49 protein-coding genes and 2 pseudogenes (2 of these 51 only partly in view) are annotated in these 56,347 nt (G+C 66.7%); 25 read left to right on the forward strand and 26 right to left on the reverse strand.

Annotated elements, in window-relative coordinates:
• Together AC50X9_RS01990 and AC50X9_RS01995 are read left to right on the forward strand one after the other, a co-directional pair.
• Nucleotides 1-20, forward strand: partial view of an SRPBCC family protein gene (locus AC50X9_RS01990; RefSeq protein ID WP_494889632.1) — the final stretch only. 433 nt of this gene lie to the left of the window's left edge; 20 of the gene's 453 nt are visible here — the last part of the coding sequence; its start codon lies off the left edge, out of view; it ends in the stop codon at nucleotides 18-20.
• A 142-nt stretch (nucleotides 21-162) separates the two neighbouring features.
• Nucleotides 163-1,233: a glycerophosphodiester phosphodiesterase family protein gene (locus AC50X9_RS01995; protein WP_494889634.1), complete on the forward strand. Its 1,071-nt coding sequence runs from the start codon at nucleotides 163-165 to the stop codon at nucleotides 1,231-1,233.
• A 102-nt stretch (nucleotides 1,234-1,335) separates the two neighbouring features.
• Here AC50X9_RS01995 and AC50X9_RS02000 read toward each other — a convergent pair whose 3' ends face one another.
• Nucleotides 1,336-1,755 carry an ester cyclase gene (locus AC50X9_RS02000; protein ID WP_494889636.1) on the reverse strand — a complete coding sequence of 140 codons (420 nt, stop codon included), beginning with the start codon at nucleotides 1,753-1,755 and terminating at the stop codon, nucleotides 1,336-1,338.
• Nucleotides 1,756-2,094: 339 nt separating this feature from the next.
• Here AC50X9_RS02000 and AC50X9_RS02005 point away from each other — a divergent pair, with 339 nt between their 5' ends.
• Complete coding sequence (locus AC50X9_RS02005; RefSeq protein ID WP_494889638.1) at nucleotides 2,095-3,297, forward strand: sigma-70 family RNA polymerase sigma factor; 1,203 nt, start codon at nucleotides 2,095-2,097, stop codon at nucleotides 3,295-3,297.
• A 269-nt stretch (nucleotides 3,298-3,566) separates the two neighbouring features.
• Here AC50X9_RS02005 and AC50X9_RS02010 read toward each other — a convergent pair whose 3' ends face one another.
• Nucleotides 3,567-4,367 (reverse strand): Rv1352/Rv1906c domain-containing protein, encoded by an 801-nt coding sequence (locus AC50X9_RS02010; RefSeq protein WP_494889640.1) that lies wholly within the window; start codon nucleotides 4,365-4,367, stop codon nucleotides 3,567-3,569.
• Between the two features lie 568 nt (nucleotides 4,368-4,935).
• Between AC50X9_RS02010 and AC50X9_RS02015 the strand changes: the two genes are divergently transcribed.
• Both AC50X9_RS02015 and AC50X9_RS02020 read left to right on the forward strand, forming a co-directional pair.
• A complete protein-coding gene (locus AC50X9_RS02015; RefSeq protein ID WP_494889642.1) occupies nucleotides 4,936-5,559 on the forward strand; it encodes a DUF4190 domain-containing protein in 624 nt (207 codons plus the stop codon).
• Between the two features lie 317 nt (nucleotides 5,560-5,876).
• Entirely contained in the window at nucleotides 5,877-6,287 is a 411-nt protein-coding gene (locus tag AC50X9_RS02020; RefSeq protein ID WP_494889644.1) for a hypothetical protein, read from the forward strand.
• 432 nt (nucleotides 6,288-6,719) lie between these two features.
• On the opposite strand, the gene AC50X9_RS02025 is transcribed toward AC50X9_RS02020, so the two are convergent.
• From AC50X9_RS02025 to AC50X9_RS02055, 7 genes are all read right to left on the reverse strand, one after another.
• On the reverse strand, nucleotides 6,720-8,081 hold the full coding sequence (locus AC50X9_RS02025; RefSeq protein WP_494889646.1) for an MFS transporter: 1,362 nt from the start codon (nucleotides 8,079-8,081) through the stop codon (nucleotides 6,720-6,722).
• A 179-nt stretch (nucleotides 8,082-8,260) separates the two neighbouring features.
• Entirely contained in the window at nucleotides 8,261-8,896 is a 636-nt protein-coding gene (locus AC50X9_RS02030; RefSeq protein ID WP_494889648.1) for a class I SAM-dependent methyltransferase, read from the reverse strand.
• Nucleotides 8,893-9,660, reverse strand: a complete 768-nt coding sequence (locus AC50X9_RS02035) for an amino acid ABC transporter ATP-binding protein (protein WP_494889651.1) — start codon at nucleotides 9,658-9,660, stop codon at nucleotides 8,893-8,895. The genes AC50X9_RS02030 and AC50X9_RS02035 overlap by 4 nt, the downstream gene beginning before the upstream one ends.
• Nucleotides 9,657-10,727 (reverse strand): amino acid ABC transporter permease, encoded by a 1,071-nt coding sequence (locus AC50X9_RS02040; protein WP_494889657.1) that lies wholly within the window; start codon nucleotides 10,725-10,727, stop codon nucleotides 9,657-9,659. The genes AC50X9_RS02035 and AC50X9_RS02040 overlap by 4 nt, the downstream gene beginning before the upstream one ends.
• A 6-nt stretch (nucleotides 10,728-10,733) precedes the next feature.
• Nucleotides 10,734-11,642 carry an ABC transporter substrate-binding protein gene (locus AC50X9_RS02045; protein ID WP_494889659.1) on the reverse strand — a complete coding sequence of 303 codons (909 nt, stop codon included), beginning with the start codon at nucleotides 11,640-11,642 and terminating at the stop codon, nucleotides 10,734-10,736.
• Nucleotides 11,643-11,726: 84 nt separating this feature from the next.
• Nucleotides 11,727-12,986 (reverse strand): alpha-hydroxy acid oxidase, encoded by a 1,260-nt coding sequence (locus AC50X9_RS02050; RefSeq protein ID WP_494889661.1) that lies wholly within the window; start codon nucleotides 12,984-12,986, stop codon nucleotides 11,727-11,729.
• A gap of 175 nt (nucleotides 12,987-13,161) precedes the next feature.
• Nucleotides 13,162-13,497, reverse strand: a complete 336-nt coding sequence (locus tag AC50X9_RS02055; protein WP_494889663.1) for a cupin domain-containing protein — start codon at nucleotides 13,495-13,497, stop codon at nucleotides 13,162-13,164.
• 148 nt (nucleotides 13,498-13,645) lie between these two features.
• On the opposite strand from AC50X9_RS02055, the gene AC50X9_RS02060 reads away from it, so the two are divergent.
• Nucleotides 13,646-15,472 (forward strand): RecQ family ATP-dependent DNA helicase, encoded by a 1,827-nt coding sequence (locus tag AC50X9_RS02060; protein WP_494889665.1) that lies wholly within the window; start codon nucleotides 13,646-13,648, stop codon nucleotides 15,470-15,472.
• A gap of 313 nt (nucleotides 15,473-15,785) precedes the next feature.
• On the opposite strand, the gene AC50X9_RS02065 is transcribed toward AC50X9_RS02060, so the two are convergent.
• Nucleotides 15,786-16,091, reverse strand: a complete 306-nt coding sequence (locus tag AC50X9_RS02065) for an acylphosphatase (RefSeq protein ID WP_494889667.1) — start codon at nucleotides 16,089-16,091, stop codon at nucleotides 15,786-15,788.
• A gap of 236 nt (nucleotides 16,092-16,327) precedes the next feature.
• On the opposite strand from AC50X9_RS02065, the gene AC50X9_RS02070 reads away from it, so the two are divergent.
• Genes AC50X9_RS02070 through AC50X9_RS02080 form a run of 3 tightly spaced genes read left to right on the forward strand, consistent with a single transcriptional unit; the run spans nucleotide 16,328 to nucleotide 18,867 of the window.
• A complete protein-coding gene (locus AC50X9_RS02070; RefSeq protein WP_494889669.1) occupies nucleotides 16,328-16,591 on the forward strand; it encodes a YegP family protein in 264 nt (87 codons plus the stop codon).
• A gap of 55 nt (nucleotides 16,592-16,646) precedes the next feature.
• Nucleotides 16,647-17,603 (forward strand): ABC transporter ATP-binding protein, encoded by a 957-nt coding sequence (locus AC50X9_RS02075; RefSeq protein WP_494889671.1) that lies wholly within the window; start codon nucleotides 16,647-16,649, stop codon nucleotides 17,601-17,603.
• Nucleotides 17,604-17,607: 4 nt separating this feature from the next.
• Entirely contained in the window at nucleotides 17,608-18,867 is a 1,260-nt protein-coding gene (locus AC50X9_RS02080; protein WP_494889673.1) for an ABC transporter permease, read from the forward strand.
• Nucleotides 18,868-18,899: 32 nt separating this feature from the next.
• Here AC50X9_RS02080 and AC50X9_RS02085 read toward each other — a convergent pair whose 3' ends face one another.
• Nucleotides 18,900-19,895, reverse strand: coding sequence for an alpha/beta fold hydrolase (locus AC50X9_RS02085; RefSeq protein ID WP_494889675.1), 996 nt, complete (start codon nucleotides 19,893-19,895; stop codon nucleotides 18,900-18,902).
• A gap of 8 nt (nucleotides 19,896-19,903) precedes the next feature.
• A complete protein-coding gene (locus AC50X9_RS02090; protein ID WP_494889677.1) occupies nucleotides 19,904-20,449 on the reverse strand; it encodes a hypothetical protein in 546 nt (181 codons plus the stop codon).
• A 16-nt stretch (nucleotides 20,450-20,465) separates the two neighbouring features.
• Between AC50X9_RS02090 and AC50X9_RS02095 the strand changes: the two genes are divergently transcribed.
• A complete protein-coding gene (locus AC50X9_RS02095; RefSeq protein ID WP_494889679.1) occupies nucleotides 20,466-20,774 on the forward strand; it encodes a hypothetical protein in 309 nt (102 codons plus the stop codon).
• On the opposite strand, the gene AC50X9_RS02100 is transcribed toward AC50X9_RS02095, so the two are convergent.
• The gene (locus AC50X9_RS02100; RefSeq protein WP_494889681.1) at nucleotides 20,748-21,482 is read right to left on the reverse strand and encodes a hypothetical protein; all 735 of its coding nucleotides are present in this window, start codon (nucleotides 21,480-21,482) and stop codon (nucleotides 20,748-20,750) included. The genes AC50X9_RS02095 and AC50X9_RS02100 overlap by 27 nt on opposite strands.
• Nucleotides 21,483-21,671: 189 nt before the next feature.
• Here AC50X9_RS02100 and AC50X9_RS02105 point away from each other — a divergent pair, with 189 nt between their 5' ends.
• The gene (locus tag AC50X9_RS02105; protein WP_494889683.1) at nucleotides 21,672-22,949 is read left to right on the forward strand and encodes a mechanosensitive ion channel family protein; all 1,278 of its coding nucleotides are present in this window, start codon (nucleotides 21,672-21,674) and stop codon (nucleotides 22,947-22,949) included.
• A 166-nt stretch (nucleotides 22,950-23,115) separates the two neighbouring features.
• Complete coding sequence (locus tag AC50X9_RS02110) at nucleotides 23,116-24,891, forward strand: glycoside hydrolase family 13 protein (protein ID WP_494889685.1); 1,776 nt, start codon at nucleotides 23,116-23,118, stop codon at nucleotides 24,889-24,891.
• Between the two features lie 452 nt (nucleotides 24,892-25,343).
• Here the strand turns inward: AC50X9_RS02110 and AC50X9_RS02115 are convergent.
• The 3 genes and pseudogenes from AC50X9_RS02115 to AC50X9_RS02125 form a co-directional block, all read right to left on the reverse strand.
• Nucleotides 25,344-26,362, reverse strand: a pseudogene (locus tag AC50X9_RS02115) (amidohydrolase family protein).
• A gap of 356 nt (nucleotides 26,363-26,718) precedes the next feature.
• A complete protein-coding gene (locus AC50X9_RS02120) occupies nucleotides 26,719-27,684 on the reverse strand; it encodes a pullulanase X25 domain-containing protein (RefSeq protein WP_494889687.1) in 966 nt (321 codons plus the stop codon).
• A 326-nt stretch (nucleotides 27,685-28,010) separates the two neighbouring features.
• Nucleotides 28,011-28,091 (reverse strand): annotated as a pseudogene (locus AC50X9_RS02125) (DUF1295 domain-containing protein); the annotation flags it as partial.
• A 174-nt stretch (nucleotides 28,092-28,265) separates the two neighbouring features.
• On the opposite strand from AC50X9_RS02125, the gene AC50X9_RS02130 reads away from it, so the two are divergent.
• The 3 genes from AC50X9_RS02130 (at nucleotide 28,266) to AC50X9_RS02140 (ending at nucleotide 30,318) form a co-directional block, all read left to right on the forward strand.
• Nucleotides 28,266-28,700 carry a DUF2177 family protein gene (locus AC50X9_RS02130; protein WP_494889690.1) on the forward strand — a complete coding sequence of 145 codons (435 nt, stop codon included), beginning with the start codon at nucleotides 28,266-28,268 and terminating at the stop codon, nucleotides 28,698-28,700.
• A 181-nt stretch (nucleotides 28,701-28,881) separates the two neighbouring features.
• Entirely contained in the window at nucleotides 28,882-29,931 is a 1,050-nt protein-coding gene (locus AC50X9_RS02135; RefSeq protein ID WP_494889692.1) for a TerC family protein, read from the forward strand.
• A gap of 36 nt (nucleotides 29,932-29,967) precedes the next feature.
• A complete protein-coding gene (locus AC50X9_RS02140; RefSeq protein ID WP_494890162.1) occupies nucleotides 29,968-30,318 on the forward strand; it encodes a helix-turn-helix transcriptional regulator in 351 nt (116 codons plus the stop codon).
• 127 nt (nucleotides 30,319-30,445) lie between these two features.
• Here the strand turns inward: AC50X9_RS02140 and AC50X9_RS02145 are convergent, their stop codons facing one another.
• A complete protein-coding gene (locus AC50X9_RS02145; RefSeq protein WP_494889694.1) occupies nucleotides 30,446-31,552 on the reverse strand; it encodes an adenosine deaminase in 1,107 nt (368 codons plus the stop codon).
• 48 nt (nucleotides 31,553-31,600) lie between these two features.
• Between AC50X9_RS02145 and AC50X9_RS02150 the strand changes: the two genes are divergently transcribed.
• Both AC50X9_RS02150 and AC50X9_RS02155 read left to right on the forward strand, forming a co-directional pair.
• Entirely contained in the window at nucleotides 31,601-34,195 is a 2,595-nt protein-coding gene (locus tag AC50X9_RS02150) for an excinuclease ABC subunit UvrA (RefSeq protein WP_494889696.1), read from the forward strand.
• A gap of 223 nt (nucleotides 34,196-34,418) precedes the next feature.
• On the forward strand, nucleotides 34,419-35,117 hold the full coding sequence (locus AC50X9_RS02155) for a transglycosylase family protein (protein WP_494889698.1): 699 nt from the start codon (nucleotides 34,419-34,421) through the stop codon (nucleotides 35,115-35,117).
• A 95-nt stretch (nucleotides 35,118-35,212) separates the two neighbouring features.
• Here the strand turns inward: AC50X9_RS02155 and AC50X9_RS02160 are convergent, their stop codons facing one another.
• On the reverse strand, nucleotides 35,213-35,740 hold the full coding sequence (locus AC50X9_RS02160; protein WP_494889700.1) for a hypothetical protein: 528 nt from the start codon (nucleotides 35,738-35,740) through the stop codon (nucleotides 35,213-35,215).
• A 214-nt stretch (nucleotides 35,741-35,954) separates the two neighbouring features.
• On the opposite strand from AC50X9_RS02160, the gene AC50X9_RS02165 reads away from it, so the two are divergent.
• The 7 genes from AC50X9_RS02165 to AC50X9_RS02195 all read left to right on the forward strand — a co-directional run bounded on the left by AC50X9_RS02165 (nucleotide 35,955) and on the right by AC50X9_RS02195 (nucleotide 41,325).
• Entirely contained in the window at nucleotides 35,955-36,857 is a 903-nt protein-coding gene (locus tag AC50X9_RS02165; protein ID WP_494889702.1) for an MSMEG_6728 family protein, read from the forward strand.
• Between the two features lie 46 nt (nucleotides 36,858-36,903).
• Nucleotides 36,904-37,788, forward strand: a complete 885-nt coding sequence (locus AC50X9_RS02170; protein ID WP_494889704.1) for an SDR family oxidoreductase — start codon at nucleotides 36,904-36,906, stop codon at nucleotides 37,786-37,788.
• Nucleotides 37,789-37,835: 47 nt separating this feature from the next.
• The gene (locus tag AC50X9_RS02175) at nucleotides 37,836-38,225 is read left to right on the forward strand and encodes a DUF1622 domain-containing protein (protein WP_494889706.1); all 390 of its coding nucleotides are present in this window, start codon (nucleotides 37,836-37,838) and stop codon (nucleotides 38,223-38,225) included.
• A gap of 134 nt (nucleotides 38,226-38,359) precedes the next feature.
• Complete coding sequence (locus tag AC50X9_RS02180; RefSeq protein ID WP_494889708.1) at nucleotides 38,360-38,788, forward strand: hypothetical protein; 429 nt, start codon at nucleotides 38,360-38,362, stop codon at nucleotides 38,786-38,788.
• Between the two features lie 177 nt (nucleotides 38,789-38,965).
• Nucleotides 38,966-39,757, forward strand: a complete 792-nt coding sequence (locus AC50X9_RS02185; RefSeq protein ID WP_494889710.1) for a YqjF family protein — start codon at nucleotides 38,966-38,968, stop codon at nucleotides 39,755-39,757.
• Between the two features lie 118 nt (nucleotides 39,758-39,875).
• Entirely contained in the window at nucleotides 39,876-40,988 is a 1,113-nt protein-coding gene (locus tag AC50X9_RS02190) for a DUF222 domain-containing protein (RefSeq protein WP_494889712.1), read from the forward strand.
• The gene (locus AC50X9_RS02195) at nucleotides 40,927-41,325 is read left to right on the forward strand and encodes a VOC family protein (protein WP_494889714.1); all 399 of its coding nucleotides are present in this window, start codon (nucleotides 40,927-40,929) and stop codon (nucleotides 41,323-41,325) included. Before AC50X9_RS02190 ends, AC50X9_RS02195 begins: the two co-directional genes overlap by 62 nt.
• 80 nt (nucleotides 41,326-41,405) lie before the next feature.
• On the opposite strand, the gene AC50X9_RS02200 is transcribed toward AC50X9_RS02195, so the two are convergent.
• The 5 genes from AC50X9_RS02200 to AC50X9_RS02220 form a co-directional block, all read right to left on the reverse strand.
• Nucleotides 41,406-43,157 (reverse strand): gamma-glutamyltransferase family protein, encoded by a 1,752-nt coding sequence (locus tag AC50X9_RS02200; protein ID WP_494890164.1) that lies wholly within the window; start codon nucleotides 43,155-43,157, stop codon nucleotides 41,406-41,408.
• 100 nt (nucleotides 43,158-43,257) lie between these two features.
• Nucleotides 43,258-43,401, reverse strand: a complete 144-nt coding sequence (locus AC50X9_RS02205) for an MFS transporter small subunit (protein WP_494889716.1) — start codon at nucleotides 43,399-43,401, stop codon at nucleotides 43,258-43,260.
• 1 nt (nucleotide 43,402) lies between these two features.
• A complete protein-coding gene (locus AC50X9_RS02210; RefSeq protein ID WP_494890166.1) occupies nucleotides 43,403-44,797 on the reverse strand; it encodes an OFA family MFS transporter in 1,395 nt (464 codons plus the stop codon).
• Between the two features lie 188 nt (nucleotides 44,798-44,985).
• Nucleotides 44,986-47,574 (reverse strand): Tex family protein, encoded by a 2,589-nt coding sequence (locus tag AC50X9_RS02215; RefSeq protein ID WP_494890168.1) that lies wholly within the window; start codon nucleotides 47,572-47,574, stop codon nucleotides 44,986-44,988.
• Between the two features lie 106 nt (nucleotides 47,575-47,680).
• A complete protein-coding gene (locus AC50X9_RS02220; protein WP_494889718.1) occupies nucleotides 47,681-48,283 on the reverse strand; it encodes an SOUL family heme-binding protein in 603 nt (200 codons plus the stop codon).
• A 190-nt stretch (nucleotides 48,284-48,473) separates the two neighbouring features.
• Between AC50X9_RS02220 and AC50X9_RS02225 the strand changes: the two genes are divergently transcribed.
• Entirely contained in the window at nucleotides 48,474-52,118 is a 3,645-nt protein-coding gene (locus AC50X9_RS02225; RefSeq protein WP_494889720.1) for a TM0106 family RecB-like putative nuclease, read from the forward strand.
• A gap of 163 nt (nucleotides 52,119-52,281) precedes the next feature.
• Here the strand turns inward: AC50X9_RS02225 and AC50X9_RS02230 are convergent, their stop codons facing one another.
• From AC50X9_RS02230 to AC50X9_RS02240, 3 genes are all read right to left on the reverse strand, one after another.
• On the reverse strand, nucleotides 52,282-53,352 hold the full coding sequence (locus AC50X9_RS02230) for an alkene reductase (protein ID WP_494889722.1): 1,071 nt from the start codon (nucleotides 53,350-53,352) through the stop codon (nucleotides 52,282-52,284).
• An 82-nt stretch (nucleotides 53,353-53,434) separates the two neighbouring features.
• Nucleotides 53,435-54,490 (reverse strand): 2,3-butanediol dehydrogenase, encoded by a 1,056-nt coding sequence (locus tag AC50X9_RS02235; RefSeq protein WP_494889724.1) that lies wholly within the window; start codon nucleotides 54,488-54,490, stop codon nucleotides 53,435-53,437.
• Between the two features lie 135 nt (nucleotides 54,491-54,625).
• On the reverse strand, nucleotides 54,626-56,347 hold the 3' portion of the coding sequence (locus AC50X9_RS02240) for an NAD(P)-binding domain-containing protein (RefSeq protein ID WP_494889726.1). The gene runs 69 nt beyond the window's last position; only the last 1,722 of its 1,791 coding nucleotides appear in the window; its start codon lies beyond the right edge, outside the window; the stop codon is at nucleotides 54,626-54,628.

Genomic DNA, 56,347 nt, shown 5'->3' on the forward strand with positions numbered 1-56,347 from the left:
TACTGAATAGTCGCACCTGAGGACGCACCGCCAGCTCGAACCGTGCCGGAAAGTGTTCACCCGAGGTCCAGTTCCCCGAACATGGCAGTCCATCTCTCCTCCCTAGGGTGGTCGGGTCGCCGGCGCAGCGCCGGCAACCGTCACCCAGGAGGAACCATCACCATGCGCACAGTCCTGACTGCCGCGGCCACCGCCGCGCTCATCGCCTCGCTCGCGAGCCCCGCCGTCGCCGCTTCACACACCGAAGCCGGCACCGCGCCGTCGTCGAACGCTGCCGGAACCGCCACCTCCACGATCAAGACCAACGAGCGCAACGGCTCCTTTGACCTGCAGTCCCACCGGGGAGGCCGCGGCGAGTGGACCGAGGAATCCCTGGCCGCGTTCGCCAATTCGCTGAAGCTGGGCGTCACCACCCTGGAGCTTGACACCCACCTGACGGCGGACGGCAAGGTCATCGTGTGGCATGACGACACGATCCAGGCGGACAAGTGCCGGGACACGGCGCCGGCCACCCCGGGCGACGCCGGCTACCCGTACGTCGGCGACCGCGTGGCCGAGCTGTCGCTGGCCCAGATCAAGACGCTGGACTGCGGCTTCATCCAGCTGAAGGGGTACCCGGAGCAGGACGTGATCGAAGGCAACCGGATCGCCGAGCTCAAGGACGTGTTCCAGCTGGTGCGCGACGCCGACGCCAAGAAGGTCGGCTTCAACATCGAGACCAAGGTGGAAAGCAGCCAGATCGGCGGCGAGGGCATGGTGGCCCTGACCCAGGCCGTGGTCGCGGAGATCCAGGCCTCCGGCATGGCGGACCGCACCACGGTGCAGTCCTTCGACTGGTCATCGCTGAACCTCACCAAGAAGATCGCCCCGGAGCTGCCCCTGGTTGCACTGTCCAGCGGCGACGCCTGGCTCCAGATCGGCCAGCCCGGCGCCAGCCCCAACCTCGGCGGCATCGACATCGACACCTACGGCGGATCCCTCGCCAAGGCAGCCGCGGCCCAGGGCTACGACGTCATCTCCCCCGCCTTCCGCTCCGTCACCGCCGGAATGATCGACGAAGCCCGCGAGCTCGGCCTGCCGGTCGTCCCCTGGACAGTCAACACCACCGCGGACATGGAGCGCCTGATGGACCTCGGCGTCGACGGCATCATCACCGACTACCCCACCCGCCTGCGCACCCTCATGGAGGAGCGCGGACTGAAGCTGCCCAAGGCCTACGCACCGACGGTCTAGACGTACGCAGAAAAGGCTGTCCGCGTTCCCTTTCGGAACGTGGACACCCTTCGTTGTGCCCGGCTGCGGTCGATCGGGCCGCCGCCGTGCGTCGGTTCATACTCAGGCCATAGCCATGGCGCCGATCTGCCGCATGATGCCCATGTTGTCAGTGGTGCCCCAATGCTCGGCTACCTTGCCGTCCTCGACGCGGACGATGTCGGTGCAGTCGAACTCCACCGTCTTGCCCGTGGGCGGGATGCCAGCCAGTTCCCCGCGATGGGTGCCCGTCAGGACAACATGGCATGCCTCCAGGTTCCCGGCGGCCAGGGAGGGCGTGATCTCCTTGACCTTGATATCCGGAAACGCCGACCGCATTGTTTTCACGAAGTATTTGACGCCCTCCCGGCCGGGAGGCTGGCCGGGGAGGCCCTCCTCGTGATTCACGAGGCCCTCTGACGCCAACTCATCAATGAGGGCGAGGTTTCCGCTCTCTACGACGTCCTTGTAGAACCGCACTATCAACATCTTTTCTTCTGACATTTCCGTCTCCTGGTAGGTGAGTGACCGAATTGGATCCCCCCGGCGTGGGGCACCGGCGGACGCGCAGACCCCACCTGGTGAGGTCATCCTTCCGGGCAGCTGCCCGCGCGAAGCGCCGGGAAACAGTGTGAAAAAGGAGTGAGGAACGGGCGAAACGCCTCGTTAAGGCTGAACATATTCCCGGGTTTTGAACCTGTCAAGGGGCCCAAGATCGCGCTCGCCGGATCGCTCCTCGAGCCCGGCAGTAGGCAGGTTTATGCTCGCCCGCACACTCCGGGGATTGTCACACCGGCCCCGTAGTCTGCTTGCACGAGCTTGAACCGTCCGACAGGGGATGACATGGCTGAGCTGATCCACGAGGCACCGGGCACGACGCCATCCCCGCCTGCAGCGGCTGACTCGGTCCCTGAATCATTCGAGCCGGATGACCCTGGCTGGCCGGAATTATCGGCAGCAACCGGCGGATTCACCGAGAACACCCTCGCCGACTACCTGCGCCGCCTGCGCCAATACGACCTGCTCACCGCCGAGCAGGAAGTGGAACTGGCGCAGGACATCGAGGCAGGACTTTTCGCCGAACACCTCTTGGCGGACGGCACATCCCGGCAGAGTCAGGACGAGGGGGAGCTTCGGACCATCGTCCTTCTGGGCAGGCGTGCCGCCGACAGCCTGCTCCTCGCCAACCTCCGGCTCGTCGTGTCGATCGCCAAGCACTACACCCACCGGGGCCTCGACTTTCTGGACCTAATCCAGGAAGGAAACCTGGGACTGCACCGGGCCGTCCGGACGTTCGACTTCACGAGGGGTTTCAAATTCTCCACGCACGCCACGTGGCTCATCCGGAGCGCCATCACACTGGCCGTGGCCAATCAGGCTCGTCTAATCAGGCTGCCGCTTCACGTCGTTGAACAGCTGAAGAAGGTGCGGACAGCACAACGGGCGGCCGCCATGTCAGGGACCGTCTGCAGCACAGAAGATCTCAGCCAGCTGACCAACAGTTCGATCGGGAACCTCGAATGTCTGCTGGCCCTGGACGAGCCGGTATTTTCGTTGGAATCGTGGGTGCCTGACGGCAGGGGCGGAGCCGCGGCCCTGGCCGAACAACTGTGGAATTCGTCCGACCCCGGCGCGGCCGATTCGGTTTTCCACCAACAGCTGCAGTCGCAGGTACAGACCGTCCTCGCCACGCTCGAGGACCGGGAGGCCCAGGTCATTGCGATGCGTTTCGGCATAACGGGCGGTGAAGGGAACACCCTGGACGCCGTCGCGAAGACTCTCGAAACGACCCGCGAACACATCCGCCAGATCGAGATCGCGGCGATGCAGAAGCTCAAGGAACCGTCCCGGTCCGACGTGCTGCGGCAGTACCACTTTGACTGCGATGGCCCAGCCAGCGTCGCGTCCTCAACCCGCCAGGAGACGGCGCCGGAGTCCGTGCCAGCAGCCCTCAGCCTCTCCGCTCCCCGCCACAGCAGCGACACGGCAAACACCACCGCGCCGAGTCCCAGCATGACGAAGACCATGAGCCCCCAGTTGGCCTGATTGACGCCGGTGCCTGTCGGCCGTCCTCAGTCGCCAGGGCTCCTGAGGGGATTGCTGAGCATCCAACGGACCGCCGTAAGTTTTGCTCAGTGTTGAAGTCTGCGGAGTTTGCTGGGCCGTTGTCGATTGGCTTGCCGTGTGGGCCAGCGGGGGCGTGGGAGACTGCTGCGGAGCAGCTGGCACTTCGGGAAACGAGATGAAGATCCTTCTAGTAGTGCTGGGAGACGATTCCAACTCTTGGGGTGGGAGACGTATCGAAGGCTAGGACCTTAACGCTTCGACCAGGTCCCGCATCGGGAGGTCTTGAAGTCTTGGCCGGCTGAGAGTGTCACTGACGGACGGCCACCGGTCACAATGTCATTGTCGATAATGTCAGAGCCGTTAGAACCCGTCCGGTAGATCCCCCAATAGCAGCCGGACGTGACATCCGCGTCGGCACGGTAAGTGCCCGGTTCAACGTCAACCCCGACGGTCCAACTACCTTCCCTGATGGTATTTGCGGCTTTCGCCTTTTCCGCCCCGGTAACGGCTTCTTCGCGCGCCTTCACTGCTGCTTCGGCAGTCTTTACGGCGGCCTCCGCGGCCTTGACGTCTGCGGACGCCTTTTCCACCCCAGCTTCGCGGGTAGTTACTGCAACTTCTCGACTCTTGATTCCCGCTGCGAGATTGTCGAAGCGCCCCTGCAGCGAGCCCAGTTGTCCGTTTACGGCGTCGTTCTCGGACTGGAGCGCAGCATAGGCACTACTCTTCTTCGGATCAGGAATTGCTGTGCCTAAGACGATTCCGCCGACAAGAAGCACTACCGCAGCGCCTGCCACCCAGTACCAGGAAAGCTTTCGGCCGACCCTGCGACCGCCCGGCGCCGCACTAGGAACTTCTGTTGACGCCTCTGATTTCAGTGGCTCCAACCCTTCAGTCGCCTTTTTACCGTTTACACGGAATTTCGACCAAGCGTTCTTGGTCGGAGCTTGCTGATCAGAAACCAGCGTGTCCGCACCGTCCGTTTGATTGAAAGTGGGCGGCTGGGCCGGTTTGCTTGGAACGCCAGGTTCTGTGTTACTTTCCGTCATGATGCAGTCTCTCCATGTTTTGTCGCCAATATGCTTGCGCGCCGCATCAGCGCACACGAACGCATCGACATCGACCGACGATTAAACCTACAACCAAAATTAGACTAGTTTATTCACCGAATCCAAGTGTGTCGACGCCACTCATCCACTTGACTTCTCCGGATGATCGAAAATGGGATTTGTTACGCGGTCAACAGGTAATACACCGCGGTTCTAGACGTCAGTTCAGTCACAAATCCGGGTTCGAAGGAACACTCCAGGTACACGTGTTGCGGTATTCTGGCACTTTGTTGGCTCGCCAGTGGAACCCTCGCCTTGACCATAGGTCAGCAGATACCGCCCTTTAGGTTTTCTGTCTGCAACGTCATATATGCTTCAATTTGGATCACGGGCCACCCCTGTTAGACGCTTACTTCGCACCTGCGTTTTGGCGTCATTTGGGGTGCCTAAACGGGCTTCGCCCAATTCCCGCCGCTTGGATTGCGGCGATCGGCTGATTGTTGCGCACATCCCGTAGCAAACCTCCGGTCGGATCACAACTGACCATGAAATAAATAGGGGAAAAACAATGTCCGAATTCAAGAATGACACCGCACCTCCGGCCGCGCCCGCGCCTCAGGTTCAGAACGTGCTGCCCGTGGAGGCGAAGCGAACGAATGGCCTCGGCGTCGCGGCCCTCGTCGTGGGTATCGTCGCAGCAGTATTCAGCATCATTCCGCTGGTCGGTATGGTCGCTTTCTTCCTGGGCCCGGTCGCCATCATTCTCGGCATCATCGCCTTCCTGCTCAAGAACCGGAAGAGGGGTATGGCCATCGCCGGAATCATTCTCGGCGTCGTCAGCCTCATTGTCGCCGGAATGATGACGGCTGCCATCGGCGCCGCTGCCAAGGCCGTTGACGAGAGCATCAACGCCGAGCACACCGTGGAGTATGTCATCACCACATCAGGTCCTGCCACGGTCAATTACTGGACCGGTTCGGGAAGCTCGACCGAGAAGGTTACGGCTGACTGGAAAAAGTCCATCACGTCCAAAGACCTGAACATCACCAGCCTTTCCGTAATGGGCGACTTCAGCAACTCCACCGCTGCTGTCAGCTGCGAAATCCTTGTCGACGGAAAGAGCGCAGGAAAGAACGTCGGAAACGGTGCAGGCGCCAACGCTACGTGCTCAGGGAGCACCTGGACGAAGTAGCTCAAGCCTCGGCTGGTACGGGACGCGTCGTCGTTCCGTACCGGCCATTTCTATCTCCGACTACTCCGGCCGTAACAGGCGCCCTCTACAAGAGACACCTCAACCACCACGAGTCCGACCGGTTCGCGCCGACTGCAGTTCCTCAATCGAGATTCGATCCTGACGGCGGCCGTGATCGCTCCAGCGGACCAGCCGCCGATGTTCGCCGATGGCTATTCCTCGGCTTCGCCTCGAATCAGGGCAATCCGGGGTTGACTCGGAATGACCCGGCAGTCCGTCCCTGACGGACGGCCCGCCACAACTTAGAAAATGGAAAAATGAGAAAAACCTTAAGCGCCATGGTTTTGACTGCAACAGTTGCGCTGGTCGGGTGCGGTCAGGCGACCGGGCCGGAATCGGCGGCTTCAACGGCGGCTGCTGCGGCACCCACAGCTAGCTCCACGCCCACACCCACTCCCACCACTCTCACAGTGTCGGAAGCGGCCACCTGTACCTTGCTGATCGGTTCCAAGGAGGACGGCCCCCTCATCCAGTACATAAATGGCATTACTGGCTTTGAGGCCTCAAATCAGGCAGCAATCACCAAGATTGCAGAGGCGCGGGACGCCGTCAAGAGCATCGCCAAGAGCGCCAATCCTGAGATGAAGGTGCTGCTAGCAGCCCTATTCTCGAACGACATCAACGAGTTCAAAGCCTCCGGAGTAGACCTGCTGACTAGGTGCTCCTAGTCATCTGATTCCTCGCTGCGACGCCGAATCACTGGGCGAGTACGGCGGGTGGCAGTGGAGCCGCGCGGCATAAGCGCCTCGGAACTTCAGTTCCGCAGATAAGAAGGCTGAGTGCGTTCCCTTTCGGAACGTGGACGTCCTTCGCTGCGCCCGGCGGTCGACCCGGCCGCCGTCGTGCTTCGATTTGCCGCATGATGCTCAGGTTTTCCTGGTACCCATGCTCGGCCGCATTGCCCGTCGCGAAGGCGTTCGGCACGACCCGCGACCGCATCCGCCATATCGAGATCGCGGCGATGCAGAAGCTCAAGGACCCGTCCCGGTCCAACGTGCTGCGGCAGTATCACTTTGACTGCGACGGCCCGGCCGCCGTCGCATCCTCACCCGCCGCGGAGACGGCGTTGGAGTCTCCGCCGGAGTCCGCACCGGCGGTCCTCAGCCTCTCCGCTCCCGCCACAGCAGCGAGACGGCAAACACCACCGCGCCGAGTCCCAGCATGACGAAGACCATGAGCCCCCAGTTGGCCTGGTTGACCCCGGTGCCGTAGAAAATCCCGATCAGGACGGTCGCAGTGATCGCCCCGATGTACCGGCAGGTCTGAAAGATCCCGGCGGCCACCCCACGCTCCTCCGGCCGGGTGGACAGGTACATGCCCTGGCTGGAGGCGATGCTGACCACTCCGTACGGCACCCCCATCAGGGCGGTCAGCGCGAGGACCAGCGGAACCGCGAACGAGGCGGTCAGCAGCCACATGGTCCCGGAGGCGATAAGCAGCAGCACGACGCCGGCGATCAGCACCCGCTTGACGCCGATCCGGTCCATCGTGCGGACCGCGACCGGCGTCACCAGCACCGACATCGCCGCCAGCGGCAGCATCAGCAGGCCGACGACACCTGGCTCATAGCCCCCGGCCTGCTGCAGCAGCTGCGGCAGGCCAAAGAAGGAGAAGTAGTAGACGCCGTTGAACAGGGCGAAGCCCAGATACACCAGGAGCAGCGGCCGGTTCCGGCCGAGCAGCCGCAGGTCCAGGAACGGCGGGTCGAAGCGCAGCTCCCGCCATACGAAGAGCACCGCCACCAGGGTGCCTGCTCCGAGCAGCCACCAGCGGTAGGCCGGCAGGACATTGAGCAGCGCCATCATCACCAGGACCATGGAACCGATGAAGGCCAGGATGCCGGGGATGTCCGAGTCGCGCAGCAGCTCAGAGGCCCGGCCGCGTTCCCGCTCCTCATCCGCGGGGGCGAACCGCTGGACCAGGACGATCGCGGCCAGGGCCAGCGGGACGTTGACCAGGAACAGGGCCTCCCAGCCGACAAAGCCCACCAGCAGTCCGCCCACCACGGGGCCGACGGCGGCCGCGGAGGTGTTCGCCATCTGGATCCGGCCCAGCGGCCGGTTGGACTTCACCTTTGCCTGCCGAGCCAGCGCATTGACCATCACGACGGCGCTGGGGTACGCGGTCGCCGTGCCCAGTGCCATGACGGCACGGGCTACGCAGAGCAGGACGAAATTCGGGGCGAACGGGGCAAGCGCGCAGGTCACGGCCACCAGAACCATGCCGAGGATGAACAGCCGCCGCGGGCCGAACCGGTCCGCCAGCCGGCCCATCAGCGGCTGCCCCGCCGCGGAGGTGAGATAGAAGGAGGTGATCACCCAGGTGACGGTGGCGACGTCGAGCCCGAAGTCGGCGCGCAGCACCACGAGGGCGACGGCGATCATCGAGGAGTTCAGCGGGTTCAGGGCCGTGCCAAGGCTGAGCCCTGCGACGGCGAGACCCGTCCGGGGAGAGTTGCTCACGGCAACAGTCTGTCCCACCCGGCGAGCCAAAATCGAACCGGACAACACAATCCGCCGCGGCGGGCGGCTGACGCGTCATGCAGGGCAGACTTTTGGCTTTACAGTTGCCGGGAACCCGCTGAATACCGCGGAAGTCCTCGTGGTGTGCAGGGTAAACGCTGTCTACAGTGACGCCGAAGTCACGGCTTGCGGGCGATCACGTCGTAGATGTGCCAGTGCTTGGGACCGCGGAACGACTGACCGTCGTCGTCGTACACCTCAAACTTCAGGATCTCCAGCCCGTCGAAGAGCTGCCGGGCCTCCGCCTCGGTGTGGAAGTTCCATTCCGGGACGTCCGCCCAGGAATCCCGGTCGCCGAACAGGTTTACCGCCACGATGCCCCCTTGCTGGAGGGCGTTCAGCATCAGCCGCCAGAAGCTGTCGAAGTGATCCGGGTGGATGAACGGCAGCGAATAGCCGGCGAAGATCAGTTCCGCGTCCGGGAGTGTCCGGAGCTCCTCGAACGGCCGTACCTCGATGCTGAGCCGGCCGGCCGCATCCGCCGGGGCGATCCCCAGCAGCCGTCCCCTGGTGTCCGGCAGCGAGTCCACGGCGTGCACCCGCCACCCATCGCCCAACAGCGCCAGGGTTTCTTTTCCGGCGCCGCAGCCCAGGTCGAGGGCACGGCGTCCCGGCCCTGGCCCGGCGAAAGCCATCGCCTCGAGACAGAGGGGGCGCACGGGTCTGGCCGCCTGGGCCGCGTTGTAGTCAGCCCAGACTGCGTTGCCGGCGACGGCGCCGGCCCCCTCCGCCGCACGCCCGGCCTCCGGTGTCACAGGACCTTGGAAAGGAACGCCTTGGTGCGGTCGTGCTGCGGATCGCTCAGCATCTGCCGGGGCGGGCCGGCCTCCACCACCACGCCTTCGTCCATGAAGACGAGCGTGTCGGCCACTTCGCGGGCGAACCCCATCTCGTGGGTCACCACGATCATGGTCATGCCGCTCTTGGCCAGTTCCTTCATCACGTCGAGGACCTCGCCCACGAGTTCCGGGTCCAAGGCACTGGTCGGTTCGTCAAAGAGCATCAGCTTCGGATCCATGGCCAGCGCACGGGCGATGGCCACGCGCTGCTGCTGCCCGCCGGAGAGGTGCGCAGGGTAGGCATCGCCCTTGTCCCCCAGGCCCACCCGCTCCAGCAGTTCCATGGCCCGGGCGGTGGCTTTGGCCTTGGACAGACCCTTCACCTTGATCGGAGCCAGCGTGATGTTCTCCACCGCGGTCAGGTGCGGAAACAGGTTGAACCGCTGGAACACCATCCCGATTTCCTGGCGCTGGTGGGCTGCTTCCTTGAGCTTGAGTTCGTAGAGCTTGTCGCCCTTCTGGCGGTAGCCCACCAGCTGCCCGTCGACCGAGAGCCGGCCGCCGTCGACCCGTTCCAGGTGGTTGATGCAGCGCAGGAACGTCGACTTGCCCGAACCGCTGGGCCCCACAATGCAGAGCACCTCCCCGGGGTCGACTTCCAGACTGATCCCGCGCAGCACCTTATTGGTGCCGAAATTCTTAGACACCCGCTCCGCGAGCACCATCGGCACGTCCGTCATCCTTTGCCTCCAAAGTCTGTGCCAATCGGTCCGGCGGGCGTGCCCGGGACCGCAGTCTCGGCCGGTCCCGGCGTCGCCGGTTCCTTGCCCGTCTTGATCCGTCCGGTTCCCCGCGAGAACCGCTTTTCAATGAAGTGCTGGCCCACCATCAGGATGGAGGTGAAGAGCAGGTACCAGAGCGAAGCCACAATCAGCAGCGGCACCGGCGTGAACGTCACGGCGGAGATACCCCGGGACACGCCATAAAGGTCGATGCTCAACGGGATCGCCGCCACCAGCGAGGTGGTCTTGAGCATCGAGATCACCTCGTTGCCGGTGGGCGGAATGATGATCTTCATGGCCTGGGGAACCACCACGTACCGCATGGTCTGCCCCCAGGACATCGCCAGCGCCGTCGAGGCTTCCTCCTGGCCCGTGTCCACGGACAGCAGCCCGGCGCGCACGATCTCGGACATGTAGGCGGCCTCGTTCAAGGCCAGCCCGATCACGGCGGTGATGAAGAGGTTGGTGAAGACCTCGTTCGGGATGGTGGCCCACGGCTCCATAAACGGAATGCCCAGCGTGAACACCGGGTAGATCAGGGACACGATGCCCCAGAAGACCAGCTGCACGTAGACCGGGGTTCCGCGGAAGATCCAGATGTACAGCCAGGCGATGCTCTTCAGCACCGGGTTAGGCGAAAGGCGCATGATGGCCAGCAGCAGGCCGATGACGATGGCGCCGATCATCGCATAGATGGTCAGCCACAGGGTCACCCACGCTGCCTGGCTGATCCGGCGGTCGAAGATGTACTTGCCCACGTCCGCCCAGCCATAATCCGGGCGCTGGGCGGCGTCCAGCACGAAGACCGCCAGGCCGATGACGAGGAGCACCGCCACCACGTTCCGCCAGGGATGGCGCAGCGGGATCGCCACGATCGCTTCCGCCGGCGCTTCATCCCCGCCCTGGGTGCCAGTGGTCCGCGGCTTGCGACCTGCCCGCTTGATACCGGGTTCCGGCGTTCCACCGGGTTCCGGCGTCCTGCCCGGTTCCGCCTCAGTCATCCGGCCCGGTTCCGGCTCGCTCATCTGCGATCAGCCTTTGGCTGCCACGTTGAGGTCCGCCGTCTTGACTCCGCCGGCTTCGACGCCCCACTTGGACAGGATCTTGGTGTAGGTGCCGTCGTCGATCAGCGTCTGGAGGGCCTTCTGCAGGACCGGCGTGAATTCGCTGCCCTGGGCCACGGGGATGCCGTACGGTGCCACTTCAAAGGCGTCGCCGGCGGTCTGCAGCTTGTCCTTGGTCTTAGAGATCGCGTAGAGGGTAACGGGCGAATCGGCGCTCATCGCGTCAACCTGTCCAACCACGAGGGCGTTGGTCGCCTGGTCCTGCGCGTCGTACTTGAAGATGGTGATGGCCGGCTTGCCGGCGTCGGTGCAGGCCTTCGACTTTGCGGGCACTTCGTGGGTGTCCTCATACGTGGTGGCCTGGACGGCGACCTTGAGCCCGCAGGCGTTGTTGGGGTCGACGGTCTTGCCCTTGGGGGCGGCCCACTGGATTCCGGCGGAGTAGTAGTTGACGAAGTCGACCTGCTTCTCGCGTTCCAGGGTGTCGGTGAAGGATGACATGCCCATGTCATCCTTCCCGGCGCGGACGGCGGGAAGGATGTTGTCGAAGGTGCCGATGTCGAAGTTAACCTTCAGTCCCATGATCTGGCCCAGGGCGTTGGTCAGGTCCACTGACCAGCCTGCCGGGTTGCCGTTGTCGTCCTTGAACTCGTTGGGCGGGTAGTTGTTGGCCATGCCGACGTTAAGCACCCCCGCGGTCTTGATCTTCTCCGGAAGCATCGCGGCAATGGCATCGTTCTTTTTGACCTCGATGGCGTCAGCTGATCCGGTTCCGGAGGCCCCGCCGGTAGCGGCCGGCTGGCTGTTGTCGACGCAACCGGAGAGCGCGAGCGCTGTAGCCAGGGTGAGAACGGGGAGGACGTATCGAGTGCGCATGGTTTCCTTAGTTGTTCAGAGTGTCCCTTGGTTCCCGCAAGTCTGCGGGAGGAGGGCACCAGGTGCCTGCAAGCTCAGAACTCGTTAGTGCGTGTTGCCTGACGCTGTTGATTCAAGGATTTCCCCGGAATGCCGGATGTCCCGCAGAATTTCCCCGCCCCGAGCCTTCACCTCCGCAATGCTGGAAACGCCCACTAACGTCATGGTACGCCGCAGCTCATCCGCGAAGATCTCAATGATGCGTCCGACGCCGGGCGACCCCGCCGCGACCAGTCCGTACAGGTAGGCCCGGCCGATCGAGCAGGCATCGGCACCCAGGGCCAGCGCCTTGAGGATGTCGCTGCCCCGGCGGATGCCCGAGTCCACGTAGATCTCAATCGAGTCACCCACCCGCTGGCGGGATTCCTGCAGCACATCCATCGGGCTCAGCATGTGGTCGAGCTGGCGGCCGCCGTGGTTGCTGAGCTGGACGGCATCCAGGCCGATCCGGGCGGCCTTTTCGACGTCGGCCGGGTTGACGCAGCCCTTGAGCACGATCTTGCCCTGCCACGCCTGCCGCAGGGCAACGAGCTCGTTCCAGCCGCTGGTCGCATCCGAGTGGCCGAGGATGTGCTGCCACATGGACGGCGTGACCACGGAGGTGGCCGCCGGACTGCGCGGGTCCAGGTTCGGGAAACTGATGCCGTCCGACTTCAGGAAGTTGATCCGCCGGGCGATGTCCGCGATGGTGGACAGCGTCAGCGCCGGTGGAGCCGTGAAGCCGTTGTGCAGGTCCCGTTCCCTCGCGCCCAGGGCCCGGGTGTCGACGCCGACAATCAGAGTGGTGAATCCGGCGGCTTCGCAGCGCGCCAGTTTGTCCTTCATGGCCTGGGCGTCGGCGGTGAGCCCGAAGTTGAACCAGCGGTCCAGGTCTGGGTGGCCCGCCGCGATGGTTTCCATCGGCACAGTGCTCAGTCCGGCCAGACCATACGGGATGTGCGCCCGGTCGGCGGCGGCCGCGACGGCGAGTTCGCCCTCGGGATGGAACAGGCGGGTCGCGCCGGTGGGCGTCAAGGTCAGGGGCAGGGAACTGGCTTTCCCGAGGATGGCCGTGCTGGTGTCCGGTCCGGTGACCGGGCCCCAGCTGGGCATCAGCGCCCAGGAGTCGAAGACGGCGCGGTTGCGGCGGAGCGTCACTTCGTCTTCGGAGCCGCCGTCGAGGTAGTCGAAGATCCCGGCCGGCAGGACCCGCCGCGCCGATTTCCGGTACTCCTCCACATTGAACGCGTTGGCCAGCACCCGGCGACGCCGGGACAAGACGGGGGCTTTGACCTGGACGAGCTGCCTGGCTTCGCTGATTTTCAAGGGGGACGGCCTTCCACTGCGTGCGAGCTTTACGGTTCAGCGGAGAAAGCAGCCGCTGCGATCGCCGATCCCGATCAGACGATTCTGGCCCATCCACCCCTCCGGCACCGTCCCATCGACGTGACACGCCGGAGAGCGCCGCCGCAGCGCCGCCACCACGGGCGCGGCTATGCCGTCAGGACTTGATTTTCGCGACGGTCATCAGGATCGCCGAGTCCTCTTCTGCTTCCAGGCTGTGCAAACCGTCCGGCACAATCAGCAGGTCGCCGGCCTTCCCCTGCCAGGATTCCTCGCCGGCGCGGAGCCGGACGCAGCCGCGGAGCACAAAGACGGTGGCTTCGCCGGGATTCTGGTGTTCGCTGAGCTGCGTCCCGGCCCGGAACGCCATCACCGTCTGGCGGAGCGTCTTCTCATGGCCACCAAACGCGGTATCCGCGGCCCGGCCGCTGGGTGCCGCCAGGGCAGCCGCGAGCTGCTGACGGGCAAGGGCATCGAGCGATATCTTCTGCATGCGGCCCACCCTACCCAGAAACTCAGCCGCTGCCGAGGGTCCTTGGCCACGATTTCGCGCCCTCGGACCGGCCACTGTCGGAGGAAAGCGTTAAGCTGGTGGAACGGCTTATGCCAAGGGCCACGGAACTTCCCACCGGAGCACCGCCATGAGCAAGGCTATTGAAGAACCGGCCCTCGACACTCCTTCGACCGCCAGTTCTCCCACAGACGCTGCGGCGCAGGGAGTCCCCGCAGAACTCCGACGGCTCGCCGACCAAACCTTTGACCTTCCGCGCCTCCGCGAGGGACAGCTGGCCGGGATGGCCGCCCTCGTTGCCGGCCGTGATGTCCTGGCGGTGATGCCCACGGGCTACGGCAAGTCCGCCATCTACCAGGTCGCCGCCATGGCACTCCGCACCAGACAGGGCACCGCTGGAAAGCCGGGCATCGCCGTCGTGGTTTCCCCGCTGATTGCGCTGCAGGAGGACCAGCTTGAGAGCCTGAACAGCCGTCTTGGCCCACTGACGGCCATAGCCATCAATTCCCACCACAGCGCCGCTCAGCTGGAGGAGGCGTGGCAGGCCGCGGAGAACGGGGTGGCCGCCTTCCTCTTTCTCGCCCCCGAGCAGCTGGCCAAGGACAGCACCGTGGACCGGCTCGCGGCCCTCGAGATATCGCTCTTCGTCGTGGACGAGGCGCACTGCGTCTCCGCCTGGGGCCACGACTTCCGGCCGGACTATCTCGGCTTGGGCGCGGTCCGCGGCAGGCTCGGCTCGCCGCCGGTAGCGGCGCTCACTGCAACTGCGGCCCGGCCGGTCCGCGAGGAGATCCGGAAGCGGCTGAAGATGAGAGACCCGCTGGTGCTGGTGCACGGCTTCGACCGGCCCAACATCCGGCTCGAGGTCATCCGCCACCACGAGGACACGGCCAAACGCCGCGCCGTCGTCGAGCAGGTCACGGCCCTCGCCACCGGAGCGGTCCCCGGCCTCGGTGCAGCCGGTCTCGTCTACGCGGCGAAGCGCCGGGACACCGAGAAGTACGCGGAAAAGCTGGCCAAGCGCGGACTGCGCGCCGAGTGCTATCACGCGGGGCGCAGTGGAGAGGACCGCGAGCGCGTCTATGAGCTGTTTATGGACGACCAGCTGGACGTGGTGGTCGCGACGACAGCCTTCGGCATGGGCATCGATAAACCCAACGTCCGCTTCGTGGTCCACGCCGACATCACCGAGTCGCTGGACAGCTACTACCAGGAGATCGGACGCGCCGGCCGGGACGGCGAACCTGCCCTCGCCGTCCTGCACTACCGGTCGGAAGACCTGGGCCTGCGCCGCTTCTTCGGCACGCACCGCCCGGACGAAGAGTCTCTGCTGGCGGTCCTGTCCGCGCTCCGCGGCTCCGATGGCCCGCTGACCAAAGCCGCGCTCGCGGAGGCAACCGGGTTTGCTCCGCGCAGGCTCACCGGGTTGCTGAACCAGCTCCAGGAGACCCGTGCGGTCAAGGTTGGGAAACGCGGTGTCAGGCTCGACGCCGGCGCGACGCTGCCCGAAGTGGTCGCGGCGGCTGTGGACCTGGCCGAAGCGCGGCAGCGGATGGACCATTCCAGGATCGAGATGGTGCGCGGCTACGCCGAGACGGACGGCTGCCGCCGCCAGTACCTGCTGGGCTATTTCGGCGAGGACCTGCCCGAGGACTGCGGCAACTGCGACAGCTGCACGGACGCCGCCGCTGCCCGGCCCGCTGCCGGCGCCACCGTCAGCGCCGGGGACGGCGCCGGGGACGGCGCTGGCGTCGCTGCCACGGTGGACGGCGACCCCGACGACGGCTCCGAGCTCTTTCCGCTGCAATCAGGGGTGGTTCATAAGAAATGGGGCCCGGGTCTGGTGATGCGGCACGAGGACGACGTCATCACCGTGTTGTTTGAGCAGGAGGGGTACAAAACGCTGTCCCTGCCGGCCGTCGTGGAACACAAATTGCTCACCCGTTCCCGGGATTGAACCGGACTCCGGGCTTACCCGACGACCGTCGGCGGCGGACCTACGCTAAATCCATGGCCAGGGTCAGCGTGAACGGCGTGGACCCTCGGGCCGGACGAGCTGGCCAGTGTCAGCCAGCCGACGCTGCTTGTCTCCGCGGAGGACTCGCCTGCGGTCCTGTCCAGGGTCAATTCACGGCTCGCGGAGCTGCTCCCCGCGGCCGAAAGCGTACTGGTTCCCGGCGGCCACCTCATCAACCCAGCCCACCCCGCCGTGCTGGAGTTCCTCGGCCGTTTTACCCGCCGATTCGCCAGCGGTGACACCGGGCCGGGAATCAGTACACCACCCTGAAATTGCTGAACGCCCCGGTGGCCCGGGAGACCGATTCCTGCACGTTCTCCACCCGCCCCGGTGCCTCCGGCGAGCGCAGCCAGCGCCGGAACTCCAGCACCACGGACTGCGGGCCCTCCGCCAGGATGCCCACCGAACCGTCGTCGTTGTTCCGGACGGTGCCGGTCAGCCCCAGCTCCTCGGCCTGGCGCACCGTCCAGTAGCGGAAGCCAACGGCCTGCACCACGCCGTCCACCCGCGCTGTCAGCCGGACCCACTCGCCGGAATCGCCCTTCGGAAACTCAGCCATGCTCCCAATCTAGCGCCCTGCGCAAAGCGGACAACCGGAGGACAACGGGAGCGCACAACCTGAGCGCACAACGGGAAAACGTGGGCTGTACACATAGGGACCTTTGCCCCTTACTTTCCGCGCACCCCAGCAGGAAGGATGGTTTGATGCGCCGCGGGGACGTGTCGAGACAACGGCATGGCACATGGAAGTGCCTCACCCTCCCGCCGTGCTGCATTGCCCGAAAGGACAACAAGATGGCAGGTCAGTTCGAAATCTTCACGGACGCTGAGGCCAACGTCCGATTCCGGCTCCTCGGCGCCGACGGCACGGTCTTGGCGATTTCCAAGGCTTTTGACGACAAACGGTCCGCCGCGGACGGCATCATGGCAGTCCGCGAGTGCGCCGGCACCGGCCTGATCAAGGAGGCCCGGACCAACGCTTGGGGCGGCACCGGACGGACCAGGGCAGGCCTGCCGACGCCGGCCCACCGCCGGCACCGGCATTTCCCCGCCGTCTAGGCGGGTCTGACGAGTAAGACCCCGGGCGGGCAGCCCGGCACATTCGGGAGCCGCAATGGACGAGGCACGGGTCCACATCAGCGGCTTCCGGATGGACTTTGGCGACACCACGGTGATCCGCGACCTCTCCTTCGACGTGCACGCCGGCGAGACCTTCGGCTTCCTCGGCAGCAACGGCTCGGGCAAGACCACGACCATCCGGGCCCTGCTGGGCATCTACGAGCCCACCGCCGGGGTCCTGCACATCAACGGCCGGGACTTCAAACCCGAGCACGGCGACAGGCTGGGCTACCTTCCCGAAGAGCGCGGGCTGTACAAGAAGGAAAAGGTCATCGACATCATGACCTACTTCGGCCGGCTCAAGGGGATGGAGCGGCGCGCCGCGAAGCAATGGTCACTGCAGTACCTGGACCGGGTGGCGCTGGCGGACCGCGCCTCCGCGGTGCTCGACAAGCTGTCCAGCGGTCAGCAGCAAAAGGTCCAGCTCGGAGTCACCATCATGAACAATCCCGAGCTGCTGATCCTCGATGAACCCACGAAGGGCTTCGACCCGGTCAACCGGCGCCTGCTGATGGACATCATCGCCGAGCAGAAACAGGGCGGCGCCACGGTGGTCATGGTGACCCACCAGATGGAAGAGGTGGAGCGGCTCTGCGACCGCGTGATCCTGCTCAAGGACGGCACCGCGGAAGCCTACGGCACCATCGATGAGGTGCAGAACAAATACGGCGGCCGCATCATCCGGATCAGGCACAGCGGTCACCTTCCCCGTTCGCCGCACTATGAGGTGCTGCTCGAGGAGACCAACTACTCGGAGCTCTCCGTCTCCGATGCCACGGACGAAGCCGTCATCCTCAAGGACCTGGTCGACGCCGGGGTGACCGTCCGGAGCTTCACCACCACCAAAATCTCCCTCGAGGACATCTTCATCCGGGTCTACGGCGACCAGAACACTCCCTCCCCTCCCGGGGCTGCCGCCGCCGCACCGTCCGGGCGGCGGGAAGGAGGGTAGCGCTGTGGCCCAGCACAACCTTGGCACAGTCGTCAGCTTCGAGTTCATCCGCACCGTCACGAAAATCCGGTTCTGGATCGGCACCCTGTCGGTGCCGATCATCATGGCCGTGGTCTTCGGGCTGATCTTCCTCAGCAACACCACCACGGACACCGCCGCCGAGGCGCAGAAAGACGCCCAGTTCAGCATCTCCTACACCGACGCGTCCGGACTGATCACCGCCCAGGACGCCGCGATCTACGGGGCGACCGCCGCGGGCTCCCCCGACGCCGGGATCCGGGCCGTGCAGTCCGGCACCGTTGACGCCTACTTCCACTACCCTGCGCACCCCGAAACCACGGCCGTGCGCGTCTACGGTGCGGACCGGGGGATCTTCGAAAACGGCAAGTATGCCGCCGTCGCGCAGGCCATGCTGACGCACGCCGTCGAACAGAAAATCGCGTCACCGCAACTGGCCGCGCTCGACGCCGGCAGGGTGAAGATCGACACCATCACCTATGACGGCAGCAAGGAATCCGGCGGCCTGGGATCGGTGATTCCGCCGCTGATCTTCCTGGTCATTTTCTACGGGCTGATCGTGCTCCTGGCGGGGCAAATGCTCAACTCCACGCTGGAGGAGAAGGAAAACCGCGTCACCGAAATGATCCTGACCACGCTCAAACCGACGACGCTCATCGCGGGCAAGGTGATCGCACTGTTCGGAATCGGCCTGGTGCAGATGATCGTCTTCCTCTCACCCATCGTGATCGCCCGGCTGTACTTTCCCGCGGAGCTCAGCCTGGCAGCCCTGGACCTGCCTCCCCTGATCCTCGACCCGGTGCGGATGACCGTTGGCCTGCTGATCCTGGTCGGCGGCTTCGCCCTGTTCACCACCACCCTCGTGGCGATCGGCGCCGTGATGCCCACGGCGAAAGAGGCCGGCAACTTCATGGGCGTGATGATGGCGCTGATCTTCGTGCCGTTCTACGCCGTGGCCCTGGTGGTCTCCGATCCGCGGTCGGTGATCGTGCAGATTTTCACGTTCTTCCCGTTCTCGGCCCCGGTGACTGCGCTGCTGCGCAACGGCTTCGGCTCCCTGAACCTGCTCGAGGCCGGCATTGTGATCGCCATCCTCTACGTGGGCGCCGCGGTGATGCTCCGCCTGGCCGTGCGGCTCTTCCAGTACGGCTCCATCTCCTACACCTCGAAGGTCAACGTCCGGAACGCCCTGCGTTCCCGGGCCCGGCACCCTGTTGCCGACGCGCCGCCGGCGGCGGACCGCTGAGCGCAGCGCCGGCTACCGGGTGGCGCTGTCGCCTACCGGGTGGCGAGGAAGCTCCTGATCGCCTCCGCCATGGCTTTGGACTGGGTCCAATGCAGGTAGTGGCCTCCGGAGAGCGGGACAATTTCGTGGCGTTTGACGTTCCTCAGGAGGTTCTCGAGCGCCGCAGTCTTGCCGGCCGTCTCCGGCGATCCGTCGTCGGCGACAAAGGCGAGCACCGGCAGACCGTCAGGGTAGCTGATGCCGCGCAGGTCCGAGGCGTTGTTCCCGATCCGCGCCGTCTCATCGGCGACGGCCTGGTTGCCGAAATTCCAGCTCATCATCAGGCGCATGCGCTCGCGTTCCTCCGGAGTGTAGGCGTCGCCGTCGGGTTCCGCGAGACCGGGGGCCACCGCGAGGACGGCCCGGGCCACCCCGGTGACGGAGAGCAGCCGCGCGACACCGGGGCCCGCCAGCTCCACCTCCTCCGGCCCGCTGGTGGCTTTCGGCACGCTGACGTCGATCCCGACGACGGCGGCCACGTCCGCGGGATAGCGGTTGGCGTAGTCCAGCAGGTAGAAGCCGGCGATCGAGTGGCCGGCCAGGGTATAGGGCGGCGTGATGTTGAGCTTGCCAAGTGTTTCGTGGAGTTCCGTGCTGATGTTCTTGTTGGTCCGCTCGCTCGCACTCGGGTCGCTGTAGCCGTAGCCGAAACCCTCGACGACAGTGACGTTGTAGCCGCCCAGCTCCCGGATCAGCGGCGCGAAGTCCAGCGCCGGTGCTGCCGTTCCCAGGCCGCTGAGGAGCACAATCGGCTGGCCGGGTTGGCCGTTCCGGTAGACGTTCACCGTTCCGCCGGTGATCTCCACCCGTTCGCCGTAGGGGGTGATGCTGGCCCGCTCCTGCCGCTCAAGGAGCAGGTTGGCGACCGTCGAGGCCAGGACCAGTCCGATAACGGCCAGGACCGCCACGGCGAGGACGCGCAGTCTTTTCCGGCGCCTGGGCCGGCGCCGGCCGGGACCTGACTCGGTGCGGGGATCCGGAACGGTCACCTGTTCTGCTACTTCCCGGCCGTCACGCCTGCGGTGGCGCCCGCCGGCCGCAATGACGTGATCATCTTGCGGATTTCCTGGTATTCCGGGGTCGCGGCGTAGAGTTTGGCCTTCTCCAGATAGGGCAGTGAGGGGTCCCCGGGGGTGGCGTTGTTCTCCGGGTTGTACGTCCCGCCGAAGAACGCGCCGCTGGGCGGCCACAGGAACAGGTGGAACATCGGGCACGCGGTGTCACCGGATTCTTCGGGGACCATGGTGATGCCGTACGCGGCGATGGTGGACTGCGTGGCCACGGCATCCGTGTCCTCGCCCCGGGATTCGAACACGTAGCGGGGTACCCCGCCGTCGCCTCCGCCGCCTTCGGCCAGGGCCAGCATCGGCTCGGAGTCGTAGACCTCCATCGGGGTTTTGTCGACGCATTCCGCCCCGGTAACGATGTTGGTCCGCAGGCCCGCCATCGGTTTCCCCGCGGCGTTCAGCACGTCCACGAACTCTCCGGCGAGCGCCCCGCCGGGGTCGTTGACCGTCCAGCCGGCCGGGTAGTCGAACGACAAATCCCCGGCCTTCGTCGTGAAGGTCGTCCAGCCCGGCGACGGCCCCTCCGACGCCGGCAACCCGCCCGGCGTCGTGGCGGACGGCATCGACGTGCCAGGTGGTGACCCCGCCGGCGTCGTGGTCGCGGGCGACGAGTTGCCAGGTGCGGCGGGGCCGGCGGGCGGGGACGGCGACAGGCTGCAGGAGGCCAGCAACAACGCCGAGCTGAGGGCGATGCCCAGAGCGGCCTCCCGGCCGGTGGCGCCCAGGCCGGCGCCGTGCCGGCGCGTTCCGGGTGAAACCGCCGGCCTCCTCACGTCATGGCTTTCCGACCGGCCGCAGTGACGTGATTGCCTGCTTGACGTTTTTGTACTCGGTGGTGTCCTTGTACACCTCGGGGGTGTCCACGTTCGTGGGCCCTCCCGGGGTCGTGTCGAACGGGTCATAGACGCCGCCGAACATGGCGCCGCTGGGCGGCCAGGTGAAGAAGTGGAAGATCGGGCAGGCGGTGTCCCCGGTGGGTTCCGGCGCGGTGGTGATGCCGTAGGCCAGGAAGAGGGACTCGGCCGGATCACTCGACGTCGGGTCCGTCCGCCCCTCATAGACGAACCGCGGCGTCACCCCGCCCTGCGCCAGCGCGGGGACGGGCTCGGCGTCGTACTGCATGAAGGGGAACTTCTCGGTGCACTCGGCACCGGTGACCATGTTCGTCCGCAGGGTCGCCATCGTCTTTCCGTAGTCACTCACCAGCTCTACAAAGACGCCGCCCTCGGCGGGCTCGCCGGCCGGGTCCTTGATGGTCCACGACTCCGGGTAGTCGAACGCCAGCGAGCCGTCCGACGTCGTGAACGTCTTCCAGCCCGCCGGGACCGTGACGGTCGGTGAGGGGGTGGTGCTCGGCGACGGGCTCGCCGTTGCGGACGGGCCAGATGTGGCCGTCGTGACCGGCGGGGAACTGGTGGCGGGGGCCGCTGCCGGTGACCCGCAGCCGGCAAGGACGACCGCTGCGCAGAAAGCGGAAACGGCTGTGGCGACTGACGTGGCGCGGCCCATGGCACCCTCCCCCTGGGAAAATCGACTGGTTCGACAATTCTCGGGTGTTTCCGCGGGGAAACTAGGGCCTTAGGACCCTTGGCGACCCGCCGTGCCGGGCCAGCCGCCGCCGGTTCGCCCGCCGTGACGCTTCCCACGTTGTCCCCTGAGGATTTCGAATGGATCCAGAAGCTTGCTAGAGCTTAAGTAATGCAAGACGTCTTTGATCCCGCCCTGCCTTATCTGGCCCCCGTCCTCGCTGTTGCCCTCGCGGTGGCCGGCGGGCTCCTCGCCTCCTGGCTGGTGCGCCGGATTGTGCTCCGGCTCAACCGCAACCAGCCGGCCCTCCGCGAGACCTCCCGGGTGGCGCGGCTGCCGCTGCGTTTTGCGCTCTGCCTGATCGGTGTCCGGATCGCCCTGGGCCTGACCACGGACGAGGCCGGATGGAGCGGCACCGTGGACCACGTACTGCAGATCGCGCTGATCGGGTCCCTCGCGTGGCTGGCCGTCGCGGTGCTCCTCATCATCGAAACCATGCTGCTCACCCGCTACCGGGTGGACGTGGCGGACAACCGCCGGGCCCGCAGGCTCCGCACCCAGGTGATCCTCGCCCGGCGGATCGGCGTCGCCCTGATCGCCATCGTGGCGCTGGGCATCGCGATGCTGACCTTCCCCGCGATCCAGGCCCTCGGTGCCGGACTGCTCGCCTCGGCCGGCGTGATCTCGATTGTGGCCGGCCTCGCCGCGCAGACCTCGCTGGTCAATGTCTTCGCCGGCATCCAGCTTGCCTTCACGGATGCGATCCGGGTGGACGACGTGGTGGTGGTGCAGAAGGAATGGGGCCGGATCGAGGAGATCACCCTGACCTATGTGGTGGTCCACATCTGGGATGACCGGCGGATGATCCTGCCCTCCACGTACTTCACCACCACCCCGTTCGAGAACTGGACCCGGCGGCAGTCCGAGGTCATGGGCACCGTGGAGTTCGATCTCGACTGGCGTGCCCCGGTTGAGGACATGCGCGCCGAGCTCAATCGGATCCTGGCCGGCACCGAGCTCTGGGACGAGCGGGTCGGCATCCTGCAGATCACCGACGCGACCGCGGGCTTCGTCCGGGTCCGCATCCTGGTCAGCGCCGCCGACAGCGCCACGCTCTTTGACCTGCGCTGCCTGATCCGCGAGGAGCTGGTGCTGTTCCTGCAGCAGGAACACCCGACGGCGCTCCCCCGCGTCCGGCTCGAAACGCTGGGGTCCGCCGCGGACGATGCCTCTCGCACCTCCGGGACTTCCACGACGTCGGCGAAGCGGGCGGCCGGCCAGCCGGGCAAGGTCTCCGCCGCGGACGAACCCCGCCGGCACCCGGCCGATCCGCACGACTCCCAGCTGTTCACCGGCTCCATCGAGGCGGTCCAGCGCTCGCGCGCTTTCACCGGCCCGGGCGAGGAGGTCTTCGAGGACCGCGACAAGAACATCGCCGCGAAAAACTAGCGCGCCCGGGGCCGGCCCAGGCGGACCGGCTCCCCCGCAGGGACCCGCGCCGTCCACATAGCAACAGCGGGGTCTTCCCTGCCTGCGGGAACTGTTCAATAATCACGGTGGGGCGTCAGCGACGGTGCTGTCGCCGCGGAGCCCGCTGGACCAGCTGAGGAGCCCCATGACGGTACAACAGCCGACTGACGAATCCCTTCAGCCGCCCGCCCGCGATTGGTTCCGGAGCGCCGTCGTCTATCAGATTTATCCCCGCAGCTTCGCTGACTCCAACGGGGACGGCATCGGGGACCTGCGCGGCATCATCAGCAAGCTGGACTACCTGCAGCGGCTCGGCGTCGACGTCGTCTGGCTGTCCCCGATCTACACCTCCCCGCAGGACGACAACGGCTACGACATCAGCGACTACCGCACCGTCGACCCGATCTTCGGAACGCTCGAGGAACTGCGGGAGCTCACGGACGGACTGCACGCGCGGGGCATGAAGCTGGTCATGGACCTGGTTGTCAACCACACTTCGGACGAGCATCCCTGGTTCGTCGAGTCACGTTCCTCGAAGGACGACCCCAAGCGGGACTGGTACTGGTGGCGGCCGCCGCGCCAGGTTTCCACTGCCAGCTCCGCCGGTCCCGGGGCGGAGCCGAACAACTGGGGGTCGGTGTTCTCCGGCCCGGTCTGGGAGTTCGACCAGGCCACCGGCGAGTACTACCTGCACCTCTTTTCCCGGAAGCAGCCGGACCTGAACTGGGAGAATCCGGAGGTCCGGGCAGCGGTCTACGATATGATGAACTGGTGGCTGGACCGGGGTGTGGACGGCTTCCGGATGGACGTCATCAATTTCATCTCCAAGGACACCGCCCTGCCGGACGGTCCCATCGCCGCCAGGATGCTCTATGGCGACGGCAGCCCGTTCTACATCGGCGGGCCCCGGATCCATGAATTCCTGCAGGAGATGCACCGGGAGGTCTTTGCCGGCCGCCCCGGCCCGCTGCTCACCGTGGGCGAAATGCCCGGCGTCACAGTGGACGAGGCCATCCTGTTCACCGACCCGGAGCGGGCTGAGGTGGACATGGTCTTCCAGTTCGAACACGTCGCCCTGGACCATGAGGACGGCAACAAGTGGCGGCCCAGGAAGCTCAACCTCACGGACCTCAAGAAGAGCCTCGGACACTGGCAGACCGGCCTGGCCGAGCGCGGCTGGAACAGCCTGTACTGGGGCAACCACGACCAGGCCCGTGCGGTGTCGCGCTTCGGCGACGACGGCAAATACCGTGAGCTGTCCGCCAAAATGCTCGCCGGCATCCTGCATCTGCACCGCGGCACACCCTACGTCTACCAGGGCGAGGAACTGGGCATGACCAACATGACCTTCGGGGCGATCAGCGATTACCGCGACATCGAGGTCCTCAACCACCACCGCGAGGCCACCACACATTTGGGCCACACGGACGCCGACGTCCTCGCCGCGCTGGCACCGCTGAACCGCGACAACGCGCGCACCCCGGTCCAATGGGACGCGTCGCGGCACGCCGGCTTCACCACCGGAGCCCCCTGGATTGCGGTCAACCCCAACGCCAACCACATCAATGCCGCCGCGCAGGTCGACGACCCCGACTCGGTGTACAACTTCTACCGGAAGGTGATCGCCCTGCGGCACAGCGAGCCCGTGGTCGCGGACGGCGACTTCGCGATGCTGCTGCCGCGGGACGAGCACGTCTACGCCTTTGTCCGGTCGCTGCCCGATACCCGGCTGCTGGTGCTGGGCAACTTCTCCGGTCAGGACCAGGAGATAACGCTCGACGACGCCGCGGTGCCGCTCGCGTGGGGCAGCGCCGAACTGGTGCTGGGCAACTACCCGGCCGATGCCGCGGTGCCCCGTCTGCATCTCCGGCCGTGGGAGTTAAAAGTCCTGCGCGCCGGGGCGGCGCGGCCGGAGCGGTAAGCCGCGGCACAGCAACCCTGAGCACCACCCGATCAACGATGAGTGAGGGAGCCTGACATGACCATCCCACCGCCACCCGGACCCGAGCCGTTTCCACCGGAACCCGGGCCGACCACCCCCGAGCCTCAGCCCGGGGATCCATTCCCGCCGGAGCCCGGACCGGTCCCGCCGCCGGCGCCGATTCCGGAACCTGGTCCCGCACCGACGCCCGGGCCGTTCCCCACACCCGGGCCGCTGCCGATTCCGGATCCCGGACCGGTCCCGCCGCGGCCGGATCCAACGCGGTTCTAGATTCAAGCCGCTGGCCGGCTTGGCCGGCGGGACGTTCAACTGGCCGTACGTTCAACCCGGAGGCCTGCTCACGTTGCGTCAACGCCGACCAGGAAGGTCCGCACTTCGGCGTGGTCTCGGCACTCAGCCGATCGGGCTTCCACCTGTTGCTTGAGATCGTTTTAGCCTTGGCTATGCTTCAGCCGGGGAAAGAGCGACTCCGCATTGCCGCGGTCAATCGCCGCACGCAGGGAGGGCTCCAGCGGGTAGTTCTCGTACTGCCTGTTCAGGAGCCCGATCGCCATCGACGGTGCGAACGGGAAGTCAGTGCCGTAGGTGATACGGCGAGGGTCAGCGACCTCGAGCAGGGTGGGCAGCGTCGTCGGGCTTGCGGACAGGGCGAGGTCGTAGTAGAACCGCCGCAGGATTGATTGCTTCCCATCTGTCAGCGCTGCCAACACGCTTAGGGCCAGGTCTCGATCGTTAAGCATCGTGAGCAGGATCCTGAAGGCGATGTAAGGCACGAAGCCGCCCGCGTGGGCCAGGAGGAACTTGATTCCAGAGTACTTCTCCATCGCGCCGGACAGGATCAGGCTGATAGCTATGCGGGTGGTGTCGAGCAAGAAATCCGCGGCGAAGGTGGGGATGCCGGGCACCGCCGGAGCGGGAAGCTCGGCAGGGTGAATGAAGACGACGGCCTGGCGTCGGTGCAGGAACTCCAGCAGTGGCTCGAAGGCCGGATCGCCAGGTAGAGGCCGTCATTGTTGGCCAGCAGCACGATGCCATCCGCATGCAGGCTGTCCAGGGCGTACTTGGCCTCCGTCAGGGCGCCTTCCACGTCCGGCAACGTAAGTGTCGCGAAGAACCCGAATCGATCCGGCCGACCGGCTACCACCTCTGCGCTGTACTCATTGACCTCCCGCGCCCGTCGCCGCGCACCCACGGCGTCCCCGAGGTAGACACCGGGCGTGGAGAGGGACAAGATGCCCGTCTGCACGTCGTTCCCATCCATGAACTTCAGTGCGGAGCGCTCCGACCACGACGGCAGGTTCAAGCCACCCGGGCGGATGCCCTTTTCGTGCAGCCAACGTGCATACCCCGGCGGAATGATGTGCTGGTGGGTGTCAATGCGGTGCGGACGGCTCATCCGAATCCCCTGCCCAACGTGTTCGTTTCGCTGATCCGCGGGCCCCTCAAACATCAGCGGATGCTAACAATCTACTCGCCGACTGGAGGCAGGAGCGTGGGGCCTGTGAGCCTATCCACCGGGGCCACTCATGGCGGAACAACGCTTGGGGATCCGGGAGATCGACCGGCAACTCCCCGTGCCCCGGCGCGACGCTGGTCGCAGCGCTGCCGGCGACCAGAACCCGAAGATCGATCGTCGGGAACGTCGCGCCGGCCGGGTCGTTCAGGCCGTCAGCGGCTGGGACCGCTCTTCGTAGGTTCCGCGCCGCGCCCAGCCGTCCATGACACGCAAAAGACCCCTCGACGCGGGGATTCGGGCGTCGAAGGGTCTTTGGCGCGGCGCCAGGAAAAGCGCGCGTCGCCTGCTTGCTACGGCAGGATGATGTCGCGGGTCCGGTGGTCGTAGTGGATGACCAGTATGCCGCCGGAGTGGCGCACCTCGTGGTTGGCGCCGTCGAAGGCACCGAAGGCGCCGAAGTTCTCCTCCCAGGAGCGGTTGAGTGCGATCTTGAAGCTGTACGTACCGGCCGGGAGATCCGCCGCGAGCTTCCAGAGCTGATCGACGAGATCGAGCTCCATCTGGGATTCGTCGTAATGCGGGGCCCAGTTGGCCGGTGCGCCCAGCAGGATGTTGAAATCGCCCGCAACGGCGACTGCCTCCGGCTGTTCGATGGTTTCCACGCCGGTGGCGGGTGCCGCGGGGGCGGCCCCACCGTTGGGCGAACTTGCAGCGGCCAGCGCGTCAACCGCCGGCGATTCACTCTTCGGGGCCGTGGCGGTGGCCGTTGCCGCCGCGGACGCGGGCCCGGGGGCGGGTGCAGATGCGGCCTTGTCGGCGGCCTTGCGCTTCCGGACCGCCTTGGCGACGGGCGCAACGGCCTCTTCGACGAGCTTGGCAGCCTTGCCGGCGACCTTCTCGGCAACTGTGGCGGCCTTCGGGGCGGTCTTCGCAGCCGGCTTGACGACAGGCTCGGACGGCAGCGGAGTGCCGGCGGGAACGGGAGTTCCGGCGTCGAGCGCTGCGGTGAAAGCAGCGGGGTCGGCGAACGCGACGGTGGCGCGCTGGCCGTCCTCGGTGATCGTCCAGCCCGAACGGCCCTTGACCAGCCAGCCGGCCTTGACCAGCCGCGCGGTGGCGGTGGTCAGTGTTTTGTGGCCGCGGGGAATTCCGCCGCTCAGCAGCTCGCGCTCAAAGTCGTTGAGCGGGACGCGTTCGATGGCCTCGCCCAGCACAGCTCCGGCGTTCAGCTTCTCATCCGTCCATACCCCCTCTGCCAGAACGTCCAGTACAGCCTTCAGTCGACGGGTGGTGTTTTCCGCAGTGTTCGCGCCCATGGGTCTCCTCTAGAAGCAATTGATCCACCTGCATTTTGCCAAGAACGGATGGGTTCCCGCGAGTAGCAAAGGTTAACTCTGTGTGTCGTGACCCACTATTACACCCCATCCCGGTGGGCGCGAGGGGCTTAAACCGGCAGTACTCGCGGGTAATATTCCGCGTGCGGCAACCGATGCGTCCACCGAGCGGACTGTCGCTGCTGCCAGACCTTGGGGGTCAGGGCCGTCAACTGCCATCCCTGCAGGGTCGGCAGGGCGATGACCGCCACGCCGATCCAGAGCCACGCCGATCCAGGGCAGGATCTCGCCGAAGTAATTCGGGTGGACTAATTCGGGTGGCGGGACTTGGCCCAAAGCCCGGTCGAGAATGGTCCCTTGTTGGCAGGGTCGGCGTTGAAGCGGCTTTTCTGCCGTCGGCCACGGTGGGCAACCTTGCCTCGGCCGGTTCGTGCTGCTGCTCACCGACCTCAGTGCGGCCACCGGTATCGTGACCCCCACACGATGAAGCTCAAGCGCGGTGCCTTCACCGAAAGCGCCCGCCTCATCGTCGACAACCTCTACGCCGACAAAAGGAGCCAAGCATGAGCATTCACGCCAAGAGGTGGCTGCTTTCCTACGCGGTCGCCGCCGTGATCTTCGCCGTCCTCGACGTTGTCTGGATCGGCACCGTGGCGAACAACCAGTATCAAAGCCAGATCGGCGACCTCCTCGCGCCCAGCGCCAACCTCGCCGGCGCCGTCGTCTTCTACCTCATTTACGTTGCGGGGATGGTGCACTATGGCATCCGGCCGAACGACCCGGACGTCACCATGCGGCAACGGGTGACGGGAGCCGCCCTGTTCGGCTTCTTCACCTACGCCACCTGGGCCCTGACCGCACTCGCCGTCCTCAAGGACTTCCCCGCCATTGTTGCCGTGACCGACATCGCCTGGGGAGTCGCGGCGTGCAGCGCCGTCACCTGGCTCACGGCAACCCTGCTGCGGCGAATGCTCGCGCCAGCGGTCACCGCAGCGTAGCGTCGCCCCAAGCCGCCCCTTGTCGCCATAGGTGAAGTATGCTTCACTAATTGTACGGAGGGGAGTATCCCCTGAATGTTCCGTCGTCAGTACGGCCGACCCTGAGCGGCCCGGCGGGACAGGTCCCCGGGACCGGGAAAGACCTCCAGTTAGTAGCACTGACTGGAAGCGGTTTTCCCTGATGAATGTTCCTTTTTGGGCTTGGTTGGCCGTTCTCACCGTTATAGTCCTGATGCTGGCCGTGGACTTGTTCGCGCACCGCAGGGCGCACGTCATCGGCGTCCGCGAAGCCGCCCTCTGGTCCGGCCTCTGGGTCGCCTTCGGAGTAGGGTTCGGCGCCCTGGTGTGGCAAATCTTCGGGGCTGAGTTTGGCCAGCAATACTTCGCCGGCTACCTGATCGAGAAATCCCTGGCAGTGGACAACGTGTTCATTTGGGCGATCATCTTCACGTACTTCGCAGTACCCCGCGAATACCAGCACCGGGTGCTGTTCTTCGGGGTCCTGAGCGCCCTGATATTCCGCGGCATCTTCATCGCGGCGGGCTCCGCGATCATCGCCAGCGCCGGGTGGGTGCTGTACATCTTTGCAGCGTTCCTGCTCTTCACCGGCTACCGGATGATCCGGCACCGCAACGAACATCTTGACCCGGAAAAGTCCCGGGTCCTGAAACTCTTCCGCCGGCGCGTGCCCATGACAAACGACTTCCACGGCCAGCGCTTCCTGATCCGCAAGAACGGCGCTGTGCTGGCCACCCCGTTGCTAGCGGTCCTGGTCCTCATCGAGGTCACCGACATCATCTTCGCCGTGGACTCCATCCCTGCGATCTTCGCCGTCACCGACGAAGTGTTCCTGGTCTTCACCGCCAACGCGTTTGCCATCCTGGGCCTCCGGGCAATGTACTTTCTGCTCTCCGACCTGATCCACCGCTTCATCTACCTCAAGATCGGCCTCGCGCTCGTCCTGATTTGGGTCGGCATCAAAATGCTCCTCAAAATCGATATCTACTACATCCCCACCACGCTCTCCCTGACCATCATCGCCACCATCCTTGGGGTGTCCATCGGAGCCAGTCTGTGGGCCACCCGCGGACAGGACAGCGAGGCTCCGGCGGCGCCGGCGCATTCCCCGTTCGGAACCGCGGCGGCCGAGGAAATCGCGGAGCTGGAACCGGTGTGGCGTAAACGCGGCGGCATGAAAGCTTCTTCGGCTGCTAGCCGGAAACGTCAGTAAGGAACATCCATGTCAGCCTCACCGCTTGGTCCGGAAATGGGCCCGGAACCGCCCCCTTCTCCGGCACACGCTCGTCCAAGGTGGACCTTTCTTACGAACCACGGGCACGTTCTGCTCTCGGTGGCCGCAGACCCTCAAGCCCGGATCACCGACATCGCCGCGAGGGTGGGGATAACACCACGCTCGACTCTCCAGATCCTCAAGGATCTCGAAGACGGAGGATATCTTCACCGCGTCCGGGCGGGACGGCGAACCAGCTATGCCGTTGAACCCCACCAGCACTTCCGCCACCCCGCCACCGCATCCTGGGAAATCGACGGTCTGCTCCGTCTCTTCGCGGGCGCCGCACCGTCAGCCGACGCGGTACCGCCACAGGAGGTACCCTGACCCGGAGAAGACCCCTGCCCCGTTGATGGGCCGTGCGTGACCCAGCGTTGTCCTATCGGTTATGGTTCCCATCCGCAGTTCCCATCCGCCGGTTATAGCAGCCAGGAGTGACTGGGCAACAGTGGGTTCAGTGCCCGGAGGCCGCCAGTTCGGCCAGCAGTTCCGTCTTTCGTTCCTCGCTCGCGAAGGAGGAGCGGATCGAGTTTGCCGCCATCCGGACTAAGTCGAACTCGGACAGCCCGATCAGGGATTTCAGCTGCGCAAAGTTGTCATCCACGTAGCCGCCGAAATACGCCGGGTCGTCCGAGTTCACGCTCACATTCAGGCCTGCCGCCAGCATCGCCGGCAGGGGGTGCTCCTTCAGCGTGTCCACCGTGCGGAGCCGGACATTGGACAGCGGGCACACGGTCAGCGGCGTGAGCTCGTCCACCAGCCGTTCCACCAGCTCGGGATCCTCCATGCAGCGGATACCGTGGTCGATCCGTTCCACGTCAAGGATGTCCAGCGCGTCAATGATGTACGACGGCGGGCCCTCCTCGCCGGCGTGCGCGGTCCGGTGCAGCCCGGCGTCCTTGGCCCGGGCGAACAGCCGCTCAAACTTGGCCGGCGGGTTGCCCACCTCGGCCGAGTCGAGGCCGATGCCGGCGATCGGCGCATCCATCGCGAGCAGCTTCTCCAGCACTTCCAGCGCGGAATCCTCGGAGAGATCGCGCAGGAACGCGGCGATCAGCAGGGTGGAGATCCCGAACTCCTGCTCCGAGACGGCCAGCACCGAAGCCACGCCGTTCACGCAGGTCTCCAGCGCCACGCCGCGGGACAGGTGCGCCTGCGGATCCAGCATGATCTCGGCATGCCGGACGCCGGCGAGCGCGGCCCGGGACAGGTAGGCCCGGGTCATGTCGGCGAAGTCCTGCTCGGTCCGCAGCACGGCCATGTTGGCGTAGTAGAGGTCCAGGAAGGACTGCAGGTCGGTGAACTCGTACCGGGAGCGCAGCTCGTCCAGGTCCGCGTACGGCAGCTGGATCCCGTTGCGCTCCGCCAGAGCGAAGATCAGCTCGGGTTCGAGGGTTCCCTCGATATGCAGGTGGAGCTCGGCGACCGGCAGCGGGGCGTGGACTGCGGCAGGAACCTCGACGAAGTCGGGAACCTCGGGTGCGGCGGTTGCCGGGCTGTCGGATGCGGCAGTGTCGGTGGCAGCGTCTTCGGTGGCAGCGACGCCGTCGTTAGTTTCCATCCGGTAAGGATATGCCCGCGGGCAGCAGACACCGATAGAGTCGATCAGATGCACACTGATCAGCATGCTTCCCATCGTCCCGGCGAGGCATCTCCCGCGCCCGGCGCCGGCCACGCCCCGGACGGCTTCGTCCGGGTGCGCGGTGCCCGGGAAAACAACCTGCGCAACGTGGACGTGGACGTGCCCCGCGATGCGATCGTGGCGTTCACCGGGGTTTCCGGGTCCGGCAAGTCCTCGCTGGCCTTCGGGACCATCTACGCCGAGGCTCAGCGCCGCTACTTCGAATCCGTGGCGCCCTACGCCCGGCGGCTGATCCAGCAGGGCCACAACCCCAAGGTGGAGATGATCAGCGGGCTGCCGCCCGCCGTCGCGCTGCAGCAGCGCCGCGGGACGCCGAGTTCCCGCTCGACGGTGGGCACGGTCACCACGCTGTCCAATTCGCTGCGGATGCTCTTCTCCCGCGCCGGCAGCTACCCCGACGGCGCGGGCCAACTCGACTCGGACGCGTTCTCCCCCAACACCGCCGCCGGCGCCTGCCCCGAATGCCATGGCCTCGGCATCGCGCACACCGTCACCGAGTCCTCCCTGGTCCCGGACACCTCGCTGAGCATCCGCGACGGCGCGATCGCCGCCTGGCCCGGCGCCTGGCAGGGCAAGAACCTGCGTGACATCCTTACCCACCTGGGTCACGACGTCGACACCCCCTGGCGGAAACTGGCCAAAAAGGATCGCGACTGGATCCTCTTCACCGAGGAACAGCCCGTGGTGGAGGTGACACCGCAGCGCGACCGCGTCGCGAAGCCATACAAGGGCCGCTTCTGGAGCGCGAAAAGCTACGTGCTGCATACCCTCGCCGACTCCAAGAGCACCACCATGCGCGAGAAGGTGCTGCGCTTCATGGAAACCGGACCCTGCCCGGTCTGCGGCGGCGCCGGCCTGACCCCGGCCGCCCTCGCGGTGACGTTCGCCGGCCGCACCATCGCCGAGCTCAACTCCGTACCCATGTCTGAACTGGCGGGCATCATCCGTCCCACCAGCGAGCTGACGACCGCCGGGACCGCCTCACGCAAACAAAGCTCCGGCGAGGCCAACGAGGTCGCCGTCGCCATCACCCGGGACCTGCTGCAACGCGTCACCGTGCTGCTGGACCTCGGGCTGGGCTATCTCGCGCTGGGCCGGGCCACCCCCACCCTGTCCCCGGGCGAGATGCAGCGGCTGCGGATCGCCACCCAGCTGCGCTCCGGCCTCTTTGGCGTGATCTACGTGCTGGACGAGCCCTCCGCCGGTCTGCACCCGGCCGACGCCGAGCCCCTCCTCGCGGTGCTGGACCAGCTCAAGTCCTCCGGCAACTCGGTGTTTGTGGTGGAGCACAACATGGACATCGTCCGCCGCGCCGACTGGCTGGTCGACGTCGGCCCGCGCGCCGGCGAGGGCGGCGGCGAGGTGCTCTACAGCGGCCCCGTCGCCGGGCTCGCCGAGGTGGAGTCGTCGGTGACCCGGCCGTTCCTGTTCCCGGACGGCTCAGGCGTCGGTTCCGCGGCACCCGGCCCGCGGCCCGGGGCTGCTCGGCGCGAGGCTGCACAGCGGGACGCTGACGGCTGGCTGGAGCTGCGCGGCATCAGCCGGCATAACCTGCGCGAACTCGACGCCGACTTCCCGCTCGGCGTGCTGACGGCGGTCACCGGCGTGTCCGGTTCCGGCAAGTCGACCCTGGTCAGCCAGGTCCTCGCCGAGGTGGTCGGCCGCCGGCTGCACCCGGAGGCCGACGCCGCAGCGAAAGCCACCGGGGACCTGGAGTCCGAGCCCGCAGAATCCGCCGGGCCGCTCAGTGTCGGCCCGGTCTCCGGACTGGACCGGCTGGACCGGCTCGTCAAGGTGGACCAGAAGCCGATCGGCCGCACCCCACGCTCCAACCTCGCCACGTACACCGGCCTCTTCGACGCCGTCCGCAAGGAATTCGCCGCGACGGACGAGGCCCGTTCCCGCGGCTTCGGCGCCGGCCGCTTCTCCTTCAACGTCGCGGGCGGGCGCTGCGAGACCTGCCAGGGCGAGGGCTTCGTCGCCGTCGAACTGCTGTTCCTGCCCGGCAGCTACGGCCCCTGCCCGGAATGCCACGGCTCGCGCTACAACCCGGAGACCCTCGAGGTCACCTACTGCGGCAAGAACGTCGCGGAGGTCCTCGGCCTGACGGTCAACGCTGCCGCCGAGTTCCTGTCCGAGGTCCCCTCCGCCGCCCGCAGCCTGCAGACCCTCCGCGAGGTAGGGCTCGGCTACCTGCGGCTGGGCCAGCCGGCCACCGAACTCTCCGGCGGTGAGGCCCAGCGCATCAAGCTCGCCACCGAGCTGCAACGCGCCCAGCGCGGGCACTCGCTGTACCTGCTGGACGAGCCCACCACGGGCCTGCACCCGGCCGACGTCGAACTCCTGATGGCGCAGCTGCACCGGCTGGTGGACGCCGGCAACACCGTGATCGTGGTGGAACACGAGATGGACGTGGTGGCGGCCGCGGACTGGGTGATAGACCTTGGTCCCGCCGGTGGCGACGCTGGCGGCAAGATCATCGAGGTCGGGACACCCGCCGCCGTCGCACGGTCCAAAAAGAGCCGGACGGCACCGTATCTTGCCGCAGTGCTCGGCGGCTGATAAATAAAAACAGTTTACTGATGATAACGGCTTGATAACGGGAATGGCGTGGTTTAGCGTAGGGTGCATGCCCGGACACCGGGCATGCATGCCCGGTGCTACCACCACCAGAAACTGCCCGACCGGTAGCCACCGCAACGACCTCTATTGTCAGGGGCGGGCAGTTAGTGCGACAACGTCCGGGGACGGACCGAGCACCGGTGGCCCTCAGGAGCATCAACCCATGAAGAAATCCACCTACAGCACTGCCGCGCGCCGTGGCATCACCTTTGCGGCCGTCTCGATAGCCGGCGTTGCTCTGTCCGCCTCCGCGGCCAACGCAGCCGTCCCTGGCGCGACAGCCGGCTCCGTCTGGGATTCCCTTGCCGAGTGCGAAAGCAGCGGCAACTGGGCGATCAACACCGGCAACGGCTTCGCGGGCGGGCTGCAGTTCACCCCCAGCACGTGGGCAGCGTATGGCGGCACCGGGTCTGCGGCCAACGCCAGCCGTGAGCAGCAAATCGCCGTCGCCGAGAGGGTGCAGGCAGGCCAGGGCTGGGGAGCATGGCCGTCCTGCTCCGCGAAGCTTGGCCTGACCGGCGGCGCCATCGCTCCGCAGAGTGTGCCCCAGGCACAGCCGGCGGTTCAGGCCCCGGCCGCCAAGGCCGCCCCGAAGGCCGTGACCAAGGCCGCGGCACCCAAGGTCGCCGCCAAGGCCGCCCCCAAGGCGGCAGCCCCGAAGGCAGCCGCCCCGGCACGCCACGTGGCGGCCGTCGCGCTGAGCGGCGAAAGCTACACGATCCAGAGCGGCGACACCTTGAGCAAGGTCGCGGAGAAGCTCAACATCACCGGGGGGTGGCAGTCGCTGGCCGACGCCAACGCCGCCTCCATCAGCAACCCTGATCTGGTCTTCCCTGGCCAGGTGCTGCAGCTTCCGGCCTAGTCAGCTCTCGGGCGGCGCAGCAGGAGCGGTTAAACCACGACGCCGGAGCGTTCCCTCACGGGGACCCTCCGGCGTCGTGCTGTCTGCGTGCTGTCTTATGCAGCCCGCGGAATCTCGCGGACAATCTGCACTTTCCAGGCGGTGTCGTCGCTGGTGTCCAGCAGGGCGACGGTCCCCATGGCGAGATGGAGGGCCACGCGTTTGGCGGCGAGCAGCTCGAGGTAAAGGTTTTCGTTCATCCGGGCCGGGGCGTCGATGACGTACTTCACGGCGTCGCGGACCTTGCGGTAATTGGCGCTCTTTTCGCGGTGGAGGTGCAGTTCCAGCATTCCCCGCTGGCGGATCTTCGGCTCGTGGCGGTTCAGCCAGGACACCGCGGCGTGGACTGCTACGACGATGGCGAGCGAGACAACATAGATCTCCCAGCCGCTGGAAAGCAGGAACAGCGGGAGATTGGCGATCGCAACAACGGCGATGAACAGCCGGAGTGCCAGCAGACGCCGCATGGTCAGCGCCACCGACGCCAGGGCCGACCGGAAACCGGACAGCTCCTTGCGGGCGGCCGCGGGATCGATCGTGAACTCCTCCAGGATGAGGATCCCGTTGGCGTCGGGGCTCAGCATTTGGCCGTATCGGGGGAGCTTTCCGGGCGCAGGCCGCGCCGATGTTTCATTTACTGACTTCTTCGGCATGGGCGTGTCTTCCGGGCGTCACGGGTGGTTTGTGCTAGTTTACCCGCCGAAGTCGCCGGCTGTCTGTCCCATTCCAGAATGTGAACACGCTCACCCGCAGCCTGGCGCAATTGGCGCATTGGCTCCATGGCCTCAAACTGGAGAGATGCAGACTTTTCTCCCCTTCCCCGATTTCCAGCAGAGCGCCGCGGTTCTGGACCGCGCGCGGCTCGGCAAGCAGCGAGTTGAAGCGCTGCAGACCCTGCGGGCGCTGGTGATCCCGGAGTACGGCTGGCAGTCGCACCCGGCGATCCGGATGTGGATGGGGTACGTTCCCGCGCTGACGCTGTACGGCCTGACCATGGTCGACGAATGGACAGCCCGCGGCGGGGAGGACACCACCCGCGAGAAGATCATGGAATTCGCACCCCAGGCTGCGCACCCCGACTATGCCGCCAAGATCCCGATGCCGCCGTGGCTGGGAGCCCCCGAGGTGCACCTCAGCCACCGCTCCCGGCTGATCGCCAAGGACCCGCGGTTCTATACGCCGCTGTTCCCGGACACGGAGCTCGACCTGGAGTACGTCTGGCCCGAACCCAAGCACGAGCTGTTGCCGGAGGATCCGATCGGCGACCGCATGTGGGTCCTCCGCCAGCCGCTGGGTGACACCGAACCGACGAAGGTGGCTACGGTCAGCCTGCCGCTCGTAGGTCGGGCGAAGGCTGCCGCCGAAGGCGACGAGGAGTACCAGTTCGTTTACGCGGACTCCGGTGCCCGCCGTCCCGCCAAGGTGCGCAAGCTGCCGCCGAAGCAGCTCGTCAAGAAGCCGACCCGCAAGCGCCAGCACCAGGAGGAAGCGTTCAATACGCTGCCCGGCAACTCGACCGTTGCGATCCCGTTCGACGGCGGCGCGTCCTTCGCCGTCGGCAAGGTCCTGGGCCGTCCGATCACCGTGGATGGCCGCTTCGCGCGGAACTTCCAGGTCGACGAGATCCTGGACCGCTCGTCGTTCGACTACCCGGCGCTGCTGCAGGATCCTCGGGTCTTCTTCCCGATCCCGGCGCGCTAATCTGGATCGGCGGCCGTGGCCGCCGAAAAATGGCAGACTGGCCAACATGACTGTACTTATGGCCGGTTGCGGCGATCTGGGCACCGAGGCCGGCCTGCGGTTCGCCGCGGCGGGCCACCGCGTGGTGGGCTGGCGGCGCTCGCCGGAGAAGCTCCCCGCCGCCATCGAAGGTGCAGCGGCCGACTTGAGCGCCGGCGAACTGCCGCCCGTCCCGGCGGACACGACCGCCGTCGCCGTCGCGATTGCGGCGGACTCCCCCACCGAAGCTGCCTACCGGGCCGCCTACGTGGACGGTCTGTCGAATGTCCTCGACGCCGTCCTGAAGTCCGGCGCCCCGGTCCGGCGGGTGCTTTTTGTCTCCTCGACCGCTGTTTACGGCGACGCGGGCGGGGGCTGGGTTGATGAGAGCACGACGCCGGAGCCCGGCGGGTTCTCCGGCCGCATCATCCGGGAGTCGGAGGATCTCCTCGCCGGCCGGTTGAGCGGCACCGGAATCACCCCGGTGGTGCTGCGGCTCGGCGGTATCTACGGTCCCGGACGTACGCGGCTCCTTGACCAGGTCCGGAGCGGGTCCGCGGTCCTTCCGGCAGAGTCACGGTTCACGAACCGGATCCACCGTGACGACGCCGCGGCAGCAATCGTCCACCTGTGCACCATGGACCCGGTCCCCGCGCCGGTGTATCTGGGCGCGGACAACGAGCCTGCCGAAATGGGCGAGGTGCTGCGCTTCCTGGCCGCCGAGCTGGGACTCCCCCAGCCGCCGTCGGGCGCGGCCGAAAGTGGCGCGCAGCCCGGCGGTGAGCCGTCCCGCGGCGGCAACAAGCGCTGCAGCAACGCGCTATTGCGCAGCACAGGCTTCGAGTTCACCTATCCAAGCTTCCGCGAAGGCTACCGGGCCATGCTCGCCGGCGTGGGTGAACGGCACGCCTGAGCACGCCGTTCCGAGGGCCACCCACCGAGTTTCCAGTGAGGGGAACAATGGATTTGCAGCACATAATTGAAGCGGTCGGCGGGTACATGGACGCCGCCGGCGTGGCCGTGATGGTGATCGGCGCCTTGGTGTCCATCCCGCTGGCGATTCGCGGTTTCCAGCCGCGGCGGTTGCCCGAAGGTGCCGAGCCGCTATCCGTGTACCGCTCATACCGGCAATTGCTGGGCCGTTCAATCCTGCTCGGGCTGGAGCTCCTGGTCGCGGCGGACATCATCAAGACTGTCGCGGTTACCCCGACCTTCGAAAGTGTCGGGGTGCTCGCCATCATTGTGCTGATCAGGACCTTCCTGAGCTTTTCACTTGAGCTCGAAATCACCGGACGCTGGCCTTGGCAGAAGCAGCCCGAAGGCTCTTCCGCCGCGAGATCTGCCGGGTAAAGCCCAGCCACGCCTCACCGATGGTCTGCACTGCCAGCTGTCCCCGACCGACATCCAATTGAGTCATCACAACAGATCGCTCGCCACCAGTCACCGGGAGTGACGAACCACGAGTCGCCCCGTAGCCTCGTCGTATGGGGAAGATCGTTCGGCTTTGGTTTGTAGGCATGTCCGCGCTGTTAGCCGGATGCTCGGCCTTACCCGGTTCGATCGCCGAATCTGAACGCCAGGGCGGGCTTCCCGCGGAAGCAATCACTGCAAAACCAAGCTCTTCTGCTCAGGCTCCCCTATATCCATTCCCTGCAGCAGGCTGGCTCGATGCCGGAGCGAAATTCGCCGTAGTATTGAGCGGCAGTTCAAGCTGCCCGGCCTTCCCATCCTCTATCGAAGTCCTCGATGCACATCACCTCAAGCTTGGTCTCGACACCCGGGGTGGACCACAGTGCACCGCAGACTTGGCTCCACGCACTTACGTAATCAAAACCCCAGCCCAGGTAGACGTCTCGCGTGAAGTAACGCTCCAATATGGAGACACGATCGTCGTTCTGCCGCCGCTCAAATAGCCCGGTCGCAGTGGCAGGAGCGGAAAATATCTGGGTCAGGGGTCCGAAATTCAGGTCGTGGCCGTACGTCCGGATTACTCAAGCATCTATCCCTAACAATCCCGGTTGAGATTCCTACCGGTTCACGGCGTGCCGTTAGGCTCGGGGGATGACTGACTACGCAGCGGGCACCGACTGATGGGCGTTGATCCGTGGCCGAGTGCCCCTGAGCTTCCGGCCCCGGTCATCATGGACCAGCGGTGGACGGACGCGGTCTTTTTGCACTGGCGGATCCCTGCTGCAGCGGCGGCGCCGTTCATGCCTCCGGGGGTGGTACCGGACGATTTCGACGGCTCCGCCTGGGTGGGGCTGATCGGTTTCCGGATGCAAGGCGCGAGCGTGGGCCGGGGGCCCGCGATCCCCTATTTCGGTAGCTTCACCGAGATCAACGTGCGTCTCTACTCGCGGGAACCTGACGGCACCCGCGGTGTTGTCTTCCTGAGCCTGGATGCGACGCGGTTGGCGGTGGTGCTCGCTGCCCGGGCGGCCGGGATTCCTTATGTGTGGTCGCGGGCGGGCTTCCGCGGGGTCGGGAACCTGGAAGCTTCGGCCAGCGCCGGTCTTACGGGTGGTCCGGGACGGTTGGGTGAGGCGGGTCCGGCGGGTCCCCAGGCCGGATACTGGGTGCGCCGGTTCCGGGGCGGTGCCCGAAGCGACTTCACGGTTGCCCCGGAGCTCGACGCCGAAGCAACCGACCCGCTGTCCATCCACCTCACGGCCCGGTTCGGCCTGCACACCCGGTTACGGGAAAGGACGCTGTATGTTCCCAACACTCATGAAGCGTGGCCGCTGTACCGCGGGCAATTGACCCACCTCGAGGATCAGCTGGTCGCCGCAGCTGGTATTGACGTCGCGGGACCGCCCGAATCGGTGCTCTTCTCGCCCGGAGTCCGCACCCAGTTCGGCCGGCCGCGCTTCCTGACCGGCTGAACTGAGACGCAGCCTTGATCCCATCACGGTGGCGAATCCTGAAAACCAGATGAGGCACGTAACGCCTCCATATCTTCCTGCCGCTAATAGTGTCTGACCTCGCTGAGACAATTTATTCATGGAAATCTTCAGGGATTTCATTCCTTTCCAGGGCACGGGCCGGAGCGCAGAATCCGGGACCGTGGCTGTCGCCGGCGCCGGGCGGTCCGGGGTGGAGGGGGCGCTGGCGTTGCTCCGGGAGGCGGGGTCGACGGCGGTCGGGGACGCGGCGTTGTTGGGATTCCGGGCCGCCGCGGATTACGCCGGGACGCTGGAGGAACTCTCGCGGACGCTGGAGTATCTGCAGCTTGTGGCCGCCGCCGCCGTGGACCGGACCAGGAAAGAGGCCGCGACCGCGAAAGCGGGCTCCTCGTGGACGACCGGCTGGCGCGAGAACCCAGGCCCCGTGGCCGACGCGGGACCCGCAGCCGGCCCGGGACCCGCAGCCGGCCCGGCTGGCGCTGCCGCGGGTGTGGGTGTGGGGGTGGTGGATGACGGGTACCGGAACACCACGGAGTTCCTGCGGGGCCGGCTGCGGATCAGCGCCGCCGAGGCCCGGCACCGGCTGTCGCTCGCCGGGACCCTGCTGCCCCGCCAGGGCTTCACCGGCAACACGTTGGCCCCCGCGTATGGGGTCCTCGGCGCCGCCGTCGCCGCCGGGGACGTCCCGTCGCGGTCCGCGACCCTGATCACGCTGGCCCTGGACCGGGTCCGGCACGTCTGCGACGCCGACGCCGCGGCCCGGATGGAACAGGCCCTGACCCGCACTGCGGCGGAGAACGACCCGGACTTCCTCGCCCGCGTGGCCCGGAGTTGGACCGATGCGCTGGATCAGGACGGCGCCGAGCCCTCCGAGGAGCTGCTGCGCCAGCTCCAGGGCGCCTTCATCCGCAAACCCCGCCACGGGCTCCAGCACGTCGAGATCTTCGCGACCGCCGAACAATTCGAACACCTCCTAACCGTGATGAACACCGCCACCAACCCCCGAAACACCACCGCCCAAACCACAGCAGACGGGAATGACGGGGCTGCCGGCCGCGGCCTGAGCGGCGCCACGAAGTCCCCTCCGGGTCCCCGGATTCTGCCACGATGGAAGCATCCGCAATCGCACTGCGGCGGAGGAGGCACGCATGCTGAGCCAGTTCTACGTCAATCCGATCCTGCCGGCCCAGGACGGCGACCGCGCCCGTAGGTTCTACCGCGACGTCCTCGGCCTCCAACTGCTCACGGGCCCGACGGACGACCCTATGGTGTTCGCCGCAGCCCAAGGCTCGAGCATTGCCCTGAGCGAAATGCCTGACCGCGTTCCACCGCCCTACCCGGTGGTCAGCTTCATGGTCACCGGCATCGAGGACGTCGTTAAAGTGCTCAAGGCCCGGGGTGCCACCTTCCGGCCGCTGGCCCCGGCCAGCTTCACTGGCGTCGAGGGCACGCCCGTCGGCGACGTGATGGACTTCGGATCCGCGAAATCCGCATTTCTGGAAGACTCCGAGGGCAACGTGATCGCGCTCAACGAATTCGTCGGCTGAACGGCCAGAGGCCGACACCGAAGCCGGCACATCAAGTGACCGGGTGACGTGGGCAGACGCAAAAGGGGAGCCGCAATGCCCTAACGCCCGGCAGCGTACCCCTGCGCGCCCCTGGGATTTGCCGCTGCCTGCAGGACTCCGGTCGAAGGATCCCGCACCACCGCTGACAACCTTCCCAGCGTCCAGCCGCCCACCCTGGTGACCACATGCCCGCGGCGCTCCAGTCCCGCGATGACATCCTCGCCCAGTCGGTCCTCGACGACGGCGCCGCCGGGCTCCCAAGTGCGCGGCCAAAACGAACCGGGCATCGACGTCGTATGGAACGTGGGCGCATCGATGGCCTGCTGTGGTGAGTAGCCGCCGATGATCGTGCGCAGCAGATACGGCAGCTGCCATTGGTCCTGCTGGTCACCGCCCGGCGAACCCAGCGCGGTCACGGCCTGGCCGTCCCGCAACACGAGGGTCGGCGTCAGCGTGGTGCGGGGCCGTTTGCCCGGCGTCAGGGTCGAGGGAGTCCCCGGTTCCAGCCAGGTCATCTGCAGGCGGGTGCCAAGACAGAACCCCAGTTCCGGGATGGCCGGCGAGGATTGCAGCCAGCCGCCCGACGGCGTGGCCGAGACCATGTTGCCCCAGCGGTCCACGACGTCGATATGGCAGGTGTCGCCGCGGGTCTCCCCGCTCGGTGCCACGGTGGGCTCCCCCACCCCGAGCCCGGCGGCTCCCGCTCCGGCAAGGGCCGGCGGCGTGTAGTGGGTGCGCAGCGGCGGTACGTAGGGCTCATGCCCGGGCACGGTTCCCGGCCGGAAGTCGTGCGAGGCCTGCTCCGCGATCAGCGCCCGGCGGTCCGCGCAGTACTCCGCGGACAACAGGTACTCCAGCGGCACGGCGGTGTCGCCGTAGTACGCTTCCCGGTCCGCGAGCGCCAGCTTTTGGGCCTCCAGGATGGTGTGGGTCCCGAGCTCGGTGGACGGGTCAAGGCACCGGTCCTCGAACCCTTCGAGAATGGCGAGCGTCTGAAGCAGCGCCGGGCCCTGTCCCCACGGCCCCGTCTTGGCGATCGTGTGACCCCGGAACTCAACGGTGGCTGCCGGCTCGTACCCGGCCTCGAAGCCCGCGAGATCCGCCAGCGCCAGGACCCCGCGGTGGTCGGCCCCGGAGGAGTGCCGGTGCGGTATCTGCACCGAATCCACCATGGCCCTGGCCACGAAGCCCTCGCGCCACTCGCGGCGGGCGGCGTCGATCCGGGTCTGGCGGGAATCCCCGGCCGCCCCGGCGTCGACCAGACGCTGCAGGGTCCGGGCGTAGGCCGGATTCCGGACCAGCTCCCCTTCGGCCGGAATCCGTCCCCCGGGCATCCAGAGGTCCGCCGAGCTGGGCCAGTGCGTCCGGAAAAGCTCAGCCACCGCGGCAATTGTCGTCCTAACCCTGCCCAGCATCGGGTGCCCGTCGCGGGCATAGCCGACCGCAAAGGCAAGCACCTCGTCCAGTTCCCAGGTCCCGTGGTCGCGCAGCAGCAGCAGCCAGGCGTCGACGGCGGCAGGCACCGCGGCGGCCAGCGCGCCCGAACCCGGCACGAGTTCCAGGCCTTCGGCGAGGTAGTGCTTCACGGTGGCTCCGGCCGGCGCCGGCCCCTGGCCCATCAGGACAAGCGGTCTGCCCGGTTCCTCCGCGGTGACGAAGACGCCGGTCATGTCGCCGCCGGGACCGTTCAGGTGCGGCTCCACGACATGCAGGACGAAGGCGCCCGCCGTGGCGGCGTCGAACGCGTTCCCGCCGCGTTCGAGCACGGCCTGCGCGGCCGCCGTCGCCAGCCAATGCGTCGAGGCGCTCATCCCGAAGGTGCCCTGCAGCGTGGGGCGGGTGGTGAACGGGTCCGGGCGGGTGAACGCCACCGACCCCACCGCCGCCGGAGTCAACGCCTCTTCAGCGAGGTCAGCCAAACAGGGCCGCCACCCGGGTAAGGGTCTCGTAGACGCCGTACCCCAGCGGCACGCCGACCAGCGCCCAGGCGATGGCCAGTTTCCCGGTGGACGGCTTTCCCGATGTCTGTTCAGCAGACAGATGTGCACTACTCATCTCAGGCCTCCAAGGCGGGTTCTTCGGCCCGGACGCGGTCCGGGCGTGGTTCGTGGAACTTGCTGTCGACCGGTTTGACCAACAGGTTGGCCACAAAGCCGATGACCAGCAGCCCCACCATGGTCAGCAGCGCGGGCTGGTAGGACGCGGCGGTCAGCTGGCCGGGCTTGCCCTGGGCATCCAGGAAAGCGTTGACAATCAGCGGCCCGGCGATCCCGGCCGCGGACCACGCGGTCAGGAGCCTGCCGTGGATCGCCCCGACCTGGAACGTTCCGAACAGGTCGCGGAGGTAGGCCGGGACGGTCGCGAAGCCACCGCCGTAGAAGGAGATGATGACGAAGGCGAGCGCCACGTAGAGGAACGTGGTTGTCGAACCGGCCAGTGCCAGCACCGTGTAGAGCACGGCGCCGACGCCGAGGTACATCATGTAGATCCGTTTGCGGCCGGTCACGTCGGAGGTGGCGGACCAGGCGAAGCGGCCGGACATGTTGCCGATCGAGAGCAGCCCGACGAAGCCGGACGCGACCGCGGCGCTGACCAGGGACACGCCGTCGGACTGGCGGAAGAAGTCCTGGATCATCGGAGCAGCCTGCTCCAGAATGCCGATCCCGGCGGTGACGTTGCAGAAGAGGGCAATCCAGACGAGCCAGAACTGCCTGGTCTTGACGGCGTTCTTGGCGGAGACGTTGTCCGTGGTGACGAGCGTGGCGGCCTTGACCTTGGAGGCGTCGAAGCCGTCCGGCTTCCAGCCGTCGGCCGGGACCTTGATGGTGAAGGCGCCGAAGAGCATGTAGGCGAGGTACACGGCGGCGAGGGTCAGGAAGAGCTTGCCGACGGAGTCGCCGCTGGCCACCCAGCCCTTGGCCCCGGAGTTGGGGTCATACATTTTCAGCAGCGCGGTGGAGACCGGGCTGGCGATCAGGGCGCCGCCGCCGAAGCCCATGATGGCCATGCCGGTCGCGAGGCCCGGCCGGTCCGGGAACCATTTGATCAGGGTGGAGACCGGTGAGATGTAGCCGATGCCCAGTCCGATGCCGCCGATGAAGCCGTAGCCGAGGTAGACCAGCCAGAGCTGGCCGCTGAAGATGCCGAGCGAGCCGATCAGGAAGCCGCTGGCCCAGAACATCGCCGACGTGAACATCGCCTTGCGCGGGCCATTCTTATCCACCCAGGTCCCCATGATGGCGGCCGAGAGGCCCAGCATCACGATGGCGATCGAGAAGATCACGCCGATCTCGGTCAGACTGGCGCCGAAGTGCTTCACCAGCGCCGTTTTGTAGACGCTCGTCGCGTACGCCTGCCCGATGCACAGATGCACGGCGAGCGCCGCGGGTGGCACCAGCCACCGGTTGAATCCCGGTGGGGCGATGGTTCGTTCACGGTCCAGCCAGCCCATAAGTGCTCCCTTGCTTGTCGCAGACATCGGCGTCCCACCGGCATAGAGGCGAAGGACCTCCAGTTTGGGCCGTTGCCTTCGGCAATCATGGTGCAGATCATCAGCAAACGTACTAGATCTGCGCCGAGTGGTAGGAAATCCGCGACAAGCGGTCAGGAAGGGCTCTTTCGGACCCTATTTTCCGTGTCCTACTTTCCGAGCCCGGCTCTTCGCAGTGCCTCGGCCATCGCAGTGTTGGCGGGAGCCGGGGCCGGCGTCGTTTTGGCGGGCGTCGTTTTGGCGGGAGCCGGGGCCGACGTCGTTTTGGCGGGCGTCGTTTTGGCAGGAGCCGGGGCGGGCGACGACGTCTGCGGCTGCCTGCCGGGCGTCCGGCGCTCGGGAGCCGGTTTCCCGGACGGCTGCTTTGACGGCTGCTTCGACGCCGGCCGCTGGCCAGGCTGCCGCGGCGCAGTCTGGGGGGCCGCTTGCCGCGAACGGTCCGGCTGGGAGGCACGTCCGCCGGCGGCTGCCGGTTCGTCGTCGAGCCGCAGCGTCAGCGAGATCCGCTTCCGTTCCGGATCCGCCTCCAGCACTTTGACACGGACGACCTGGCCGGATTTGACCACGTCATGCGGGTCGGCGACGAAGCGGTTGGCCAGCGCGGAGACGTGCACCAGGCCATCCTGGTGCACCCCGACGTCGACGAACGCGCCGAAGGCCGCGACGTTGGTGACGGTCCCTTCCAGCACCATCCCGGGCCTGAGGTCGGAGATCTTCTCGATGCCCTCCGAGAACGTCGCCGCCGCGAACGCCGGACGCGGGTCGCGGCCGGGCTTATCGAGTTCGGCGATGATGTCCTGCACCGTGGGCAGCCCGAAAGAGCCGTCGACGAAGTCCTGCGGATTCAAGGTGGCGTAGCTTGCCGCGGCCGGGCCCTTCCCGCCGGCGGCGGCTTTGATCTTCCGCGCCACCGGGTACGCCTCCGGGTGCACGCTGGAGGCATCCAGCGGCTCCGCTCCCCCGGTGATCCGCAGGAAGCCGGCGCACTGTTCGAACGCCTTGGCGCCGAGCCGCGGCACCTTCTTCAGCTCGCTGCGTTTGTGGAACGGGCCGTTCTCGTTCCGGTAGGCGACGATGTTCTCGCTCAGCAGCGGCCCGACGCCGGCGACGCGGCTCAGCAGCGCCGGGGAGGCGGTGTTGACGTCCACCCCGACGGCGTTCACGCAGTCCTCGACGACGGCATCGAGGCTGCGGTCCAGCTTGGCGGCGGTGACGTCGTGCTGGTACTGCCCGACGCCGATCGACTTCGGCTCGATCTTCACCAGCTCCGCGAGCGGGTCCTGCAGCCGCCGCGCGATCGACACGGCCCCGCGCAGGGACACGTCCATGCCCGGCAGCTCCGCGGAGGCCAGCGCCGACGCGGAATACACCGAGGCGCCGGCCTCCGACACCACGACCTTTTGCGGTTTGCTGCCCGGCTTGCGGCCCGGTGTGCTGCTTGGTGTGCCGGCCGCGCCCGCGGTGAGCTGCTTGAGCAGTTCAGCGGCGAGTTTGTCCGTCTCCCGGGAGGCGGTGCCGTTGCCGATCGCCACAAGTTCGACGGCGTGCTTCCGCGCCAGGTTCGCCAGGGTCCGGAGCGCCTCGTCCCACTTCCGGACCGGGGCGTGCGGGTAGATGGTGTCGGTCGCGACGACCTTGCCGGTGCCGTCCACGACCGCGACCTTCACCCCAGTGCGCAGTCCCGGGTCCAGGCCCAGGGTGGCGCGGTTTCCGGCCGGGGCTGCGAGGAGCACATCGCGGAGGTTGGCGGCGAAGACCCGCACGGCCTCGTCCTCTGCTGCGGCGAACATCCGGCTCCGCAGGTCCGCGGTCAGCCGGGCGAGCACGCGCGAGCGCCAGGCCAGCTGGGCGGTCTGCAGCAGCCAGGCATCGGCGGGCCGGCCGCGGTCGGCGACCCCGAGGAACCGGGCCACAGCGGCCTCGTACCGACTGCGCGCGGCGGTGAGGGCGGCGTCGTCGTTCGGTTCAGCCTCGGCGAGATCCAGCTCCAGGACCCCGTCCTTTTCGCCGCGCAGCAATGCCAGGACGCGGTGCGAGGGCATCCCGGACGGCTGCTGGGAGAACTCGAAATAGTCCTTGAACTTCTGCCCCTCGGCGTCCTTGCCCTTCTTCACGCGGGACACCATCCGGCCCTGGGTCCAGAGCCGCTCGCGCAGCGTGGCGGCCAGGTCGGCATCCTGGGCGACTCGTTCCACCAGGATGGAGCGGGCGCCGGCGAGCGCGGCGGCGGCGTCTTCGATGGAGTGTTCGGCCTTCAGGTACTTGTTGGCCTCGCGCTCCGGATCCAGCTCGGGCCGTTTCAGCAGCGCGTCGGCGAGCGGCTCCAGCCCGGCCTCGCGGGCGATCTGCGCCTTGGTCCGCCGCTTGGTCTTGAACGGCAGGTAGATGTCCTCGAGCCGGGACTTCGTGTCGGCGCCGGCGACGGCGGCCTGCAGTTCCGGGGTCAGCGCACCCTGCGCGGCAATCGCCTCGAGGATGGTCCGGCGGCGGTCCTCCAGCTCGCGGAGGTAACGCAGCCGCTCCTCCAGGTCGCGAAGCTGCGTGTCATCCAGCGTCCCGGTCGCCTCCTTGCGGTAACGGGCGATGAACGGCACGGTGGACCCGGCGTCGAGCAGGTCCACGGCCGCTTTGACCTGCCAGGCCAGCACGCCGAGCTCGGCGGCGATCTGGGCCGCGATGCCGGACTCCTGCGTGCGCGGAGCCTGGGCCTTGGCGGACGGCGTCCCTGAGGACGCCACCTTGACGGATGCCACCTGGACGGGCGCCTTCGGGGGCGTTGCGGAGGCTGACGGGGAAGGGCTGTGCGGGAGTTGGGTCACCCTGCCATTTTGCCTTACCGGGCCTTCACTCGGCGGTGCCGGGGGCGGGACGGGGCTGCTCGACGTCCTGGAGGACCTCGTTGCGGCGGAGGAACCAGGGCTTGAAGGGCGGATCGAAGCGGGCGAACCGTGGGAGCCCGACGGCGGTGAGACCGGCTGTGGCCAGCGCGGCCTGCAGTTCCCGGTTCCGTTTCCCGAAGGCGCTCTCCGATCCGCCGCCGGAGAAGCTGAGTGCGGCCGTCAGGGAACCGGGCACGGTCCGGATTTTGACGTCCGGATTCGTTGGGACCGGGGCGGTTTCCGCGGTCGTCCCGGCCGGCAGGACGAAGGCGACGGTGTACTCGGCGGCGTCCCCGCCGCTGGTCAGGGATCCGCGCTGGAGCACCGGGGCGGTCATGGCGAGCTTCTGCGACGGGCCGGGTTCCTGCACCACCGGGGCGGTCATCGGCACCGATTGGCTGGTGGTGTTGTTGCCGCTGATGTAGTTGAAGAGGTGCCGGAAGGCCGCATTGCCGGCCCGGTCGAACGTCGCGTTGACCTGCACCTCGGCGACCGCATGCGCGGGATAGCGGCGCAACTCGAAATCCGGGAAGCACTGGATCAATTCGAAGGGCTGCTGTTCGGTCATCGTCCTCAGAACCCTACGCCGGGCCTCCGACCGGAACCAGTCCCCTCAACCCGACGTGCCCGGAGGATTGTCAGAGGGCTTTGATAACTTGAGGATTAGACGGGCGAACCGTGAAGACAGCGCTCCGTCTATTAGCACCGCATTTAGACAGCACCGCATCCAGGCAGCACGCATCAACATCGGGGGCATTGTGTTTTTCCTTGAACCGGAAGTACCGGGTTCCGCACGGGACCTGGTCTTTTCCGCGAGCGACCTCGTGATCGCGGCCAGCTGCGAGTACCAGCTGCTCCGGAAGCTGGACGAGAAAGCGGGCCGCTCGCCCAAAGCGGTCTTCGACGACGACGAGATGCTCAAGCACGCCGCCGTGCTGGGCGACCTCCACGAGCGCAAGGTCCTCGACAGCTTCGTCGCGCAGTTCGGCCACTGGGCGCCGGCCACCGGACGCGGCGTTTACGACGTCGTCCCGGCTGAGTCCATGGACCGCGCGACGCTTCAGGCCAAACACCGGGAATCCATCGATGCCCTGCGCTCCGGCGCCGACGTTGTGTTCCAGGCGGCGTTCTTCGACGGCCAATTCCACGGCCGGTCCGACTTCCTGGTCCGGCAGGCTGACGGCAGCTATGCGGTGTTCGACACCAAGCTGGCCCGCCACGCGAAGGTGACCGCTCTGCTCCAGCTGGCAGCCTACGGCGACCAGTTGGTGAAAGCCGGGATCACACCCTCCCCGGCGGTGACCCTGGTCCTGGGCGCTACCGTCCCGCTTCCTGGCGGCGGCTTCGACTACGTCCGCAGCCACCACAAACTTGCGGAGATCCTGCCGGTCTTCCGGGAGCGGCGGGACCGCTTTCTGGCGTTGACGTCCTCCCACCTGGCGCAGCAGCAGACCGTCCGGTGGGGTGCGCCCGGGCTCAGCGCCTGTGGCCGTTGCGACTACTGCCACGAGCAGGTCGTAGCCACCGACGATCTGCTCCTGGTGGCGCGGATGAATTCGGCGCGGCGCAAGGCACTCCACCAGGACGGCATCCGGACTGTCCGAGCGTTTGCGGAAGCCACCCTCGTGAACCCGAACGCCTCGCTGCTGCGCCTGCAGGCCCAGGCCCGGATGCAGAGCGGTCTGGGCGCTGCGGATGGGGAGGTCCGGTTCGCCAAGGACGGCGAAGCGTACACCATTCGTTTTGGAGTGATTCCGGAAAACACGCTCGCCGAGCTTCCCCCGCCCAGCGAGGGTGACATTTTCTTCGACTTCGAGGGCGATCCCCTGTGGCAGGAAAGCGCGACCGGCGTCTGGGGCTTGGAGTATCTGTTCGGCGTTATCGAGGCGCCGACGGGGCCAGGTGTCCCGGGGGTTTTCCGGCCCTTCTGGGCGCACAGCCGGGAGGCGGAGAAGCATGCGTTCCTCGATTTCCTCGACTACGTCGAAAAACGCCGCCGAGACTACCCGGACATGCACGTCTACCACTACGCCGCCTACGAGAAAACGGCGCTCCGAAAGCTCTCCGTGCTGCACGTTGCCGGCGAAGACATCGTTGACGAGTGGCTGCGGGAAGGCCTCCTGGTGGACCTCTACCAGACTGTCCGGAACAGCATCCGCATCTCCGAGAACTCCTACAGCATCAAGAAGCTCGAGCCGCTGTACATGGGGAACAATCTGCGCTCGGGGGACGTGAAGGACGCCGGCGCCTCGGTGGTGGCCTACGCGCATTTCTGCGACGCCCGCGACGACGGCCGGGCTGAGGAAGCGGCCACGATCCTCGCAGGGATCTCCGATTACAACGAATACGACTGCCTCTCCACGCTGGAGCTGCGGAACTGGCTCCTGGGCCTGGCCCGGGATCGCGGCATCAGGTCGGGCGGCGGCGGCTCTGGCAGCGGCGCCGCCTCCACGGGCACGACCAAAACGGTTGCCGGCGGCGCGGACACCGCGTTGGACACCGGGCGGGGTGCCGCTGACCTGGATCCGCTGGAAGTGGCGCTGGGCGGGCTGGCGAGTGCCGGCGTCGGGCTGTCCGTGTCTGACAAGAAGGCGGTGTCGATGCTGGCGGCGGCGGTCAGCTATCACCGCCGGGAGCGGAAGGCGTTCTGGTGGGCGCACTTCGACCGCTGCGAAAACGGCCCGGACACGCATCACCAGCAGGACCGCAATGTGTTCCTCGTTGAGGACGCGGAGGTGCTCGAGGACTGGTGGAAAGACGGCGCCAAGCTCCCGGAGCGGAGGGTGAAGCTGATTGGCACGGTCAGTCCGGGCTCGGACCTCCGCGAGGGCAGCAAATGGTTCCGTATGTATGAGCCGCCGCTGCCGGCCGGGCTGGAGGGCACGGGAATCAACGGGACCGGACGCAACGGGTGGTTCGGCACCGAGGTTCTGGAGCTCGGTCACGAGGACGGCAGGGACACCGTTGTCATCCGGGACAAGCTCCGCAAGGCCACCGACCCCTACGGCCAGGTCCCGGTTGCGCTGACCGAGGACCAGCCCATCCAGACCAAGAGCCTCGAAGACGCGCTGGCGGCGCTGGCCTCCACCGTGGCCGCTGCACTGCAGTCCAATCCGCCCGTCTTTCCGCACCATCCCGCGCTCGATCTCATCCGCCGCCTTCCGCCGCGGCTGCGGTCCGGGGCGCAACTGCCCGCGCCCGGGGAAGGCCCGGACCGGTTTATCGACGCGATCACGGAGGCCGTCATCGCCTTGGACCACTCCTACGTCGCGGTCCAGGGACCACCCGGGACCGGCAAAACCCACGTGGGATCGCACGTCATTGCCCGGCTGGTTGCCCGGGGTTGGAAAGTCGGTGTCGTGGGCCAGTCCCATGCGGTGGTGGAGAACCTGCTGACGACGGCTGTAAACAAGGCGGGCGTCGATCCGTCCCTGGTGGCCAAGGATATGAAACACGCGGAGCCCCTCCCCTGGCAGCAGCGCTCGGCGAAAGACGTGGCGCGCCTGCTCAGTTCGCCCGGTGGGGCGCTCATCGGCGGCACTGCGTGGACCATGACGGGAGCCAACGTTCCGGCCGGCGCCCTGGACCTGCTGGTGATCGACGAGGCCGGGCAGTTCTCCCTGGCCAACACCCTCGCCGTGGCACAGGCCAGCAGCCGCCTGCTCTTGCTCGGCGATCCGCAGCAGCTGCCGCAGGTCAGCCAGGGAGCCCACCCCGAGCCGGTGGACGAGTCGGCCCTCGGCTGGGTTTCCGCCGGTCATGCCACGCTCCCGCCGGACCTTGGCTATTTTCTGGCCGACTCGTGGCGGATGACCTCCGAGCTCTGCCGGGCCGTCTCGGAACTCTCCTATGAAGGAAAGCTGCGCTCGGCTCCGGCGGCGGAGCTCCGTCGGCTCGACGGAGCTCCGCCCGGGATCGAAACCGTTCTGGTGGAGCACAGCGGCAACGTCACGTCCTCGACCGAGGAAGCCGCCGAAGTCGTCCGGCAGGTGCGGCGCCATCTGGGGTTGAGCTGGCATTCCGAGCAGGGCACCCGCCCCCTCAGCGCGGCCGACATCCTGGTTGTGGCCGCCTACAACGCCCAGGTCAACGTGATCCGCGGCGCCCTGGACAGCGCGGGGCTCGCCGGCGTGCGGGTGGGAACGGTGGACAAGTTCCAGGGCCAGGAAGCCGCCGTCGTGATCGTGTCCATGGCGTGCTCGGCGGTGGCCGAGGCGCCGCGGGGCATGGAATTCCTGCTTTCGCGCAACCGGATCAACGTGGCGGTCTCCCGCGGCCAGTGGCGCGCCGTCGTGGTCCGCGCACCAGAGCTGACCAACTACCTCCCCGCGCATCCCGAGGGCCTGGAGCAGCTGGGCGGGTTCATCGGGCTGTGCCAGCACTCGGTCACCGCCAGCCGGTAGGACATGCTGATTCTTCACCCCGGGCCCCGCGGGACATGCTCAGTCTTAAACACGAACAGTGGGCAGAATGGCATTCTGCCCACTGTTCGTGGCTGCGGCGGGACATGTCCGCCCCTAGGGGTACTGCTGGACCCCGCGGAGGTGCCGGTGGTTCCTGGCTGACCTAGTTCTGGTACGCCGGGTAGTCGGTGTAGCCCTGGGCGCCGTCGGTGTAGAAGGTGGCCGAGTCTGCCACATTGGTCGGAAGTCCTTCCCGCCAACGGCGGACGAGGTCCGGGTTGGCGATGGCCGGGCGTCCGACGACGACGGCGTCAGCGTGGCCGTCCGCAACAATCGCGGTGGCTTCCTCGCGGGTGGTGACGACGCCGAAGCCCGTGTTCAGCAGGAAGGTGCCGTTGAAGCGGGTGCGCAGTTCCTGCACCAAGGCGCTCGTCGGCTCCTTGTGCAGGACGCTCAGGTAGGCGAGGTTCAGGGGCGCCAAGGCATCCACGAGGATCCCGTAGGTTGCCCGGACGTCTGCTGCGTCAAGTTCCAGGGCTCCCTGGACGTTGTGCTCGGGCGAGATGCGGATGCCGACCCGGTCGGCGCCAATGGCGTCCACTACGGCCCGGGTCACTTCGATGACGAAGCGCGCCCGGTTCTCCGGTGAGCCGCCGTAGATGTCGTCGCGCTGGTTGGCGGACGGTGCCAGGAATTCGTGCAGCAGGTAGCCGTTGGCTGAGTGCAGCTCGACGCCGTCGAACCCGGCACCGATGGCGTTGCGGGACGCGGTGACGAACTCCTCGAGGATGCCCGGCAGTTCGTCGGTGGTCAGGGCGTGCGGAACGGGGAATGCCTGCTTGCCCTCGTAGGTGCGGGTCTGGCCGTCGATCGCGATGGCACTCGGCGCCACCACCTGGTGACCGCCAGTGGTGTCTTCATGCGTGACGCGTCCGGCGTGCATCACCTGGGCGAAGATGCGGCCGCCCTCGGCATGCACGGAGGCGGTGACGTCGGCCCAGCCCTTGAGCTGTTCCTCCGTCACCAGGCCCGGCTGGCCCGGCATTCCCCGGCCTGCGTGGCTGGGGTAGGTGCCCTCACTCACGATCAGGCCGAGGGACGCACGCTGGCGGTAGTGCTCGGCAACCAGCGGACCGGGAACGCCCTCCTTGCCGGAGCGGACGCGGGTCAGCGGCGCCATCACCAGCCGGTTGGGCAGTTCCAGCTCGCCGAGGGTCATCGGGGAAAACAGCATGCGCAGTTCCTTTCACAAGGGATTGGGTTCTCTGGCGGCAACTGCGCGGCGCCTGCAACTATTCCGGGCGTGACTCGGATCACTAGGGGTGGACGATGATTTTCACCGCCGTGTCGTTGTGGTTGATCAGGGTGTCGAAGCCCTTGTCCACGAGATCGTCCAGGGCGATTCTTCCCGTAATGAAGGGTTTCAGGTCGACTTTTCCGTCCTGGACGAGTTTGATCGCGGCCGCATGATCGCCGCAGTAGGCGATGGTGCCGCGGAGGTCGATTTCCTTCAGGACGACCTTCTGCATGTCCACGGTGGCCGGATGTCCCCAGATCGACACGTTGACCACAACGCCCGCCGGCTTCACGACGTCGAGCATGGTGTCCAGCACGGCATTCACGCCGGCGCATTCAAAGGCTGCATCCGCCCCGCCGCCGTTGGTCAGTTCCAGCACCCGGGCCTTGACGTCGTCGGAACTCGGGTCCAGAACATGGTCCGCGACGCCCGAGGAAACCGCCTTGTCCTTCCGGGCAGCCGACAACTCAGTGACGATCGTGGTGACGCCGAGGCCCTTGAGGACCGCCGCGGTCAGCAGTCCAATGGGGCCGGCACCGCCGACAACGGCGACGTCCCCGGCTTTGACGTCGCTCCGGCCGACGGCGTGATAGGCCACGGCGAGGGGTTCAATGAGGGCGGCTTCGTCCAGCGGGATGTCGCCGACGGGGTGGACCCACCGGGTGTCGACGACGATCTTCTCACTCAGGCCCCCGCCGCCTCCCGCCAGGCCGATGAAGCCGATTTTGGTGCAGAGGTTGTAGTGCCCGCTGAGGCACGGGCCGCATTCATTGCAGACGATGTAGGGTTCCACCACGACGCTGTCTCCGATGGCCAGCCCGGTAACGCCCTCGCCCAGTTCCGCGACCGTGCCGGAAAACTCGTGTCCCAGGGTGACGGGGGCGGCCTCGTGCGACAGCGAGTGGGGATGGCCGGGCGGTGGGGTGAAGATCGGCCCTTCCAGGAATTCGTGAAGGTCCGTGCCGCAGATCCCGCACCAGGCGACGGCGATCTTCACCGCTCCGGGGCGCAGCTCCGGCTCCGGGACATCTTCGATCCGGAGATCCTCGCGGGCATGGAATCGTGCTGCTTTCATGGTGTTTTTCCTTCGCATTACGGGCCGTGGATGCGCCGGTCAGGCGCATCCACGGCATGTCGTTGGATTGTCACAGCAGGTGTCCGTCACCCCCAGTGTGGTTCCAGGAGGTGTGATTGTCACGGCCTGCGGAGGTCAGCGCGTGTGGTGCGTGGGCTGGCGTTCGAAGACCGGTGTGGGAAGCCCTTCCATCCTGGCCTTGAGCTGCAGCGCCAGATAGTTGGAGTAGTGGCGGCTTTGGTGCAGATTGCCGCCGTGGATCCAGAGGTTGTCGACGTTGGTGGGCTTCCACATGTTGCGCAGTTCGCCTTCCCATGGTCCCGGGTCCTTGGGAGTGTCCGAGCCAAAGCCCCAGCATTTACCGACGGCGTCGGCCACCTCGGGCGAGACCAGATCGGCCAGCCAGCCGTTCATGGACCCGTAGCCGGTGGCGTAGATGATGGTGTCGGCTTCCAGTTCCGTGCCGTTGGCCATCACGACAGCGTTTCCGGTGATCTTGCCGACCTCGCCGTTGGCGAGCTTGACCCGGCCGTCAATGATCAGCTGCGAGGCGCCGACGTCGATGTAGTAGCCGGAGCCACGCCGCAGGTACTTGAGGAACAGGCCGGAGCCATCCACGCCGAAGTCCAGGTCAAAGCCGGCGGCCTCCAGCTGGGAGTAAAACTCGGCGTCCCGCTCGGCCATCTCCGCATAGACGGGGATCTGGGCTTCAGGCAGGATCCGGTACGGCAGCGAGGCGAACAGCAGGTCGGCCTTCTCGGTGGTGACCCCGTTGGCCAGCGCCTTCTCGGAGTACAGACCGCCGAGGGCGAGGTCCATAAGGGATTCGCTGCGGGCGATGTGCGTGGAGGAGCGCTGGACCATGGTGACGTCCGCGCCGTGTTCCCACAGGTCTGCGCAGATATCGTGCGCCGAGTTGTTGGAGCCGATGACCACGGCCTTCTTCCCGGTCCAGTCCCCGCCGCCCGGATGCTTGGACGAGTGGTACTGCTCCCCGAGGAAGGATTCGGCGCCGTCGAACGTGGGGACGCTGGGGTATCCCGAAACGCCCAGCGCGAAGACGAGCTGTTTGGGGCGCAGGGTGACCGGTTCGCCGTCGCGCACTACCTCAACGACCCACTCTTGGGACGATTCATCGAAGCGGGCATTGGTGCATTCGGTCTTGGACCAGTAGTTCAGTTCCATGATCCGCGTGTAGTTCTCCAGCCAGTCGCCGATCTTGTCCTTGGCTGCGAAGACCGGCCAGTCGTCGGGGAACTTGATGTAGGGCAGGTGGTCGTACCAGACCGGATCGTGGAGGTGGAGGGACTTGTAGCGGTTCCGCCAGGAGTCACCCGGGCGGTCGTTCTTTTCGATGATGATGGTGGGCACGCCGAGCCGGCGCAGCCGTGCCCCCAGCCCGATTCCGCCCTGGCCGCCGCCGATGATGACGGTGTAGGGCTGGTCTTCGTAGCCGAGCCGGGCTTCCTGCTCTTCCTTCAGTTCCAGCCACGACTTGCGGCCCTTGGTGATCTCGTGGGCGACACCCTTCTCCCGGTTAACCCCCTTCTTTTCCTCGAAGCCCTTGAGCTCCTGCATGGTGGTGAGCAGGGTCCAGCATTTCCCGTTCCGAAGGCGCAGATGGGCGTATCCAAGCGCCTGGGCGGTCTCGAAATTCACCCAAGCCTCGGCATTGGCCGCGTCCCCGGTGGCGTCCTCGGCCAGCGTCCAGTTGCTGGGCTGCACGTCGTCCAGGGTCGCGTCCAGCATGCGCCGGATGTCCTCCTTGCCCTCAAGGGTCTTGAGGTTCCACGTAAAGGAGACGAAGTCGCGCCAGTACGAATCGTCGTCGAATAGTTCAAGCACGCCGTCCGTGTT

This window comes from Pseudarthrobacter sp. HLT1-3 (assembly GCF_059383535.1).

What these genes read in the sequence shown, in the direction of transcription:
- AC50X9_RS01995 (WP_494889634.1), top strand. Translation starts at nt 163, where the DNA reads ATGCGCACAGTCCTGACTGCCGCGGCCACCGCCGCGCTCATCGCCTCG.
- AC50X9_RS02000 (WP_494889636.1), bottom strand. Translation starts at nt 1,755, where the DNA reads ATGTCAGAAGAAAAGATGTTGATAGTGCGGTTCTACAAGGACGTCGTA.
- AC50X9_RS02005 (WP_494889638.1), top strand. Translation starts at nt 2,095, where the DNA reads ATGGCTGAGCTGATCCACGAGGCACCGGGCACGACGCCATCCCCGCCT.
- AC50X9_RS02010 (WP_494889640.1), bottom strand. Translation starts at nt 4,367, where the DNA reads ATGACGGAAAGTAACACAGAACCTGGCGTTCCAAGCAAACCGGCCCAG.
- AC50X9_RS02015 (WP_494889642.1), top strand. Translation starts at nt 4,936, where the DNA reads ATGTCCGAATTCAAGAATGACACCGCACCTCCGGCCGCGCCCGCGCCT.
- AC50X9_RS02020 (WP_494889644.1), top strand. Translation starts at nt 5,877, where the DNA reads ATGAGAAAAACCTTAAGCGCCATGGTTTTGACTGCAACAGTTGCGCTG.
- AC50X9_RS02035 (WP_494889651.1), bottom strand. Translation starts at nt 9,660, where the DNA reads ATGACGGACGTGCCGATGGTGCTCGCGGAGCGGGTGTCTAAGAATTTC.
- AC50X9_RS02040 (WP_494889657.1), bottom strand. Translation starts at nt 10,727, where the DNA reads ATGAGCGAGCCGGAACCGGGCCGGATGACTGAGGCGGAACCGGGCAGG.
- AC50X9_RS02045 (WP_494889659.1), bottom strand. Translation starts at nt 11,642, where the DNA reads ATGCGCACTCGATACGTCCTCCCCGTTCTCACCCTGGCTACAGCGCTC.
- AC50X9_RS02055 (WP_494889663.1), bottom strand. Translation starts at nt 13,497, where the DNA reads ATGCAGAAGATATCGCTCGATGCCCTTGCCCGTCAGCAGCTCGCGGCT.
- AC50X9_RS02060 (WP_494889665.1), top strand. Translation starts at nt 13,646, where the DNA reads ATGAGCAAGGCTATTGAAGAACCGGCCCTCGACACTCCTTCGACCGCC.
- AC50X9_RS02065 (WP_494889667.1), bottom strand. Translation starts at nt 16,091, where the DNA reads ATGGCTGAGTTTCCGAAGGGCGATTCCGGCGAGTGGGTCCGGCTGACA.
- AC50X9_RS02070 (WP_494889669.1), top strand. Translation starts at nt 16,328, where the DNA reads ATGGCAGGTCAGTTCGAAATCTTCACGGACGCTGAGGCCAACGTCCGA.
- AC50X9_RS02075 (WP_494889671.1), top strand. Translation starts at nt 16,647, where the DNA reads ATGGACGAGGCACGGGTCCACATCAGCGGCTTCCGGATGGACTTTGGC.
- AC50X9_RS02100 (WP_494889681.1), bottom strand. Translation starts at nt 21,482, where the DNA reads ATGGGCCGCGCCACGTCAGTCGCCACAGCCGTTTCCGCTTTCTGCGCA.
- AC50X9_RS02105 (WP_494889683.1), top strand. Translation starts at nt 21,672, where the DNA reads ATGCAAGACGTCTTTGATCCCGCCCTGCCTTATCTGGCCCCCGTCCTC.
- AC50X9_RS02110 (WP_494889685.1), top strand. Translation starts at nt 23,116, where the DNA reads ATGACGGTACAACAGCCGACTGACGAATCCCTTCAGCCGCCCGCCCGC.
- AC50X9_RS02120 (WP_494889687.1), bottom strand. Translation starts at nt 27,684, where the DNA reads ATGGGCGCGAACACTGCGGAAAACACCACCCGTCGACTGAAGGCTGTA.
- AC50X9_RS02130 (WP_494889690.1), top strand. Translation starts at nt 28,266, where the DNA reads ATGAGCATTCACGCCAAGAGGTGGCTGCTTTCCTACGCGGTCGCCGCC.
- AC50X9_RS02135 (WP_494889692.1), top strand. Translation starts at nt 28,882, where the DNA reads ATGAATGTTCCTTTTTGGGCTTGGTTGGCCGTTCTCACCGTTATAGTC.
- AC50X9_RS02140 (WP_494890162.1), top strand. Translation starts at nt 29,968, where the DNA reads ATGGGCCCGGAACCGCCCCCTTCTCCGGCACACGCTCGTCCAAGGTGG.
- AC50X9_RS02145 (WP_494889694.1), bottom strand. Translation starts at nt 31,552, where the DNA reads ATGGAAACTAACGACGGCGTCGCTGCCACCGAAGACGCTGCCACCGAC.
- AC50X9_RS02150 (WP_494889696.1), top strand. Translation starts at nt 31,601, where the DNA reads ATGCACACTGATCAGCATGCTTCCCATCGTCCCGGCGAGGCATCTCCC.
- AC50X9_RS02155 (WP_494889698.1), top strand. Translation starts at nt 34,419, where the DNA reads ATGAAGAAATCCACCTACAGCACTGCCGCGCGCCGTGGCATCACCTTT.
- AC50X9_RS02160 (WP_494889700.1), bottom strand. Translation starts at nt 35,740, where the DNA reads ATGCTGAGCCCCGACGCCAACGGGATCCTCATCCTGGAGGAGTTCACG.
- AC50X9_RS02165 (WP_494889702.1), top strand. Translation starts at nt 35,955, where the DNA reads ATGCAGACTTTTCTCCCCTTCCCCGATTTCCAGCAGAGCGCCGCGGTT.
- AC50X9_RS02170 (WP_494889704.1), top strand. Translation starts at nt 36,904, where the DNA reads ATGACTGTACTTATGGCCGGTTGCGGCGATCTGGGCACCGAGGCCGGC.
- AC50X9_RS02175 (WP_494889706.1), top strand. Translation starts at nt 37,836, where the DNA reads ATGGATTTGCAGCACATAATTGAAGCGGTCGGCGGGTACATGGACGCC.
- AC50X9_RS02180 (WP_494889708.1), top strand. Translation starts at nt 38,360, where the DNA reads ATGGGGAAGATCGTTCGGCTTTGGTTTGTAGGCATGTCCGCGCTGTTA.
- AC50X9_RS02185 (WP_494889710.1), top strand. Translation starts at nt 38,966, where the DNA reads ATGGGCGTTGATCCGTGGCCGAGTGCCCCTGAGCTTCCGGCCCCGGTC.
- AC50X9_RS02190 (WP_494889712.1), top strand. Translation starts at nt 39,876, where the DNA reads ATGGAAATCTTCAGGGATTTCATTCCTTTCCAGGGCACGGGCCGGAGC.
- AC50X9_RS02195 (WP_494889714.1), top strand. Translation starts at nt 40,927, where the DNA reads ATGCTGAGCCAGTTCTACGTCAATCCGATCCTGCCGGCCCAGGACGGC.
- AC50X9_RS02200 (WP_494890164.1), bottom strand. Translation starts at nt 43,157, where the DNA reads ATGAGCGCCTCGACGCATTGGCTGGCGACGGCGGCCGCGCAGGCCGTG.
- AC50X9_RS02205 (WP_494889716.1), bottom strand. Translation starts at nt 43,401, where the DNA reads ATGAGTAGTGCACATCTGTCTGCTGAACAGACATCGGGAAAGCCGTCC.
- AC50X9_RS02210 (WP_494890166.1), bottom strand. Translation starts at nt 44,797, where the DNA reads ATGGGCTGGCTGGACCGTGAACGAACCATCGCCCCACCGGGATTCAAC.
- AC50X9_RS02220 (WP_494889718.1), bottom strand. Translation starts at nt 48,283, where the DNA reads ATGACCGAACAGCAGCCCTTCGAATTGATCCAGTGCTTCCCGGATTTC.
- AC50X9_RS02230 (WP_494889722.1), bottom strand. Translation starts at nt 53,352, where the DNA reads ATGCTGTTTTCCCCGATGACCCTCGGCGAGCTGGAACTGCCCAACCGG.
- AC50X9_RS02235 (WP_494889724.1), bottom strand. Translation starts at nt 54,490, where the DNA reads ATGAAAGCAGCACGATTCCATGCCCGCGAGGATCTCCGGATCGAAGAT.